This is a genomic window from Streptomyces sp. NPDC102437 (genome assembly GCF_044765565.1).
GTDB lineage: Bacteria > Actinomycetota > Actinomycetes > Streptomycetales > Streptomycetaceae > Streptomyces.
Map to the genome: position 1 here is coordinate 1 of NZ_JBIWKI010000012.1, position 57,542 is coordinate 57,542.

52 protein-coding genes and 2 pseudogenes (1 of these 54 running past the window's edge) are annotated in these 57,542 nt (G+C 68.5%); 36 read left to right on the forward strand and 18 right to left on the reverse strand.

All coding sequences use genetic code 11. The features are described 5' to 3' along the window. Positions 1-383: 383 nt before the first annotated feature. Positions 384-1,151, forward strand: coding sequence for a transposase (locus ACIRJP_RS17050; protein ID WP_404174079.1), 768 nt, complete (start codon positions 384-386; stop codon positions 1,149-1,151). An 84-nt stretch (positions 1,152-1,235) separates the two neighbouring features. On the opposite strand, the gene ACIRJP_RS17055 is transcribed toward ACIRJP_RS17050, so the two are convergent. After that, positions 1,236-1,481, reverse strand: coding sequence for a DUF397 domain-containing protein (locus ACIRJP_RS17055; RefSeq protein WP_404174082.1), 246 nt, complete (start codon positions 1,479-1,481; stop codon positions 1,236-1,238). Continuing rightward, a complete protein-coding gene (locus ACIRJP_RS17060; protein WP_404174085.1) occupies positions 1,478-2,335 on the reverse strand; it encodes a helix-turn-helix domain-containing protein in 858 nt (285 codons plus the stop codon). Before ACIRJP_RS17060 ends, ACIRJP_RS17055 begins: the two co-directional genes overlap by 4 nt. A 134-nt stretch (positions 2,336-2,469) precedes the next feature. Here ACIRJP_RS17060 and ACIRJP_RS17065 point away from each other — a divergent pair, with 134 nt between their 5' ends. Continuing rightward, entirely contained in the window at positions 2,470-2,889 is a 420-nt protein-coding gene (locus tag ACIRJP_RS17065; RefSeq protein ID WP_404174088.1) for an ATP-binding protein, read from the forward strand. Between the two features lie 340 nt (positions 2,890-3,229). On the opposite strand, the gene ACIRJP_RS17070 is transcribed toward ACIRJP_RS17065, so the two are convergent. The 3 genes from ACIRJP_RS17070 to ACIRJP_RS17080 form a co-directional block, all read right to left on the reverse strand. Next, the gene (locus ACIRJP_RS17070) at positions 3,230-3,397 is read right to left on the reverse strand and encodes a hypothetical protein (protein ID WP_404174091.1); all 168 of its coding nucleotides are present in this window, start codon (positions 3,395-3,397) and stop codon (positions 3,230-3,232) included. A gap of 191 nt (positions 3,398-3,588) precedes the next feature. Then, a complete protein-coding gene (locus ACIRJP_RS17075; protein WP_383768393.1) occupies positions 3,589-4,224 on the reverse strand; it encodes a response regulator transcription factor in 636 nt (211 codons plus the stop codon). Next, positions 4,212-5,444, reverse strand: a complete 1,233-nt coding sequence (locus tag ACIRJP_RS17080) for a sensor histidine kinase (protein ID WP_404174094.1) — start codon at positions 5,442-5,444, stop codon at positions 4,212-4,214. The genes ACIRJP_RS17075 and ACIRJP_RS17080 overlap by 13 nt, the downstream gene beginning before the upstream one ends. A 179-nt stretch (positions 5,445-5,623) precedes the next feature. Between ACIRJP_RS17080 and ACIRJP_RS17085 the strand changes: the two genes are divergently transcribed. The 5 genes from ACIRJP_RS17085 (at position 5,624) to aac(6') (ending at position 12,240) form a co-directional block, all read left to right on the forward strand. Continuing rightward, positions 5,624-6,349, forward strand: a complete 726-nt coding sequence (locus ACIRJP_RS17085; protein WP_404174097.1) for an ABC transporter ATP-binding protein — start codon at positions 5,624-5,626, stop codon at positions 6,347-6,349. Further along, positions 6,346-8,763: an FtsX-like permease family protein gene (locus tag ACIRJP_RS17090; RefSeq protein WP_404174100.1), complete on the forward strand. Its 2,418-nt coding sequence runs from the start codon at positions 6,346-6,348 to the stop codon at positions 8,761-8,763. The genes ACIRJP_RS17085 and ACIRJP_RS17090 overlap by 4 nt, the downstream gene beginning before the upstream one ends. Before the next feature lie 177 nt (positions 8,764-8,940). Next, positions 8,941-10,110: a serine hydrolase domain-containing protein gene (locus ACIRJP_RS17095; RefSeq protein WP_404174103.1), complete on the forward strand. Its 1,170-nt coding sequence runs from the start codon at positions 8,941-8,943 to the stop codon at positions 10,108-10,110. 347 nt (positions 10,111-10,457) lie between these two features. Beyond that, positions 10,458-11,633, forward strand: coding sequence for a serine hydrolase domain-containing protein (locus ACIRJP_RS17100; protein ID WP_404174106.1), 1,176 nt, complete (start codon positions 10,458-10,460; stop codon positions 11,631-11,633). A gap of 133 nt (positions 11,634-11,766) precedes the next feature. Beyond that, on the forward strand, positions 11,767-12,240 hold the full coding sequence (aac(6'), locus tag ACIRJP_RS17105; protein ID WP_404174109.1) for an aminoglycoside 6'-N-acetyltransferase: 474 nt from the start codon (positions 11,767-11,769) through the stop codon (positions 12,238-12,240). Between the two features lie 50 nt (positions 12,241-12,290). Here the strand turns inward: aac(6') and ACIRJP_RS17110 are convergent, their stop codons facing one another. Further along, positions 12,291-13,094, reverse strand: coding sequence for a MerR family transcriptional regulator (locus tag ACIRJP_RS17110; RefSeq protein ID WP_404174112.1), 804 nt, complete (start codon positions 13,092-13,094; stop codon positions 12,291-12,293). After that, the gene (locus tag ACIRJP_RS17115; RefSeq protein ID WP_404174115.1) at positions 13,087-13,623 is read right to left on the reverse strand and encodes a VOC family protein; all 537 of its coding nucleotides are present in this window, start codon (positions 13,621-13,623) and stop codon (positions 13,087-13,089) included. The genes ACIRJP_RS17110 and ACIRJP_RS17115 overlap by 8 nt, the downstream gene beginning before the upstream one ends. Positions 13,624-13,852: 229 nt before the next feature. Between ACIRJP_RS17115 and ACIRJP_RS17120 the strand changes: the two are divergent. The 3 genes and pseudogenes from ACIRJP_RS17120 to ACIRJP_RS17130 all read left to right on the forward strand — a co-directional run. Next, positions 13,853-13,978 (forward strand): annotated as a pseudogene (locus ACIRJP_RS17120) (type II toxin-antitoxin system RelE/ParE family toxin); the annotation flags it as partial. Positions 13,979-13,980: 2 nt separating this feature from the next. Further along, on the forward strand, positions 13,981-14,349 hold the full coding sequence (locus ACIRJP_RS17125) for a helix-turn-helix domain-containing protein (RefSeq protein ID WP_404174118.1): 369 nt from the start codon (positions 13,981-13,983) through the stop codon (positions 14,347-14,349). 107 nt (positions 14,350-14,456) lie between these two features. Further along, positions 14,457-17,039 (forward strand): bifunctional FO biosynthesis protein CofGH, encoded by a 2,583-nt coding sequence (locus tag ACIRJP_RS17130; RefSeq protein ID WP_404174121.1) that lies wholly within the window; start codon positions 14,457-14,459, stop codon positions 17,037-17,039. Between the two features lie 255 nt (positions 17,040-17,294). On the opposite strand, the gene ACIRJP_RS17135 is transcribed toward ACIRJP_RS17130, so the two are convergent. Further along, complete coding sequence (locus ACIRJP_RS17135; RefSeq protein WP_404174125.1) at positions 17,295-18,005, reverse strand: hypothetical protein; 711 nt, start codon at positions 18,003-18,005, stop codon at positions 17,295-17,297. A gap of 56 nt (positions 18,006-18,061) precedes the next feature. Further along, a complete protein-coding gene (gene eccE / locus ACIRJP_RS17140; RefSeq protein ID WP_404174613.1) occupies positions 18,062-19,240 on the reverse strand; it encodes a type VII secretion protein EccE in 1,179 nt (392 codons plus the stop codon). A 318-nt stretch (positions 19,241-19,558) separates the two neighbouring features. Here eccE and eccB point away from each other — a divergent pair, with 318 nt between their 5' ends. From eccB to ACIRJP_RS17225, 17 genes are all read left to right on the forward strand, one after another. After that, positions 19,559-21,109 (forward strand): type VII secretion protein EccB, encoded by a 1,551-nt coding sequence (eccB, locus tag ACIRJP_RS17145; RefSeq protein WP_404174128.1) that lies wholly within the window; start codon positions 19,559-19,561, stop codon positions 21,107-21,109. Positions 21,110-21,288: 179 nt separating this feature from the next. Beyond that, positions 21,289-22,419 (forward strand): type VII secretion-associated serine protease mycosin, encoded by a 1,131-nt coding sequence (mycP, locus tag ACIRJP_RS17150; RefSeq protein ID WP_404174616.1) that lies wholly within the window; start codon positions 21,289-21,291, stop codon positions 22,417-22,419. A gap of 151 nt (positions 22,420-22,570) precedes the next feature. Beyond that, positions 22,571-22,921: a WXG100 family type VII secretion target gene (locus ACIRJP_RS17155; protein ID WP_356082933.1), complete on the forward strand. Its 351-nt coding sequence runs from the start codon at positions 22,571-22,573 to the stop codon at positions 22,919-22,921. A gap of 38 nt (positions 22,922-22,959) precedes the next feature. After that, positions 22,960-23,241 (forward strand): WXG100 family type VII secretion target, encoded by a 282-nt coding sequence (locus tag ACIRJP_RS17160; protein ID WP_404174131.1) that lies wholly within the window; start codon positions 22,960-22,962, stop codon positions 23,239-23,241. Positions 23,242-23,352: 111 nt separating this feature from the next. Then, positions 23,353-23,859: a hypothetical protein gene (locus tag ACIRJP_RS17165; protein WP_404174134.1), complete on the forward strand. Its 507-nt coding sequence runs from the start codon at positions 23,353-23,355 to the stop codon at positions 23,857-23,859. A gap of 31 nt (positions 23,860-23,890) precedes the next feature. Continuing rightward, positions 23,891-25,393, forward strand: a complete 1,503-nt coding sequence (locus ACIRJP_RS17170) for a WXG100 family type VII secretion target (protein WP_404174137.1) — start codon at positions 23,891-23,893, stop codon at positions 25,391-25,393. 95 nt (positions 25,394-25,488) lie between these two features. Next, positions 25,489-26,694, forward strand: coding sequence for a type VII secretion-associated serine protease mycosin (gene mycP / locus ACIRJP_RS17175; RefSeq protein WP_404174140.1), 1,206 nt, complete (start codon positions 25,489-25,491; stop codon positions 26,692-26,694). Between the two features lie 67 nt (positions 26,695-26,761). Further along, the gene (locus ACIRJP_RS17180; protein ID WP_404174143.1) at positions 26,762-27,526 is read left to right on the forward strand and encodes a hypothetical protein; all 765 of its coding nucleotides are present in this window, start codon (positions 26,762-26,764) and stop codon (positions 27,524-27,526) included. A gap of 21 nt (positions 27,527-27,547) precedes the next feature. Beyond that, a complete protein-coding gene (locus ACIRJP_RS17185) occupies positions 27,548-27,853 on the forward strand; it encodes a hypothetical protein (protein ID WP_404174146.1) in 306 nt (101 codons plus the stop codon). A 12-nt stretch (positions 27,854-27,865) separates the two neighbouring features. After that, the gene (locus ACIRJP_RS17190) at positions 27,866-28,600 is read left to right on the forward strand and encodes a hypothetical protein (protein ID WP_404174149.1); all 735 of its coding nucleotides are present in this window, start codon (positions 27,866-27,868) and stop codon (positions 28,598-28,600) included. An 85-nt stretch (positions 28,601-28,685) separates the two neighbouring features. Further along, positions 28,686-29,048 (forward strand): hypothetical protein, encoded by a 363-nt coding sequence (locus ACIRJP_RS17195; protein WP_404174152.1) that lies wholly within the window; start codon positions 28,686-28,688, stop codon positions 29,046-29,048. A 700-nt stretch (positions 29,049-29,748) separates the two neighbouring features. After that, positions 29,749-30,546: a hypothetical protein gene (locus ACIRJP_RS17200; protein ID WP_404174155.1), complete on the forward strand. Its 798-nt coding sequence runs from the start codon at positions 29,749-29,751 to the stop codon at positions 30,544-30,546. Between the two features lie 25 nt (positions 30,547-30,571). Next, entirely contained in the window at positions 30,572-30,874 is a 303-nt protein-coding gene (locus ACIRJP_RS17205; RefSeq protein ID WP_404174158.1) for a hypothetical protein, read from the forward strand. 29 nt (positions 30,875-30,903) lie between these two features. Then, a complete protein-coding gene (locus ACIRJP_RS17210) occupies positions 30,904-31,644 on the forward strand; it encodes a hypothetical protein (protein ID WP_404174161.1) in 741 nt (246 codons plus the stop codon). Positions 31,645-32,092: 448 nt separating this feature from the next. Beyond that, entirely contained in the window at positions 32,093-32,380 is a 288-nt protein-coding gene (locus ACIRJP_RS17215) for a hypothetical protein (RefSeq protein WP_404174619.1), read from the forward strand. A 356-nt stretch (positions 32,381-32,736) separates the two neighbouring features. Next, a complete protein-coding gene (locus ACIRJP_RS17220) occupies positions 32,737-33,015 on the forward strand; it encodes a hypothetical protein (protein ID WP_404174164.1) in 279 nt (92 codons plus the stop codon). A gap of 334 nt (positions 33,016-33,349) precedes the next feature. After that, positions 33,350-33,859 carry a PH domain-containing protein gene (locus ACIRJP_RS17225; protein ID WP_404174167.1) on the forward strand — a complete coding sequence of 170 codons (510 nt, stop codon included), beginning with the start codon at positions 33,350-33,352 and terminating at the stop codon, positions 33,857-33,859. 360 nt (positions 33,860-34,219) lie between these two features. Here ACIRJP_RS17225 and ACIRJP_RS17230 read toward each other — a convergent pair. Together ACIRJP_RS17230 and eccCa are read right to left on the reverse strand one after the other, a co-directional pair. Then, positions 34,220-34,694, reverse strand: a pseudogene (locus tag ACIRJP_RS17230) (TetR family transcriptional regulator C-terminal domain-containing protein); the annotation flags it as partial. 108 nt (positions 34,695-34,802) lie between these two features. Next, complete coding sequence (gene eccCa / locus ACIRJP_RS17235; RefSeq protein ID WP_404174170.1) at positions 34,803-38,768, reverse strand: type VII secretion protein EccCa; 3,966 nt, start codon at positions 38,766-38,768, stop codon at positions 34,803-34,805. 169 nt (positions 38,769-38,937) lie between these two features. Between eccCa and eccD the strand changes: the two genes are divergently transcribed. The 4 genes from eccD to ACIRJP_RS17255 all read left to right on the forward strand — a co-directional run bounded on the left by eccD (position 38,938) and on the right by ACIRJP_RS17255 (position 42,631). Continuing rightward, the gene (gene eccD / locus ACIRJP_RS17240; protein ID WP_404174173.1) at positions 38,938-40,407 is read left to right on the forward strand and encodes a type VII secretion integral membrane protein EccD; all 1,470 of its coding nucleotides are present in this window, start codon (positions 38,938-38,940) and stop codon (positions 40,405-40,407) included. 323 nt (positions 40,408-40,730) lie between these two features. Beyond that, positions 40,731-40,898, forward strand: coding sequence for a hypothetical protein (locus tag ACIRJP_RS17245; RefSeq protein ID WP_404174176.1), 168 nt, complete (start codon positions 40,731-40,733; stop codon positions 40,896-40,898). 53 nt (positions 40,899-40,951) lie between these two features. Further along, entirely contained in the window at positions 40,952-41,374 is a 423-nt protein-coding gene (locus ACIRJP_RS17250; RefSeq protein ID WP_404174179.1) for a DUF4232 domain-containing protein, read from the forward strand. A gap of 141 nt (positions 41,375-41,515) precedes the next feature. Further along, positions 41,516-42,631, forward strand: a complete 1,116-nt coding sequence (locus ACIRJP_RS17255; RefSeq protein WP_404174180.1) for an ADP-ribosylglycohydrolase family protein — start codon at positions 41,516-41,518, stop codon at positions 42,629-42,631. 123 nt (positions 42,632-42,754) lie between these two features. Here the strand turns inward: ACIRJP_RS17255 and ACIRJP_RS17260 are convergent, their stop codons facing one another. Together ACIRJP_RS17260 and ACIRJP_RS17265 are read right to left on the reverse strand one after the other, a co-directional pair. Beyond that, the gene (locus tag ACIRJP_RS17260; RefSeq protein WP_404174183.1) at positions 42,755-44,326 is read right to left on the reverse strand and encodes a sodium:solute symporter family protein; all 1,572 of its coding nucleotides are present in this window, start codon (positions 44,324-44,326) and stop codon (positions 42,755-42,757) included. 340 nt (positions 44,327-44,666) lie between these two features. After that, complete coding sequence (locus ACIRJP_RS17265) at positions 44,667-45,449, reverse strand: SDR family oxidoreductase (protein WP_404174186.1); 783 nt, start codon at positions 45,447-45,449, stop codon at positions 44,667-44,669. Between the two features lie 80 nt (positions 45,450-45,529). Here ACIRJP_RS17265 and ACIRJP_RS17270 point away from each other — a divergent pair, with 80 nt between their 5' ends. Further along, the gene (locus tag ACIRJP_RS17270; RefSeq protein ID WP_404174189.1) at positions 45,530-46,369 is read left to right on the forward strand and encodes a hypothetical protein; all 840 of its coding nucleotides are present in this window, start codon (positions 45,530-45,532) and stop codon (positions 46,367-46,369) included. 121 nt (positions 46,370-46,490) lie between these two features. Here ACIRJP_RS17270 and ACIRJP_RS17275 read toward each other — a convergent pair whose 3' ends face one another. The 3 genes from ACIRJP_RS17275 to ACIRJP_RS17285 all read right to left on the reverse strand — a co-directional run bounded on the left by ACIRJP_RS17275 (position 46,491) and on the right by ACIRJP_RS17285 (position 48,870). Beyond that, entirely contained in the window at positions 46,491-46,697 is a 207-nt protein-coding gene (locus tag ACIRJP_RS17275; RefSeq protein ID WP_388585185.1) for a DUF397 domain-containing protein, read from the reverse strand. Between the two features lie 267 nt (positions 46,698-46,964). Next, entirely contained in the window at positions 46,965-47,834 is an 870-nt protein-coding gene (locus tag ACIRJP_RS17280; RefSeq protein WP_404174194.1) for a helix-turn-helix domain-containing protein, read from the reverse strand. Between the two features lie 313 nt (positions 47,835-48,147). Then, entirely contained in the window at positions 48,148-48,870 is a 723-nt protein-coding gene (locus tag ACIRJP_RS17285) for a GPP34 family phosphoprotein (RefSeq protein ID WP_351252991.1), read from the reverse strand. Between the two features lie 195 nt (positions 48,871-49,065). Here ACIRJP_RS17285 and ACIRJP_RS17290 point away from each other — a divergent pair, with 195 nt between their 5' ends. From ACIRJP_RS17290 to ACIRJP_RS17300, 3 genes are all read left to right on the forward strand, one after another. After that, a complete protein-coding gene (locus ACIRJP_RS17290) occupies positions 49,066-51,468 on the forward strand; it encodes a D-alanyl-D-alanine carboxypeptidase (protein WP_404174197.1) in 2,403 nt (800 codons plus the stop codon). Between the two features lie 206 nt (positions 51,469-51,674). After that, complete coding sequence (locus tag ACIRJP_RS17295) at positions 51,675-53,567, forward strand: MFS transporter (RefSeq protein WP_404174200.1); 1,893 nt, start codon at positions 51,675-51,677, stop codon at positions 53,565-53,567. A gap of 183 nt (positions 53,568-53,750) precedes the next feature. Continuing rightward, entirely contained in the window at positions 53,751-54,203 is a 453-nt protein-coding gene (locus ACIRJP_RS17300; RefSeq protein ID WP_404174622.1) for a hypothetical protein, read from the forward strand. 153 nt (positions 54,204-54,356) lie between these two features. Here ACIRJP_RS17300 and ACIRJP_RS17305 read toward each other — a convergent pair whose 3' ends face one another. Continuing rightward, the gene (locus ACIRJP_RS17305; RefSeq protein WP_404174203.1) at positions 54,357-54,959 is read right to left on the reverse strand and encodes a GNAT family N-acetyltransferase; all 603 of its coding nucleotides are present in this window, start codon (positions 54,957-54,959) and stop codon (positions 54,357-54,359) included. Between the two features lie 245 nt (positions 54,960-55,204). Further along, positions 55,205-56,737 (reverse strand): chaplin, encoded by a 1,533-nt coding sequence (locus ACIRJP_RS17310; protein WP_404174206.1) that lies wholly within the window; start codon positions 56,735-56,737, stop codon positions 55,205-55,207. Between the two features lie 623 nt (positions 56,738-57,360). On the opposite strand from ACIRJP_RS17310, the gene ACIRJP_RS17315 reads away from it, so the two are divergent. Further along, a protein-coding gene (locus ACIRJP_RS17315; RefSeq protein ID WP_404174209.1) for a GNAT family N-acetyltransferase crosses the window boundary here: on the forward strand, positions 57,361-57,542 show its start. Its footprint extends 373 nt past the window's final position; the window shows 182 of its 555 coding nt (coding positions 1-182); its start codon is at positions 57,361-57,363; its stop codon lies beyond the right edge, outside the window.

The following is a 57,542-nucleotide window of genomic DNA, read 5'->3' on the forward strand; positions in this document are numbered from 1 at the left end:
CGCCCGTCGAGTACGAGGCCAATCACTACATGGAATCCACGAAACCCCAGGTCACAACCACAATCTGAGATCTCTACCGAACCCGGGGCGGTTCAGACAGCGTCTGGAACGACAACAGGCTGCTTCGCCTGTTGGCAGAGCATCCCGGCGCAGACCCCGTCGTTCTTCGAGCAGTCCTCGATGCCCTTGCAGCGAAGCTTGAGGAAGGCGAGCGGCCCTACGCTGCCGTACTCGCTCTCGCCGACCGGCTGGAACTTGAGGTGGACGAGGTGAGGAGGCTCGGAACCCTTCGTGGTGCCTCTGCTCGTCTACGCCACCTGCTTAACCTGCGGCTAAGCGTTCGTATGTGAGCCGCCCCTGGTCGCGGCTGAGATGATCTTGGTGTGGCTGGTGTGATCGCGGCGTCGGAGCCGTCTTGGATAGCCCCGTTCACCGGGCTGAGCCCGCGCTCCTTCGGCAAGCTGGTGACCGCTCTGCGCCGAGAAGGGGCGGATCCGGTCCGCAAGGACCGACCGTGGTCCCTTCCACTGGAGGACCGAGTGCTGCTCGTGGCGGCCTACTGGCGCACGAACCTGACCATGCGACAACTGGCTCCGCTCTTCGGTATCCCCAAGTCCGCGGCCGACCGCATCATCGATCACCTCGGCCCGTCGCTCGCGCTCCAGCCCCGCGAGCGGTTCGCGAAAGACACAGTGCTGATCGTGGGCGGCACCCTGGTGCCCACCCGCGATCACACCGTTGCCGAGCAGTCCAAGAACTACCGGTACTCCACCAACCACCAGGTCGTCATCGACGCCGACACCCGCCTCGTCGTGGTGGTCGGCCGGCCCCTGCCCGGCAACCGCAACGACTGCAAGGCATGGGCGGAGTCCGGCGCGAAGGCCGCCGTCGGCACAACCATGACCATCGCCGACGGCGGCTATCCGGGCACCGGGCTCGTGATGCCCCACCGGCGCCGCAAGGGCGAGGAGTTGCCTGGCTGGAAGCAGGCCCACAACAAGTCCCACAAGAAGGTCCGCGCCCGCGTCGAGCACGTCTTCGCCCGCATGAAGACCTGGAAGATCCTCCGCGACTGCCGCCTCAAAGGCGACGGCGTCCACCACGCCATGCTCGGCATCGCACGGCTCCACAACCTCAATCTCGCCGGATAACCGAGGCCGGACCTGGCGTCGACCACGTCCAGAACCAAGCACCGATCATTTGCGGGACAACCCTTAGGCGCGAGCCGGCCGACCTCAGCCCCGCTGCGCGTAGGTGACGAACGCGGACCAGGCGCCGGGGGCGACGTCGAGGTGGGGGCCCTGGGTGTTCTTGGAGTCGCGGACGTGGATGGTGGTGGGGCAGGTCGCGCCCTCGACGCACTCGCCGCCGCCACCGCTGCTGTAGCTGCTCTTGTGCCAGTCGTAGGCGACCTCGACGCAGGTTCCGCCCTCGCCGCCGCTGTAGCTGCTCTTGAACCAGCGGAGCTGCTCCGTGTTCATTGCTCTCCCAGCATCTTCTCAATCAGCGTCAGGGACTCCCTCGGGGTGAGAGCCTGCGCTCGCATGATTCCATAGCGCTCGCTGAACAGGCGGACCTCGTCCGGGTCGGTGATGAGCCGGGCATGCCCCTGGATCTCCGTGTACGCAACCTCACTGCGGCCCTTGGGGGTCAAGAGGGTGAACGGGCCGTCCATGGAAGGGTGTTCGTCTCGATCGGTGGGCATCACCTGAAGCTCCACTGTTCGCATCCGGCTGATCTTGCTCATCCGGAGGAGTTGGCCAGCGTGGACAGCTCGTCCACCGAGCGGGCGTTGGATGACTGCTTCCTCGATCACGAAGCTAAACGTCGGCTGGGGCCAGTGCTCGAAGATCTGCTGTCGGGCGAGTCGGTCCGAGACGCGCTTCTCCACGGTTTGCTCGTCCAGCAAAGGTCGACGCTTCGCGAACACCGCCCGTGCATACTCCTCTGTCTGGAGCAGGCCAGGAATTGCCTGGTTTGCGTGCTCGTGGAGTGCCACAGAATCGGCCTCGACCCGCGCGAAGCCCCGGAACCAGTCCGGGTGACGGGTCCGCGCCCGCGCCAGCGCCTCCCGCACCTCGTCGACGGCGGCGCACAGCACCCCACCCGCATCGAGGAGCGGGTCCACGCGGATCAGGAACTCCGGCTGAGGCGTACGCACGCCCCGCTCCATCGCCGAGATCAGGTCTTCCCCGCAGTGGGCCGCGAGGCCCAAGTCCTTCTGGCTCAGGCCCGAGCGTTCGCGCAGCACCTTGATCTGTTTGCCCAGCGCTTTGAAGAGGTGCGCCGTTCCATCCGATTCGGCCGGCCGCTCGGGCCGCACTTCCTTCTCCATCTGCCCCGCACCGCTCTCTGCTCGCCCGGTCACGGCCGACGCCCCGTACAGCCGACCGGGCGTGCCCGTACAGCTATTCGGCGTCGTGGTGTCACTGCTGGTCAGCGTACGAGCAACCGGACACGCTGAGTCACATGAACGCCGAAATCACCCTTGTGGGCGCCGAGTTCGTCCAACGCTTCAGCGCCACCCGACGGGGCGCCCGGCTCGCCCGTCGGCTTGCTGTGCACCAACTCGACGTGTGGGGTGTCCCGTACGGGAGCGAGCTCTCCGGGGACGTCGCGGTGATCGTGTCCGAGCTGGCGGCCAACGCGGTGCTGCACGGGCTCGTACCAGGACGGGACTTCGAGCTGAGGCTCGTTGCTCTCGCGGACACGCTCCGTATCGAGGTGTCGGACGCGAAAGGGGAACGCGGGCCGGAGGCCAGGCCCTCCGGTCCCAGCGCGGAATCGGGGTTCGGCCTGCACCTGGTCGGGGCACTGGCGACCGCGTGGGGCGTGAAGGACCGGGTCGTCGGCAAGACGGTCTGGGCCGAGCTCGCCACGACCCGGTGAAGTCAGCCGAGGCGGCCGACGTGGATCACGATGACGGTGACCTGGGCCTCTTCGACTACGTCAACGCTGCTCCAGGCCAAGTCGTGCGCGGACCTGGTCATGCGGGACCGTCTCCACGGCGCCGGTGGCCTGGCGCGCCTGGTACTGGGCAAGAGCCAGTGCATCCTCCAGCTCGGCCAGCTCCTGGGGGTTGATCAGTGAACGGCAGGGATGACTCCCCGGTCGGGAGTGGTCGGACTACACCTCCCGAGGTGGTGTCCGTTTTCCGCGTCACGCGTGAGGAGGGGGTGTCCGGCTCACTGCCGGACACCCCCTCCTCAGGCGCTCTCGCCGCTACGGGTCACTTCTTGCCGCTGGTCAGCCACAGTCCCAGCGCCGATCCGACGAAGACGACGCCGGTGCCGACCCCGGCCAGGACCCTCGTGGTACCGGTGTAGTGGGCGAAGGTGCTGACGTAGACCGCCGCCACCGTGGAGACGGAGAGCAGCAGCCAGAGCACGGGCTTCATCAGGGGTTCCTCCTGTTGTGCGCCCCCCGGCGGCCCGAGGGGCGGCAGGGGTGGGATCTCTTACGCCGTTCACCTTCTCCCCGCGCCCCCGGTCGGCACATCGGACCGTCCCCCCGAACCTGAGGTGTAGCCCGCTACACCCACGCGGTGACGGACACGTCGCCGTACGGGACGGCCGTACGGGACGCGGGTCAGGCGTTCAGGTAGGCAAGCACCGCGAGGACCCGGCGGTGACCGCTGTCGCTCGGCGGCAGGTTCAGCTTGGCGAGGATGCTGCCGATGTGCTTGCTGACGGAACGTTCGGTGATGAACAGGGTCGTGGCGATCGTGGGATTGTCCAGGCCCTGCGCCATCAGCCCGAGGACCTCCCGTTCGCGGGGGGACAGCGCGTCGAGCGGGTCCCGGCGGCTCATCAGCTGGGAGACGACCTCGGGGTCCAGCGCCGTTCCACCCGCAGCGACGCGCTCCAGCGCGTCCTGGAATTCCTCGATGTGCCCCACACGGTCCTTGAGCAGGTAGCCGATCCCCGAGGCGCCCTGTCCGAGCAGTTCAGCGGCGTAGCTCTCCTCGACGTACTGGGAGAGCACCAGGAGCGGCAGGCCGGGAACGAGTTTCCGGGCCTCGATGGCGGCACGCAGCCCCTCGTCGCGGAATCCGGGCGGCAGCCGGACGTCCAGGACGGCGACGTCCGGCCGGTGTTCCAGCAGGGCGGGGACAATCTCGGGCCCGCTTCCCACGACGGCCACGATCTCGTGCCCGACGTCCTCCAGGAGCAGAATCAGGCCCTCGCGGAGCAGGACGTTGTCCTCCGCGATCACGATCCGCACGGCAGCACCACCTCAATCGTCGTTCCGGAACCGACAGGGCTGTCGATCCTCGTCGTACCGTCCAGGGCGGCGACCCGTCGACGTATCCCGGCAAGTCCGCTGCCCGAGGCGGAGCCGGGTGCGGCCCCGCCGCACCCGTCGTCCCGCACGACGACGCGCAGCGTGGGGCCGTCGTACCGGAGCGACACCTGAGCACGGCTCGCGTCGCTGTGCCGGGCGATGTTGGTCAGCGCCTCGGCGACGACGAAGTAGGCGGCCGCCTCGACGGCGGCCGGGGGACGGCGGTCGGTCTCGGGCAGATCCAGCGTGGTGGGGATCGGCCGGCCTGCGGCCAGGGAGCGGATGGCTCCGTTCAGTCCCCGGTCGGAGAGGATCGGCGGGTGGATACCGCGGATGACGGTGCGCAGTTGGACAAGTGCTTCGTCAATGGTGGTCCTGGCCTCAAGCACCATTTTCCTGGAACTCTGGGGGTCCTTGTCGAACCGACGGTCGGCCAGGGCCAGTCGCATGGCCACCGCCACGAGCTGCGCCTGGGTGCCGTCGTGGAGGTCGCGTTCGATCCGTCGGAGTTCCGCCTCGTGGGCCTGGAGGGCTCCCGCGCGCGAGGTGGTCAGTTCCTCGATCCGCCGGCCGGCGCCGGTCCACGTACCGAGCATGGTCTCCGCGACCCGTGTCTCCAGCTTCACCATGGCGGGGGCCAGCCACAAGAAGAGGGCGGCGAAGATCCAGGCACACACCGCGGACAGGACGATCGCCTGCATCCAGGTGGTGATGGGGGCCGTGAGGAGGGTGAGGGTTCCGCCGGGCAGGGTCCACCACCACAGCGGGATGGAGAGCGTCAGCAGCAGACTGAGCAGCACTCCCAGGACGAGGACGGGAAGGACGAGCCCTACGACGCCGTGGACCAGCATCCATGCCACGTCCTTGCGGGTGCCCGGGGACCGCAGCAGTTGGAGCGTCCGCTGGTAGGCGTTGCCTTCGGGCGTCGGGTAGGGCCGGCGTACGGGGCGGCCGAGAACGCGTTCGGCGCGTCGGCGTTCGACATCGGCCAAGGCGCGCAGCGGCTGCACCGCCCACGGAAGGATCGGCGCGAAGATCAGCGAGAAGCAGACGAGCGGCAACAGAACGTAACCGGCCAGCGAAGGTAGAGCGGTGGTGAGCCCACCCAGCAGATACCTCGCGGATCGTAGGCTGTGGAGTGCCCTTGCCTTCAGGTCCATGGGTCAAGACGGTACTTCACGGGTGTTCCCTTGTCATAAGTGCGCGCTACACCTGGCAGGTGGAGCCCGCTACACCCCCGGTTCGGGAGAGAGACCGCTGCCGTCTGCTTGGCTTGCGCGATTACTTTCGGTACTCGTTCTGACCGATCGAGGGAACCGAAGGACCCATCATGCAACCGATGACGACGACCCAGGCCACGCCGTTCGCCGTGTCCCTGGAGAAGGTCTCCCAGTCCTACGGCGAGGTGACCGCGCTGGACGGGGTCAGCTGGGGGTTCCGCAAGGGCAGTCTCACCGCGATCATGGGTCCGTCCGGATCGGGCAAGAGCACCTTCCTGCACTGCGCCTCCGGTCTCGACCGGCCCAGCAGCGGAACGGTACGGCTCGGTGATCTGGACATGGGCGGGCTCCGCGAGACGGAGCTGACCCGGCTGCGCCGCGAACGGATCGGGTTCGTCTTCCAGGGCTACAACCTCATGCCATCGATGGACGTCGAGCGCAACATCACCCTCCCGTTGTCCCTCGGCGGCCGCCAGGCGGACAGGCGCTGGCTGGACGAAGTCGTCCACCGGGTGGGGGTGGCCGACCACCTGGACCGGCTTCCAGCACGTCTGTCCGGCGGCCAGCAGCAGCGCGTGGCGGTCGCCCGAGCGCTTGTCACCCGCCCGGAGATCATCTTCGCCGACGAGCCGACGGCCGCGCTCGATCCGAGGTCGGCCGAGCACGTCCTGAAACTGCTGCGTGACGCGGTCGACGAGATGGGACAGACGGTCGTGCTGGTCACCCACGACCCGGTGGCCGCGTCCTGGGCCGACAGCGTCGTCTTCCTGAGCGGGGGCAGAATCGTCGACGAGCTCACGACTCCGTCCGCCGCAACCGTCCTGGCCCGTTGGGGCACGCTGTGAGGCGCGGGATCGCCGCCGGAGTGGCGGCAGCACTGTTGTGCGCGGCTGCGTTGACGGGCGCGTTCGGGGTCCTGCTGGAGTCCGCGCTACGGGCGCACGGATCGGCCGACCGCTATGAGCACGCCGTGGCCGTCGTCGCCGCGAGCCAGCGCGTCGAGACCGTCCGGGACGGCCAGACCGATGCCAGGCCACTGGTGGAACGGGCCCGGGTACCGGTATCGGTGGCGGACCGGGTACGCACAGTACCGGGAGTCACCAAGGTGGTCGCGGACGTCTCTTTGCCGGTCGTCACCGCCGACGGGGCCGTGCGGACCGGCCGCGGCTGGGACGCGACCGCGCTCACCGCTGTCGAATTGCGCGACGGCCGGGCTCCGCGGGCGGAACACGAAGTCGCGGTGGACTCCGGCAGCGGCAGGGCCGTCGGCGACACCATCCGTCTCCAGGCCGGCGGCAGGGCGCCGGAGCCCTACCGAGTCAGCGGTCTGGTGGCCGGCCGGTCCGCCGCAGGCCACGATGTCTGGTTCAGCCAGCGCACGGCACAGGCTCTCAGCGGCCGCCCCGAGCGCGCGGACGCACTGGTCGTTCTCGGCACGAAGGGGACGTCCGCCCAGTCGCTGCAGGCAGCCGCCCCCGGTCTCGTCGTCGCGACCGGCGCGGGCCGCGGCGACGTCGAGAACCCGGAGGTGGCGGCGGCACGACCCGACCTGATCGGCGTGTGTGCGTCGATCGGCGGTGTCGCCCTCCTGGTGGTGCTGCTGATCGTGACCGGTCTCCTGGACACGTCCGTACGAGACCGGACCCGCGAGCTCGCTGTCCTGCGCGCCATCGGTGCCACCCCCCGGCAGGTCCGCCGGGTGATCGTCCGCGAGACACTCAAGGTCGCGGTACCGGCGTCGCTCGTGGGCGGTCTGCTGTCGCTCGGGCTCGGCACCCTGCTGCACCGCTTCATGGTCGAGCAGGGCGTCCTGCCCCCGGGGCTGGGGCTCGCTCTGGGACCGTTTCCTGTTGTCGGTGCCCTGGCGCTCACGGTCCTCATCGCAGTCGGTTCCGCCTGGCTCGCGGCACGACGCATCTCCGGGATCCAGCCGGCCAAGGCCGTGAGCGAGACCTCCACCGAACCGACCCGGCTACCGCGCTGGCGCATGGTCACCGGCCTGGTGTTCCTGGTCGTCGGTCTCAGTGCGGCCGCCACCGCGTTCGCGTTCGGCGGGCAGGTGGCGACCGCGGCCATGGGCGGACTCGTACTCTCCCTCATCTGGGCCGCAGCTCTGCTGGGCCCCTGGATAGCCCGAACGGGCATCGCTGTCCTCGGCCCGATCATGCGTCTGCTGTTCCCGGTCCCAGGGCGGCTTGCCACCGACACGGCCACCGCTGCGGCCGTGCGACTCGCCTCGGTCATCACACCGATCGCGCTCGCGCTCTCCTTCGGCGCCAGCCAGCTGTTCGTGCAGACCACCGCGGTCAACGCCACCCGGACGCAGGCAGCTGCGGGTTTGCGCGCGGACCACGTCCTCGTCTCGAACGGGCCAGGCGTGCCCCGGGCCATGTACCAGGCAGTGAAAAAGACGGCCGGGCCGGGCACCGTAACCGCAGTGAAACGCACCACCGTGGTGATGTCGCTCGCGGACCAGCTCCAGTCCCTGCCCGCCCAAGGGGTGAAGGGCGCACTGTCGAACCTGGACCCAGGCGTGAAGGCGGGCTCGCTGAAGAGCCTGCGCGGCAAGAACACGGTCGCGCTCAGTTCGAACGTCGGCAGCGCGGCCGACGTCGGTTCGACCGTGTCTCTCCGGCTCGGCGACGGCACCCTGATCCACCCCAAGGTGGCAGCCGTCTACGACCGGGGCCAAGGCTTCGGGGATGTCCTGCTGCCTCACGATGTGGTCGCCGCCCACGTCACCGACGCGGGCCACGACGACTACCTCCTGGTCAAGGGAGAAGCCGACCTGCGACCGGTGCTCGACCGCTTCCCCGGGACCCATGCCACGTCCGCCGGGCAGTACGGTGCGGCTCTCACCGAGAAAGCCCGCCAGCAGGGCCTGCCCGGACTGCTCGCAGTCGCGGCGATCTCCCTGTTCACCCTGATCGGCGTAGTGACCACACTGGCCGTCGCCACCGCGTCCCGCCGTCGTGAACTGGCTCTGCTCCGGCTCATCGGCGCAACCCGCGGCCAGGTTCTGGCAATGCTGCGGCTGGAGACCTGCCTCGTACTCGGTACGGGGGCCGCCGTCGGCTCCCTGGTCGCAGCGGTGACGCTGCTGACCTTCGGCGGCGCGGTGACCGGTCTGTCCGCGCTGTCGGTGTCCCCCTCGGTCTGCGCGGCCGTACTCGGCACTGTGTTCCTGTCAGGCACGGCAGCTGTCATGCTGCCCGCCCGCCGGCTGCTGCGCCGCCGAGGGTCTCCTCGAATCACGTAGCGGAACCAGGTCCCGCCTCTCCCATGCTCCCCGTCCTCGGGCGGGGGCACAAAGAAGGGCCGTTCCTCCATGCGCCGCCACCATCACAGGACCAGGCCGCCACCGGCAGGCCGGGCGCACCACGACCACCTCTCCCTGACCCACTGAAGTTGTTCCCCTACCGACAGGAGTTGTTCCATGCGCGCACATGTATCGCCGAGGTTCCGTCCCACTCTTTCGCGAGGTGGCCGGCGTAAGGCCTTGCTCGCCGTGACCGTGCTCACCGGGGCCGTCATGACCACCGGCGCGCTGTTCCCGTCCGCGGCCTCCGCCGCCAAGCCGGACCCCGTTCAAAAAAGCCTGAACGCCCTGGTGACCGACGACAAGATGCCCGCCGTGCTGGCAAGCGTCGAGGACCGCGAGGGCCGGACGCGTAACTACACCGCGGGTGTCGGCGACCTCAGGACCGGGGCGAAGGTACCCAAGGACGGGCAGGTGCGGGCGGGCAGCAACACCAAGGCGTTCACGGCCGTGGTCGTGCTGCAGCTGGTCGCCGAGAAGAAGATCGCCCTGGACGCCCCCGTCGACACCTACCTGCCCGGCCTGCTGCGCGGTGAGGGGATCGACGGACGCCACATCACCGTCCGCCAACTCCTCCAGCACACCAGCGGCCTGCCCGAATACGTGGACACGCGCGCGATCCTCAAGGATCGGCAGAGGTACTACGAGCCGCGCGAGCTCCTCGACAGCGCACTCGCACAGAAGGCCCACTTCTCCCCGGGCGCGAAGTGGGAGTACAACAACACGAACTACCTGGTCGCGGGCCTGATCATCCAGAAGGTCACCGGCCGCCCGCTGGGCGAGGAGATCAACCGGCGCATCGCCGACCGCATCGGACTGCGCCACACCTACTTCCCCACACCCGGAGACATGACCATCCAAGAGCCCCACCCCAAGGGCTACCACCGGGACACAGCCGACTCGCCCTGGCGCGAGGTCACCGAACTCGACCCGTCCTGGGGTTGGGCCGCGGGTGCGGTGATCTCCACCAACAGCGACCTCAACCGCTTCTACAGCGCCCTCCTCGACGGCAAACTCCTGCCCCCGGCCCAGCTCGCCCAGATGCGCACCACCGTTCCCGCAGAAGCGGCCGGCCCGGGTGTCCGTTATGGACTGGGCCTGACCAGCAGGCCGTTGCCGTGCGGCGGCCTGTACTGGGGCCATGGCGGCACCATTCCGGGATACGACACCTTGGGAGGTGTCACAGAGGACGGCCGTGCAGTCAACATCGCACTGACCGCCATCCCGACCGACGCCGCCGCCGCACAGCACTCGCAGACCGCCGTCGAAACGACCCTGTGCCGCTGAAAGCCTCACTGCCCCAACCGGAAAGCCGCCGCTCCCGCACCGCGGGCCGCAGGCGCCCGATGAGGGCGGGTCAGGCCGGTGGGCGGGCCCTGCCGCCATCGGCGCTTGACGGTATCGGCGCTTGACGGTATCGGTCGCCGCTCCCGCTCGCGGGAACGGCGACCGGTACCCCGGCGGGCCCGTGCTCACGAGCGTTGCCAGGTCACCGGAGCGACGGCCCGTCCGACATTGCCCCACATCCTGCAAGAGCCCGTATCCGGTCCCGGAGTCGGAATCCGCCACCGTCACTGGGGCGCGCACCGACTCGCTCTTCGATCGCTCTTCACTGTCACGACAGGAGTTGTTCCATGCACGCACGTGTATCGCCGAGGTTTCGTCCCGCGCTCTCGCGAGGTGGCAGGCGTAAGGCCTTGCTGGCCGTGACCGTGCTCACCGGGGCTGTCATGACCACCGGTGCGCTGTTGCCGTCCGCGGCCTCCGCCGCCAGGCCGGACCCCGTTCAGAAAAGCCTGAACGCCCTGGTGACCGACGACAAGATACCCGCCGCGCTGGCAAGCGTCGAGGACCGCGAGGGCCGGATGCGTCACTACACCGCGGGTGTCGGCGACCTCAGGACCGGGGCGAAGGTACCCAAGGACGGGCAGGTGCGGGCGGGCAGCAACACCAAGGCGTTCACGGCCGTGGTCGTGCTGCAGCTGGTCGCCGAGAAGAAGATCGCCCTGGACGCCCCCGTCGACACCTACCTGCCCGGCCTGCTGCGCGGTGAGGGGATCGACGGACGCCACATCACCGTCCGCCAGCTCCTCCAGCACACCAGCGGCCTGCCCGAATACATGGAGTCCCCCGTCTTCGCGGACTTCCCCGCCGTCCGGTACCGGTACTTCGAGCCACGCGACCTTATTGACGGCGCCCTCGCGCAGAAGGCCCACTTCTCCCCAGGCGCGAAGTGGGAGTACAGCAACACGAACTACCTGGTCGCGGGCCTGATCATCCAGAAGGTCACCGGCCGCCCCATGGGCGAGGAGATCGACCGGCGCATCATCGACCGCATCGGACTGCGCCACACCTACTTCCCCGCCCCCGGAGAGACGACCATCCACGAGCCCCACCCCAAGGGCTACGAACGGGAAGCGGCCGACGGACCTCTGACCGACTACACCAACATGGACATGTCCATGGCGTGGGCGGCGGGTGCTCTGGTATCCACCAACAGCGACCTCAACCGCTTCTACAGCGCTCTCCTCGACGGCGAACTCCTGCCCCCGGCCCAGCTCGCCCAGATGCGCACCACCGTCCCCGCAGAGGCACGTGGCCCCGGCGTCCGCTACGGACTGGGCCTGACCAGCACGCCGCTGTCATGTGGCGGCGTCTACTGGGGTCACGGCGGAACCGCCCCGGGATACCGGACACGAGGAGGCGTCACAGAGGACGGACGCGCCGCCGGCATCGCGGTGACCACCGCCCCGACGGGTGCAGCCTCACAGCGGGTGGAGGCCGCCGTCGACACGGCGCTGTGCCGCTGACCCAGGCGGAGACGGGCGGGAAGACGGCCAGCGGGGTCGCCGGCGTCTTCCGGCGGGCCCGGCCGCGTTCCGTGGCCGGGAGCTGGACGGAATTGCCTCGGCGTTCTCCGTACCTCTCGGGAAGAATGAGCGCATGGAGCTGCGTGGGGACAAGGTCGTGCTGCGGCCGGTGGCCGATGGTGATGGTGCGATCCTCGAAGGGGTCGTGAGGGAACCGGAAGTCGCGGAGTGGTGGTCGCCCCCGGACGGCTACGAGCGCATGCTGGCTGTCGTTTTCGAGGGCGAGGTCATCGGCGCCGTCCAGTTCAATGAGGAGAACGATCCCGAGTTCCGCCACGCCGGCATCGACATCTTCCTGACGGCGAGGCACCACGGGAAGGGCCTCGGTACCGACACGGTGCGCACGCTGGCCCGTTGGCTGGTGCGGGAACGCGGCCATCACCGGCTGACCATCGATCCAGCCGCGGCCAACTCGGCGGCGATCCGCTGCTACGGCAAGGTCGGGTTCAAACCCGTGGGAATCATGCGGGCGTACTGGCGGAACCACCGGACGGGCGCCTGGCAGGACGGTCTGCTGATGGATCTGCTCGCTGACGAGCTGACCTGAACTCACGGCGTTCCGCAGCCCGTTGACCGACGCCTCCGGCCCCGCGCGCTCTACTCCCAGGTCGCGGTGTCGGGGTCGATGCCGTGGGCGCGCGCGTCGGCGTCGACGATGTGACGGAACCACGTGGCAAGGCCGGTGCGGATGCCGTCGTAGTGGGCGGCGAACGCCGGATCTGCCTCATACATGCGGCCGAGACAGACCTGCATCTGCCTGGTGAGGGGAAAGTACGAGGCGAAGACTTCGCGGTGCCGCTCGACGAGGTGATTCGCCTCCGGGCTGCCAGGTGTGACGCCGGCGTCCATCGCATCGGCGAGGGCGCGGTCGAGGGCGGCGACGGCATCGGCGATGGCCTGCCATTCCTCCGGGCCACGGGATGCGGAGCGTTCGGCGTACTGCCGCCATTGCGTCGTGTCCCCCCAGCGCTGACGGGCCAGGGCGGGCCCGTCCGGGTCCCACCGGGGGCCGAAGATCTCGGCCTGCTGCTCCGCGGTCAGCAGCAGGCCGCGCTCGTGGGCGTCGATCATCCGGTCCAGTCCGGCGCCGAGCTGCTGGAGGCGTTCGATCCGTTCCGTGACCTGGGTGCGCTGCGCGCGCAGTGCGCCGGGTACGTCTGCGGTCGAGTCGTCCAGGACGGCCCGAATCCTGTCCAGGCCGAGACCGATCTCGCGGTAGACGACGATGCGGTGCAGGCGTTCCAGGTCACCAGCGGTGTAGAGCCGGTATCCGGCAGCCGTGCGCAGCGACGGCCGCGCGAGACCGATCTCGTCCCAGTGGTGCAGCGCGCGGACCGTCACGCCCAGGCGCGTCGCGACCTGACCGACGGGCAGACCGTCGGCGTCAGTGGAATCAGGCATGCTCCTGATTGTCGCCGCGACCGGTGTCAGGCGGGGTGATCCCGATGGCCTCAAGGTTCCGCGCCTCCTGACCGGCCGGATCGAAGGGTTTCGCCGCGGTGAGAACGATCCGTGCGTTCTCGGGGGTGATCACCTCCACGTCGCGGGTGTTCCAGGGAGTGTCCCGTGGACCGTCCACCGATTCCGGGCGCAGCGCACGACAGGCCTCGACAAGGGAAGCGACCTGGCTGAGCACGCACGAGAAACTGACGCTCATCGCCGGCGCCTGCTCCGGAACGCTCTCCGCCCGCAGAAGGAGTACGTCCTGGAACGCCCACCGGCGCAGATGTACGAGGGTGCCGGGGATGCTGAACAGCTCGAAGAAACCGAGCCCACGAGTCCAGAAGTCCACCGAAACCGCCAGATCGGTCGTGGGGATCGTCGCGAACGCGGGCATTCCATAAATGCCACGGAACAGCTCCGGCGGAACCGCATCCGGGCCGGGGGTGGGCACGGGACTCATCTCGAACGCGTTGTAGTAGTCGCTCATGCACCCCACCCTCCGGCCTCACGCAACGTGAGGGTCAAGCCGTGTGTGGTGTCGGCCGACGCCGGCCCGCCGCGCGCTGATCCGCGCGGGCCACCCAGCCCGGCTGGGCCGCCCCACGGCAGTCACGACCGGCCAGGGTGGTCGGCGAGGCAGCGTGGGCTGAATCGGACGCGGTGCCGTGAGCATCGGCCGACGTGGCGAGGAATCGGATCGAATCCCGTCTATATAAACGGTGTTCCGGAAGACCAAACAACGTGAGACTGCCGAGGTCGAGCGCGCTCAGCTGGCCCAAAAGGTGTGCGAGGCGGATCATGGTGCGGCCGCGCACACATACGACCGGAGCGAGGAGGCATAGTCATGGATCACTCCCAGTGGAAGACACGGCAGACCAGAAAGCTTCTGGGGGAGGTAGTCGAGGAGTCGTCCGCCTATGTCGAGGCCGGGTACGCCTTCGCGCTGGGGCAGGCTGTCTATGACCGACGGACCGAACTCGGGCTGTCGCAGGCCGAGCTTGCCCGTCGCGCAGGGATGACGCAGCCGCAGATCTCCAATATCGAGGGCGGCGACTCCATTCCGACCCTGGCTCTTCTGACGCGCCTGGCCAAGGCTCTGGACGCCTCGCTCACCATTGATCTGGACGGCGACACCTCGGCGTTCTCCTTCACCGCGCACGAAGGCGGCGGTCCGGGTGGGATCGGAGCGGGCGGGCGCTCCTCGGCCGCCTGACGCAGCTCAGCCCCGGTACTCAGACGGCTCAAGCCCGCCGGAGCCGCTTGAGCTCCGGGGGCAGATGCCCTGGTCCGGGGCGCGGGGCTCGCTCGTATGCTCGGTTCATGACCGATCCTCAGCGCGGACGTCCGACGACCAATTCCATGCGGCGTGCCCTCAAGCGGGCCCGTGACGGTGTCGCTCTCGATGTGGCCGAGGCCGCCGTTCTGCTCCAGGCCAGGGGGGAGGACCTGACCGACCTCGCCGCCTCGGCGGCCCGGGTACGGGACGCCGGGCTGGAAGCCGCGGGGCGGCCCAGGGTGATCACGTACTCGCGCAAGGTCTTCATCCCGCTGACCCGGCTCTGCCGCGACAAGTGCCACTACTGCACCTTCGTCACCGTGCCCGGCAAGCTGCGGCGCGCCGGCCACGGGATGTTCCTCTCGCCCGACGAGGTGCTGGAGATCGCCCGCGAGGGCGCGGCCATGGGGTGCAAGGAAGCGCTGTTCACGCTCGGGGACCGGCCCGAGGACCGGTGGCCCGAGGCGCGGGAGTGGCTGGAGGCCGAGGGGTACGACGACACCCTCGCGTACGTCCGCGCCATGGCGATCCGGGTGCTCGAAGAGACCGGGCTGCTCCCGCACCTCAACCCGGGCGTACTGAGCTGGACCGACCTTCAGCGGCTCAAGCCCGTCGCGCCGTCCATGGGGATGATGCTGGAGACGACGGCCACCCGCCTGTGGTCCGAGCCCGGCGGCCCGCACCACGGGTCCCCGGACAAGGAGCCGGCCGTGCGGCTGAGGGTGCTGGAGGACGCGGGGCGGTCCAACGTCCCGTTCACCACCGGCATCCTCATCGGCATCGGGGAGTCGTACGAGGAGCGCGCGGACTCCCTCTTCGAGCTGCGCAAGACCGCCCGCGCCTACCACGGCATCCAGGAAGTCATCGTCCAGAACTTCCGCGCCAAGCCGGACACCGCGATGCGCGGCATGCCGGACGCCGAGCTGGAGGAGCTGGCCGCCGCCATCGCCGTGGCCCGGCACATCCTCGGCCCGTCCGCCCGCATCCAGGCCCCGCCCAACCTCGTCGACGCGGAGTACGCGCTGCTCATCGGCGCCGGGATCGACGACTGGGGCGGCGTCTCACCGCTCACCCCCGACCATGTGAACCCCGAGCGCCCCTGGCCGCACATCGACGAACTCGCCGCCAGGACCGCCGAGTCGGGCTTCGCGCTGCGGGAGCGGCTCACCATCTACCCGGAGTTCATCCGGCGCGGCGAGCCGTGGCTCGACCCCCGCCTCCTCCCGCACGTCCGCGCCCTCGCCGACCCGGAGACGGGGCTCGCCCGCGAGGACGCCACCCCCGCCGGACTGCCCTGGCAGGAGCCCGACGAGGAGTTCGGCGCCACCGGCCGCACCGACCTGCACCGCACCATCGACACCGAGGGCCGCACCGGCGACCGCCGCGAGGACTTCGACGAGGTGTACGGGGACTGGGAGGCGCTGCGCGAGGCCGCCGCGCCCGGCATGGTGCCGTCCCGGATCGACGGCGATGTGCGCGAGGCGCTGAGCCAGGCGGCCGACGACCCGACGAAGCTCACCGACGAGCAGGCGCTCGCCCTGCTCCACGCGGACGGCCCGGCGCTCGACGAGCTCTGCCGGATCGCGGACGCCCTGCGGCGCGACGTGGTCGGCGACGACGTCACGTACATCGTCACCAGGAACATCAACTTCACCAACGTCTGCTACACCGGCTGCCGCTTCTGCGCCTTCGCCCAGCGGCGCACCGACGCCGACGCGTACACCCTCTCCCTGGACCAGGTCGCGGACCGGGCGGCGCAGGCGTGGGACGTCGGGGCGGTCGAGGTCTGCATGCAGGGCGGCATCCACCCGGACCTGCCCGGCACCGCGTACTTCGACATCGCGCGGGCGGTACGGGAACGAGTGCCCGGCATGCATGTGCACGCCTTCTCTCCGATGGAGGTCGTCAACGGCGCCACCCGCACCGGGATGTCCATCCGCGACTGGCTGATCGCCGCGAAGGAGGCCGGGCTCGGCTCGATCCCCGGTACGGCGGCCGAGATCCTGGACGACGAGGTCCGCTGGGTCCTCACCAAGGGCAAGCTGCCGACCGCGACCTGGCTCGAAGTCATCAGGACCGCCCACGAGGTGGGCCTGCGCTCGTCCTCCACGATGATGTACGGGCACGTGGACCAGCCGCGCCACTGGCTCGGCCACCTGCGGACGCTGGCCCGTCTCCAGCAGGAGACCGGCGGCTTCACGGAGTTCGTCACGCTGCCGTTCATCCACACCAACGCGCCGGTCTACCTCGCTGGCATCGCCCGCCCCGGCCCGACCGACCGCGACAACCGGGCCGTCACCGCGATGGCCCGGCTGCTCCTCCACCCGCACATCACCAACATCCAGACCAGCTGGGTCAAGCTCGGCACGGAGGGCGCGGCCGAGATGCTCCGCTCGGGCGCCAACGACCTGGGCGGCACCCTGATGGAGGAGACCATCTCCCGGATGGCCGGGTCGAGCTACGGCTCGTACCGCTCCATCCAGGACCTGATCGCCATCGCGGAACTCGCGGGCCGGCCCGCGAAGCCGCGTACGACGCTGTACGGGGAGGTTCCCGAGGAGCGGGTGTCGGCGGCGGCGGCGTCCGACGGGCACCTTCCGGAGCTGCTGCCGGTACTGCCGGACTGAGACGGTCCAGGAGGCGGGGGCGGCAGCCGAACCGCTCGTGATCGGCCGGCACGGCGTCGAGCACGAGCGGTTCGGGGGCGGCCCGCTTCCGGTCCACACCGGCGTGGCCGTCCAGCGCCGGATTTCCTCGCCGTCATGGGCGGGCGACGCCCCGGCACCAGCTGTGCTCCCCGACGAGCGGACCCGCGGACCCGCGGACCCGCGGACCTGCGGACCCGTGGTCCCGCGGACCCGCTGCACAGGTCGAGGATCAAGTCAGTCCAGGCGGCGCGGGGTTCCGAGGAGCCCTGCCTCGACGTCAGTCGGTTGCAGTTTGACCAGCTTCCGGTGCTGAGTCGTACACCACAGCACCATGTCGTCGCCGAGTACGGGCAGCGCCTCCGCCTGTACCTGGGGCAGCCGCAGAATCCGGGCGAGGACCGCGGCCTCCTCCGGGGAGACCCGCTGGATCCCGACCAGTCCCGCGTTGCCGAGCAGCCTCGGCGCCGTCGGGCCCAGGAACGGCAGCAGCGTCAGCACGGACTGCCACGGTCCGGTCGCCAGCCGGCTGCGCGGCGGGCGCATGCCGCAGTCCCTCACGACCAGGACGGGGCTGGTGACCGACGCGCCCTGCGGTCCCACCTGCTTGACGTCGTGCACCGTCATGCATTGCTGCCCGCCGCCCGCGGCCTGCGCGAGTCCCGTCCACGCCTCCGGCCTGGCCGTCTCGACGGCGACGCGCGCACCGGTGCCGGCTGTGCGCAGCGCCAGTACCTGCGTCGTCCACAGACTGCCGATGACCACGACATCGAGCTGAGCGGGGCGGAAGAGGCCGAGTACCGCGGGCTTCCCCTTCGCGTCGACGCCCGCTACGACTCCGTCGTCACCGAGCGGCAGCGACAGCGCGGCGAGCTGTTCCACGGGCAGTACGTGCCGGTCGCGGCGTGGGCCGAGCAGTCCGAACCCGGCCCTTCCCCGTCCGGCCACCGGTGGGGCGGAAGCAGCCGGAGCGGCAGTGGCGGAGGGCGTCCTGGGGTGGGTGGTCAACGGGTACCTCCGAGGGGCAAGGTGGCGAGCACGCCGGGCAGTTGTTCGCGGTCCAGCCGTACGAGGCCGACCTTCACTCCTCGCGCGGCGCGCTCCAACTTCCGTCGCACCGACACCAGTTCATCACTCCCGCGGGCGGTGAGGCGAACGTGTCCGCTGACGGCCGGTGTGCCACCGGACCCGCGCGACACCGTCAGGCTGAATGTGCTGGCCAGCGCCGGCATCGACGTCAGGAGTGCCACCAGTTGTGCCGCTGGCGCAGCACCCGCGCCCAGGTGCGGCCAGCGGCCGACCCAGTAGGTCGTGTGCCAACGGTCGTCGCAGCGCCAGGCGCGGGTGGATTCCGTGGTGCGCCGCTGCGGCGCATCCGTCCGCACCGCCAGCGCGCTGGCCTGCGGATTCACCCCGGCCGAGGTCGCGAGGGCGGACGTCACCTGCGCCTCGGTCAGTACCGAAGCGTCGAACCCCGCCCCTACCAGGCGGCTTGCCAGCTGATCCGTGGCCCGCAACAGCGCGCGCTGCGCTCCGTCGATGCCGCCGCCGCGTGCCCGCACCGCCTCCGGACACAGCTCCGGGTCGAGTTTCAGCGCGATCCACGTCAGCCGGATCGCGGGGGTACCGGCCTGGGCCTGGAGCGGAGCGTACGACCGTGCCGCCGCGGCCTGTTCAGGCAGATGCGGTCCGGGCGCGGGCTGTGTGTGCTGCACGACCTGCACCGACTCCAGCCGGATGTCGTCCACCTCCAGGGCGTCGTGCAGCAACCCGAGTTCCAGCGGCCGCGCGTCCCGGGCCATCCGCAGCGGTTCGTCCCGTGGCTGCACGAGCAGCAGGGCTGTCAGGAACGTTCCGTCACCCACCATCCCGATCGTGCGCTCGCGCTGCCGGTCGGTGTAGGCGTACGTCCGCAGCGCCGCCTCGCATTCGACGACCGGCGCCAGCGCGGGGTCCACCCCTTCCGCGGACCACGGCTGCCGCGCGGCCCTCAGCCGTCGGCGCAGAGCCAGGATGGTGGTGAACCACTCCATCACCGGCCGCCCCCGCCGCCGCAGAACCGCCAGCAGCACCAGCGCCGCCGCGACCAGGCCCATCGGCACCAACAGGATCCTGTTCGTCACCCACGCGACAAGCATCAGCGCGCCGGCGACCTCCATCAACACCACCTGGTGCAGCCGCACTCCACCGATCCGCCCCGGCTTCGGGTGCACACTCATCACTGCGGTCGTCGCGCTGCTCATCCCCCGGTATGTCCCTCCGTGTCACGGCACTAAGGCGTGTGCGAGTCGGACCGACGCTATCGGCACACCGGCCCGCGACCGCCCACTGTCCCACGCCCGGCGATGAGGGGTTCGAAGGGGGGTTCACGGCCCGCCCGGTCGGGCCGGGGTGTCGGCCGACTCCTTGAAGCATGTACCCGCACGGCGGTGGACGAGCGGCGGCGGGCATAGTGGGGGCGGTTCGCGAGGCATCTACAACCACGGGGAGAAATAGGGCAGATGGCATCACGGCGGGACGAACTCAATGCCTACACCTTCGCGAAGAAGCGGCTGGTCGCCGCCTTTCTGCAACCGTCCGCAGCCAATTCGGACGAGGGGGCGCCGCGCCCGCTGCGGGCCGTGCTGCCGGGAGTGGTGGTGGGCGCCCTGCTGGTGGCAGGCTTCGGAGCCTGGGGGATCTTCAAGCCCAAGGTACCCAACGGCTGGGACGACCCCGGTGCCCACGTCATCGTCGGCAGTGAATCGACAACCCGATACGTCGTCCTGGAGACCGAAGGCGTCAAGCGCCTGCACCCGGTGCTGAACTTCTCCTCCGCGAAACTGCTCCTGGACCCGGACAAGTCCTCGGTGATCCAGGTGGCGGAGTCCGAGCTGGACAGCGGAAAGCTGCAGCGCGGTCCGATGCTCGGCATCCCGTACGCACCCGACCGGCTGCCCAGCGCGGACGAGGCGGGCCGGAACAAGCTCTGGGCGGTCTGCGAGCAGCCGGGCGCCGGTGCCGGTGACACCGTGCAGAAGGCGGTCTTCCTGCTCGCCGACCGAGAAGCGGACAAGGTGGGCGGCAAGCAGCAGCTCCACGGCGGCCAGGCCCTCTACGTCGAGGCGGACGGCGGGGGCGGCACGCGCTACCTGGTGGATGCGGACGGCACGCAGCACGCCATCGGGACCACCGGAGGCGACAAGCCCTCGGCCCGCGACGAGGTGCTGCGCCGCTCACTGTTCAGCGAGGGCGCACAGCCCCAGAAGGTCACCAAGGACTGGCTCGCCACCCTGCATGCCGGCAAGCCCATCGACTTCCCGAGGTTGCCCGGCAAGGTCGGTGACCCGGCCGGCGTCAGCGGCCTGGACCCCCGCCTGGACAAGGTGGGCACGGTACTCAAAGCCGTGGCCGGTACCGGCATGCAGCATTACGTCGTCCTGCCGCGGGCGGTCGCGCCTGTGTCCGACCTCGTCGCCAGGCTGCTCCTGACGAGCCCGGAGGCGGCGGTGCTGGGCCAGAAGGCACAGGCCACCGAAGTCGGACCGCAGTCCTTCACCTCTTCCCCGGACGAGTTCTACGCGAAGTACGGCTGGCCGAAGAACGTCCCGACACAGGCCAACGACACGTCGGCCCGGACCGGAACCGTCTGCAACGTGCTGCACGGCGTCACCTCGGCGGGCGTGCCGAAACTGACCACCTGGGCCGGTCCCGGGTATCCGGTCCGCTTCCAGGACGGGGCCACCAGCGCCTACGTCACGCCGGGCAGCGGTGTGCTGTACCGGCAGTTCAACGGAACTTCCACCACCACCGGTTCGCTCTTTCTGGTGACGGATACCGGGCTGCGCTACGCCGTGCAGACGAACAACGACAGCAGCGCGGACCCCTCGAAGATCGGGACCACCGAGAAGCCCATGACGCCGGAGGAGCAGGCCGCCGAGATCAACCAGGCCCAGACCAGGCTCGGCTACAAGGACGTCAAGCCGCTGCCGGTGCCGGACAACTGGTCCGGCCTTCTGCCCAAGGGACCCCGGCTCGACACCAACAGTGCCAAACAGCCCCAGAGTTCCTGAGAACGGAGAGGAGGAAGCGCGTGATGATCACACGCAACGGATTCCGTTCTTCGGCCGTCGTGCTGCTCCTGATGTGCGCGGCGGGCGTCGGCCTGCCTGGGTTCGCGCAGTCTCCCGCGGCAGCCCTGGACTCCGACCCGCAGACGGGTTCCGAGGGCAGCGGTGAGTGCACCTTTCCGATGAAGAAGCAGATCCAGGGCCGTCCCTGGGCGCTCCAGCGACTGGTCTTCGACCAGCTCTGGCAGGACACCAAGGGAAAGGGGGTCCGGGTCGCGGTGATCGACACCGGTGTCGACGACACCAATCCGCAGCTGAAGTCCGCTGTCGACCGGGCGTCCGGGACCGATCTGCTTCCGCCGTCGAAGGACGGGTCTCAGGACCCGGCCGCGGATGGCTCGGCATCCAAGGGCAAGGGAGGTGGTGGTGATGGCACATCCGATCTCGTCGGCCACGGCACCAAGGTCGCCGGCATCATCGCGGCCCGCCCACGTCCGGGCACGGGGTTCGTCGGTCTCGCTCCGGAAGCGACGATCATCCCCATCCGGCAGAACGACGACAAGGGCGCCGGCACCGCCGCGACGATGGCCGCGGCCATCCGCCACGCCATCGCGAAGGGCGCCCGCGTCATCAACATCTCCCAGGACACCGCCAAGCCCCTGCGAGCCGACTCCGACCTGGCGCTTGCCGTGCGCGAGGCCCTGAGCAACGACATCGTCGTGGTCGCGTCCGCGGGTAACGACGGTCTCGCGGGCCAGGTCAAGGCGACGTACCCGGCGGCCTATCCGGGCGTCCTGGCGGTGGCCGCGTCGGACCGCAACGACGAGCGGGCGCCGTTCTCCCAGATCGGAGCCTTCGTGGGGGTTGCGGCGCCGGGCGTCGACATGGTGTCCACCGTCCCGAAGGGCGGTCAGTGTGTCGACAACGGCACCAGCTTCTCGGCCCCCTACGTCGCCGGAGTAGCCGCCCTCCTACGGGCCAAGCACCCGCGCTGGACGCAGTCCCAGGTGGTCGCCCAGATCGAGCAGACCGCCGAACGCGCGGTCAAGGGGCGGGACGACTTCATCGGGTGGGGAGTGGTCGATCCGGTGCGCGCCCTCAACGACGACGAACACCCGCCGAGCGCACCCACCCCGGACCGCGCGGTGTCGGACGGTCCCGTCGGACCGGAGCCGATCGCCCTCCAGTTGGGGGAGACCCGGCAGGAGCGGATCACCCGGTTCTCGGTCTACGCGATGGCCACCACGGGCCTACTCGTCGCAGTGATCGCGGGCACCGCTATCGTGCTGAGGGACCGTCGCCGCCGGGATTAGGTGAATGCCCAACAACTCGGTGCAGAACTATGGCGGTTGGAATCAGTAGCGGCCGCAGCTAAAGTGATAATTGACAACTTTGGTCCGATGCAAACGTGGCACCCGACATTCGGGCAATCCGCGACATCCGATTCATGGGGGAAGGTGCGTTATGGGAGACAAGCTCAAGCTTTCAGCCGATCAGATCGACAAGCTCATCGGCGAACTCGGCCATATGCATGACACGCTCGAAGGCAGGATCACCAGCCTCAACGCGGTCATCGACGCCGTCGAAGGCCACTGGAAGGGCATTGCGGCCAACGCGTACAACGGCCTCCAGACACAGGTCAACCTCGACGTGCGCAATTTGAAGGAGCTCCTCGCCTTCACCAAGGAAGCCGTTCAGATGAGCCGTGACGGCTTCGACGCGGAGGAAGTGGAGCGGCTCAACAGCTTCAAGGGTGTCGACGGCGGCAACCTGGGCAGCAACGGCGTTCTGGACCGTTTCCAGGTCTCTTCGTAACCCGTCCTCATCCCGCCTCGCATCAGGAGACCGTTTCAATGGAGATCACGTACTCCGGGGTCGTCGAAGCCTCTAACCAGGTCAAGTCGACCGCCGACACCATCAAGACCCAGCTCGGCGAGCTGAACGCCAAGGTCAAGGCCGTCGTCGCCACCTGGGACGGTGAGACGCAGCAGGCGTTCTACGACCGGCACAGTGGCTGGGACCTCAAGGTGAACCACATGCACGAGACCTTGACGACCATTTCGAGGAAGCTCATGGAAGCCACCGAGGGCTACCGCGCGAATGACCTGGCCCAGGCCAGGCGCTTCCACGGCTGACCCAGGCTCAGATGAATCACGACGGAACCGGCACGCTGTGGGTGTGGGATGCGCTGACCGCGTCCCACACCCGTGCGGGCGGTTCCGCGGCACTTTAGGGGAGGTGCTTCCATGGGTTCTCAACTTCCGGACGATGGACCGAAGCCGCCGATGTACGGCCCGTTCCTTCCGGGCAAGGGGCCGAGCGCGCCGGATCTGGCGGCGCCCACCGAGTCCCTGCAGAAATTCAAGACCCGTGTGGACAATCTGCTGATCAAGCTCGACGGGTCACCGGCCGCGCACACCCGCATCACTGAACAGAAGGTCACACCCGCCGCGTACGGCACCGGCTTCCCGGAGGCCATAGGGCTGTCGAGTGCCTACGACATGGTGCACGCGCGCCTGGAGCTGCTGTCCAAGACGCTCGGTGATCAGCTGGAGGCGATGGGCATCGCGGTCGACATGGCCGACCGCGGCTACGAGAACGTCGACCAGGAACACTCCGAGCGCCTGCACGCCATCCAGCAGCGCACCGAGATCTACTACAAGAAGCCGGAAGCCGACAAGGATCCGGGAGCGCCCGCAGAGCGCAAGGACGAGACCGGTGGGGGTTCGTCCAGCGGATCAGACGGCTTGTAACACCTGAAGTGAACGGGGGACAGGGGTAACCATGGGTGACTCAAAGAAGCTGCCACCACTCAACGCCTGCTACAACACCAGCGACTTCGAGCATGCGTCCTACTACGACATGCTCAACATGGTCAGTGGCGTCAACGCCACGGCGATCATTAGCCGTGGCACCGCTCTCGTCGACGCGCAGACCGAGATCGAGAAGATCGGCACCGAGCTCAAGGAGCACGTCGGTCGTACCACGGGCTGGAAGGGCGCGGGCGGTGAGGCCTTCCGCGAGTGGGGCAACGACTTCGCCAAGGAGACCCTGAAGCTGGCCGACTACGCCGGCACCGCGGGCACCTCGCTGCAGACGGCCGGCCAGGCCCTCAGCGAGGTGGCCAAGGTGATTCAGGGCCACCCTGACGCCGTGCAGATGTGCTTCGCGGACGCGGAGAAGGAAAAGGCCCGGATCAAGGCCGTCGAGACGGCGCGGAACGAAGCCATTCCGCAGATGAACAAGCTCGCCTCGTACTACCTGATGGCACAGCAGTCGATCTCCTCGCAGGAGGAGCCGAACTTCAGGCCGCTGCCGGAGGAAGTCGTTCCGGCCAGGCCGGTCGACAACTCGCAGACGCGCTACGGCGCTCCGCGAAGCGATTCCGGTAGTACGAACTCAGTGACAGGTGCGCAGAACGGCAGCACATCGACGGTCGATCACCACTACACCACCGTGCGTCCCGACGGCGTCACCCCATCCTCTGTGGACGGCACACCCGTGATCCACACGCCGCAGCACGTCACCGCGGTGCCCGGGGTCCCGGACACCACGGGGACGAACATCGACACGGTGACGATGCCGCAGGCCCCGACGCCTACCACGGTTCCGCCCACCGTTGGGATTCCGCCGCAGGGCCCGAGTGGTGGCGGGCACCAGACGCCTCTTCCGCCCGTGGTGATGCCCTCGCCTCCAGGTCCGTTCGGTCCCGGAGGCGGCCCCGGGCGTATTCCCCCCAACGGTCCGGGCGGCAAGGGCGACATCGGACACGTCCGGCCTCCGACGATCAACCCCGACAGGGGCGGCGTTGAAAGCGTCCGGCCTCCCATGGGCACTCCCGGCCGGGGTGGCGTCGAAGGCGTCCGGCCTCCGATGACGACCCGGACCGATACCGGTATCCACGGCGGTACGCCGGCCCAGGGCCGGACCGCGGGCGGCCCGGTCCGGGGCTCGTTGCGTGGCACGGTGATCGGCGGCGAGAGACAGTCGACCGGTCACGGAATGATGGGCGGCGGTTCGCAACGGCTCGTCACCGAGCCCGGTGGCACCGTGCGGACACCACGCGGAACGCAGCCGGGGGCTGGACGGGAGTTCACCCCGGGTGGATCCGGACTCGTCCGCGAATCGCCGCGAACGGGCGGTGCAATGGGTCCGATGGGCGGTGCGATGGGCGGCGTGTCCCAGGGCACACGGCGACGTGACGGCGCGCACCCGGGATACCTCGCCGATGACGAAGAGACGTGGGCCACGGGGGACGACGGTGTTGTTCCTCCCGTGATCGACTAGAGCCGGTTCCGGAGCAGCGACGCCGGATGGCGGACAGAGAACGAGTGGGTGGCATGAGGTCAACGGTCAGGCGTCAACGCAGGCGTGCGTCGGCGGTGGTGGCAGCACTGGGTTCCCTGCTCGTCATCGGCGGCGCCATCGCCCCGGCCGCGGCCGCGGACACCATGCGCGACCGCGAGTGGTACCTGGACCGGATGCAGGCCCCTGAGATGTGGAAGGTCAGCACTGGTAAAGGGATCACTGTTGCTGTTCTGGATACCGGTGTGATCCCCTCTGTCCCTGAACTGACGGGGAAAGTGCTCCCGGGGAAGAACTTTGTCGAGCCTCAGCTGGGTGCGCACAAGGACAAGGACGGGCATGGCACCGCCATGGCGATGCTCATCGCGGGTAACGGGGTGAACGGTCAGGGGGTGAAGGGGCTTGCGCCGGACGCGCACATTCTTCCCTTGACCGTCTTCGGTTCCTCCAAGGAATCGGGCACCAATAGCGTTCCGGCTCTGGTCGCGGCCATCCGGTATGCCGCCGACAGCGAAGCCAGGATCATCAACATGTCTTTGGCCTACGAGTACTTCTTGGTTGATGAGGGCGAGAGGGCCCAGATCCAAAAGGCAGTGGATTACGCCGTGCAGCGCGGGAAGCTGCTGTTGGCGGGAACCGGCAACAGGGGCGACAAAGGGAACGATGTCGGCTACCCGGCGGCTACCCCCGGGGTGGCGGGCATTGGGGCCGTCGACAAGACATCCTCGGTAACTAAGTTCTCTGTGTCAGGCCCCCAGGTGGCGCTCGCCGCCCCAGGTGACGAAATCCCGATCCGCTGCGTCGACGGCGTGCCCGGATACTGCAAAAGCAACGGCACTAGTCAGGCCACGGCCATCGCCTCCGCCTCAGCCGCCCTCATCTGGTCCAAGCACCCCTCCTGGACCGGTAACCAGGTCCTCCGCGTCCTGATGAACACCGCCGGTAAACCAACCGAGGGCGCGATCCCCAGCCGCTACATCGGCTACGGCACGGTCCGCCCCCGCGTGGCCGTCCTCGGCGACCCCGGAGACCCGGGCCCCGCCGACGTGAACCCTCTGGTGGCCGCCCGGTCCCCGGAGAAGTCCCCGTCGCCGTCCGCCCCAAGCGGATCCGGCAGCCCCTCGAATGCCTCGAAGCCGTCGGCCTCACCCGCTGCCTCGGCTCAGGCCGATGACGACAAGGGCGTCGGCGCGATCGCCTGGATCGCTGTCGGAGTCGGCGTGGTCGTCGTTGTCGGCGCGGTGCTCCTGCTGCGCCGGAGAGCTGCCGGTCTCCGGCGTTGAGCTCGCTTCATCACTCACCCACCTCCAATCGAACTCACCTGTGTGCACAGGCCATGAGGGAAGCATCGTGAACGAAGAATTCATACAGGGCCTGCAGCATTTCCAGCAGCAGGCACTGAACCTGCAGAACATGATGACAAGCCTGCAGAACCAGATGCCCCAGGGCGCCGAAGGAACGGATGCACAGGGTGCCGTGACCATCCGATTGGCATCGGACGGGCTCCCGGAGTTCATCAAAGCCGCCTCGGACTGGCAGCGCAGGCAGTCACCCGAGGCCATCGGGGCCGTCGTTGTCGAGGCGTACGGGGCGGCGATGAGCGCACAGATGGAGGGCCTGTCGCGTTCCTTCGACGAGACGGACTGGCAGGCCAAGGCCGACCGAATGGACGATTCCCTCGCCGCACCAGGCCCTTCGGGTCCGGCGGAGACGTCCTCAGCGGCAGCGGGTATCCCCGAACCGGATCTGCGTTACGTCGTCCCGCGGAGCCTCGACGAGGTGACCGAGGACATGCTCTCGGCGTTCGACGCGGTGGAGCAGCTCGCGATGGAGGTCCCCGAGCCGGTGCACGCCACCGGTAAGTCGACGGCCCACCGCGTCGTGCTCACCGTGGCGAAGGGTGGCCTCGTCTCCTGCGAGGTGGATCCTCAGTGGGCGATGAAGCAGTCGTCCATCGGGCTCAACCAGGCATTCGAGGAGGCTCTGGCCGATGCCCGCGACAAGCTCAGCGCTCTTGAGGCCACCGCCGGGGACGGGGTGGCCAACCTGCAGCTCGGCAGCCTGCTGAACGAGGCACTGGCCATTCTGAGTGACCCTCGGCGCCTTGCCGAATAACTTCTGAAGGGATTGAAGAAATTGGCTGACCCCAATCTCAAAGTCATTACCGACGGACTGCGTACCGACGCGGCCATGTGGGACGAACAGAGCAACGCGATGAAGGCGGTCCACACCGCGGTCGAGGGAACGCGCATGAACCACCTTCAGGCTGGAGTGTTCCAACTCCTGGTGTCGGCCTACGGAGCCGTTGTCGATCAGGTTTCTGAGCGCAGTGCCGAGGGTGCGGTACAGATGGCGGCAGTCGCCACGGCCTTGTACAAGAATGCGAAAGCATACGACGACCACGAGGTCGACACGAAGAAGCACGTAGATCACGCCTACTAGACGGGGAATCGAATGGCTTTCAACGCGGCACAATACGAAGCAACCTCTCAGAAACTGACCTCCGGAATCCAGACGCTCTCGACGAAGCTGAACCAGGTCGGTCCGAAGGCGGAATCCACCGCGAACCACTGGTACGTACCCGATGTGATCGCGAAGGCCCTGATCTGGGCCGCGAACAAGGTCATCGAGGCCGCCTCCTGGGTCCTCAACAAGATCAAGGAGCTCCTGCAAGGGATAGCGGCGCCCGTCTACCTGGCGATGCACACCTGGGACTGGCAGTCGGAAATCCGCGGGAAATCCTCGGGCGTCGCCGGCAGCACCACGGCCGACCAGCTCCAGTCCCTCAAGAACTGGACCGGCGAGGCCGCCACTTCCTACACGACGGCAGTCAAGGCCCAGCCGATCGCGGCCGCCAAGATCGGAACGACCGCTGACAAGGTCGCCACGGGTCTGGCGCTGTGCGCCACTGCCGGACTGGCGTTCTACGTCTCGCTGGCTGTCATCCTGGCTCAGTACATCGTGACCATGATCGGCGCGATCGCAGCGCTGGGTTCCGTTGTCTTCTCCTGGGCGGGTGCGGCCCTCATCGTCGGAGACACCACGGTGAGCATCGGCTACATCATCACGGCCGTCACCGCGCTCCTCGCTCTGCTGGGCGCACAGGCCCAGCAGATGTCCGCCATCGAGGGCGAAGCGCGTGACATGACCGCCTACCCCAATGGCCACTGGCCCGTCGCAGCACCGTGAAGTCCGGCGTTCGTCCGACGCCGGACCATCGGTCGGCACGGTACCGGGCGCGTGGATTCATCGGATCAACAGGCAGGTGCACTTCATGTATGGATTGCGGGTAGTCCTCTGGTTCATCGGCCTGGTGGCCCTGGTGTGTTCCTTCTTCCTGATGAGATCGGATCTCCCCAAGGCGGTCCTGGTTCTGTGCATGGTCGTGGCCGTCGCCTGCCCGGTGGCGGCCGAGTCCCATGCGGCCTGGCGGAGGCAGGGCGCGAGCCAGGTGGAGCAACGCGACTGGTACGCCCAGAACTTCGGCTCGATCGACGCCCTGCGGCAGGCCGTTGACGAGCAGGGTCTGCGTCGCATCCGCGACGAGAAGGGGTCTGTCAACGCGGTACGGGAGGTCAAGCGCCAGCTTCCCCGGCTTCCGTTGGACGTGGCAGCAACCCTGGTCAAGGCATTGTGAGCCCGCGTGCCATAAGCGACGCGACGTACCGCGGGAATTGAATGCGCTGAGGGTGGGCAGCCCGCCGCTGGACTGCCCCCTCCTCCGTCCCGCTCAGTCCGCGTCCGTCGCCGCCCAGTCAGTCCCTCCGGACCAGGGAGGGTGTGCTGCTCGGGGGACGTGCTCGCCCTGCACTGCTTGATGACGCCGGGAAGGCAAGATTTTCGAAATCGCAGGCGATGGTTTCGTATGTACTGGATTCGAGTACCGCTTTGGTGTGCCGCCCTGGCCTGCTTTTACGTGGCGTTCTTTCACCGGCCTGACAGCACCCCGTTGGTGGTGCTCTTCTGCTGCTGGGCATTCTCCTCCCGCGCTGCTTCGAGAGATACGCGCAACGCGGCGCCAGAGGATTGGAACGCCTCGCCATCCGCTGGAAACACTGCACCGAACTTCACGACACCTTTGTCTCAATCGCCTGCAGCCTCATCTGCTACCGACGTCTCAAAAAGGGCCCACGCATACGAGCGCACACTCGCAGCCTGACCACCACAACGATCGTGTCCGTCAAAGCGGAGCAAGCTCACCCTGGAAGGAGCCGCACCCAACTCGGTTTCTTCACAATGGTGATGCAATGCGGTGGCTGTACTAGAAATCGGCAAACTTATCAAGCCACCGTGTTAGTGTGCGAATGCGCGATCAACTCACAGCACCATAGGGACAGATGGGCACAACCGTGCAAATCTGGGAACAATTAGAAGGGACAAGCGTGAGTGGTGACATATTCCAAGAACTGCAGCAATTCCAAGAGTATGCGAACAAGATGCAGCAACTGATGTCTGAGATGCGCGACCAGATGCCTCAGCACGCCGAGGGCGAGGACGCGCAGGGAGCCGTCAGAGTCCGGGTGATAGCCGGCGGTATCCCGGAATCGATCAAGGCCGCATCTGACTGGCAGCGTAGGCAGCCTCCCGAGAATCTTGGTGCAGCTGTTGTCGAGGCGTACGGGTCCGCCCTGAGCGAGTGGATGGAGCGCTGGTCGGGTGGCCTCGCACAGGCGGACTGGGAAGCCCGAGCTCACCAGTTCGACGGCACCCTTGGCCAACCTGCATCGGCAGGGACGGCCTCAGCGCCTCCGGAGACATTCGAGCGGGACGTGAGGTACGTCGTTCCGCGGCCACTCGAGGAAGTGGCCGAAGATGTGCTGACAGCCTTCGACGTGGTCGAGCGGCAGAACCCGGAGTCATCCGTGCAGCCCGAGATGAAGGGGGACTCTGCCGCGCGCCGGGTCGTAATTACCCTCGGTTCGCAGGGTCTCGCCTCGTGCGAGGTGGACCCGGAATGGGCAGCCCGGCAGTCAGTTGTGCGACTGAATCAAGCGCTTGATGATGCATTGGCCGACGCACGCGCCAAGTCCAGCAGTGCTGAAAGCAGCGGCCCGGACGCCGTTGCAGACCTGAACCTGGGCGGCCTGCTGGATGAGGCTCTGGCCATCATGAAAAACCCGCGGCACTTCATCTAGGGAAATCCTGAAGGGGTTGAGAGCTTTGGGAAAAGACCTCAAAGTCATTACCGATGCGATACGTACTGATGTGCGCACGTGGGACGAGCAGGCCAAGTCAATAGGCGAGGTAGCCGCTTCCATTCAGGGGATGCAGCCAAATCCGACCGAACTTGGAATCTTTGCTCCGCTTTTCGTCACCTATACCGGTGTCATCGCTCATCTCTCAAGTCGATGCGGCGAAGGGAACGTTGAAATGTCGAAAATCGCCGACGAGTTGGTCAGGAACGCGAAGGCTTACGACGATCAAGAAGTAGATACCACGAAATCCGTTGAAGGCGCTTACTAGACGGAGATTCGAAAAGAACGGGGCTCCTCATGGCATTCAATCCCGAGCAATTCCAGGCGATTATCGATAAGTTGAACTCTGGCCTTACAACTATATCGAAATATGTGACTGAAATAGGCCCAAAGGTAGAGTCGGCGGTGAACCACTGGTATGTTCCGGACGCCGTCGCGCGGGGATGTATCTGGATAGCGAACAAGCTCATCGAAGGCGTCAATTGGATTATTAAAAAGATTGTAGACATCCTGCAAGGGGCGTTTGCTCCTGTCATCATGTTCTACAACGCCATACAGTGGCAGGGGGAAGAGATTCGAGGGAAGGCGTCCGGCGTCTCGTCCTCTACGCAGAAGTTCAACCTCACGGCTCCCAAGTACTGGGAAGGCGCAGGGGCAACCGCATACACCAATGCCATCTTCCCTCAGTCCGGCGCTGCCGCTCAAGTCGCCTCCAGCGCGAGCACAGTAGCGGGCTGCCTCACAGCCTGTGGAGTGGCGGGATTCGCGTTCTACACCGCAGTAGCAGTCTATATGGCTCAGCTGATCCCTGTCCTGGCTGCCTCGGCTGTTGCGGCTCCTACTGTGGCGGGTTTTCCTCCTGCCGCAGCTGCTGTCACGGCGGAAGCAGCTCTCGGACCCGCCGTCATCGGGGGCGCTGCGCTCGCCGTGCTGTCCGTGATCGGCACTGAGCTCACGGTGCTGGGTGAACTCTCGGGCGAGAAAACCGACAAGAGCGCCTTCCCGCACGGGGGGCACTGGCCGGTCGGAACGGTCTGACGTCCTCGCTCAGCCGTCGACTTCATCATTTCCGAGATGGCGATTGGCGCTGCGCTTCTCTTGAGCTGTAGAGGATGTAGATATGAATAAAACTCGCGTGGCTCTCTGGGTTGTTGCACTGGCATCATTCGGATGGCTCGCGCTACCGCTGCTCACTGGTGACATGGACGACCTTGCCCCTAAGAGCATGATCGGCATCCTTTGTGCGCTGGCGTTTTTTTGCCCAGTGATCGCAGAGGTGCTTGAGAGACGGCGGAAGATGCGCGGTTGAGGTAAGTGGCCGTCCGCGACTGTTTGATGCGGGTGCGGCGCTGCCGAATTGATTCTGCTGGCTCGGCAGTGCTCGATGACGCCGGGAAGGCAGGAACTTTTGAATGACGGGTGATGGTTTCGCATGTGCTGGATTCGAGTACCGCTTTGGTGTGCCGCGCCGGCCAGTTTTTACGTGATGTTCTTCACCCCCCATCTTCTTGTGAAGTCCCCGTTGGTGATGCTCCTTTGTGTCGTGGGCATTCTCCTCCCGGGCTGGGGTGAGAGTTACTTGCAGTGGCGGCGCCGGAGAGACTGGTACGCACAGTTTGCGTCCATCGACGAACTGCGGTTGCTGGTGACGGACGAGGCGGAGCTCCGGCGGATTCGTGACGAAAAAGGGTTGCTGGTGGCTGCCCGCCGATTCAGGCGTCAGTTTCCTCGGTGTCCCTTGAATGAAGCCATGAAGATGATCCAGTCGCTGTGACCGCTCCACTCGCTCACCGCGGTCGTCAAGGTCGGAACAAGCACGGAACAAGCACGGATAAGGCCGTCATGGGCCCGGCGCTGCGTGGCGCTGTCGGGGCGCGTTCTACGTCACGCCGGGCGTCATCCCGGCTGAGTACGTCGTGACCCTGAGCGGCGCGATCGCGGCGCCGGGTGCCGTTGCCTTCTCCTGGGCACCGTCCGACGCCCGACTTTCGCCCAGTGCATGACCAGGCGCGCGGAATTCTCGGATCAACAGGCAGGGCGGACTTCATGTACGGATTGCGGGTCGCTCTCTGGGCCATCGGCCTGGTGGCCTTGGGGTGTTCTTTCTTCTTGATGAGATCGGATCTCCCCGTGGCGGTCCTGATGGTCTCCGTAGTCCTGTCCCTGGCCTGCCCATTGGTGGCCGAGGGCCAGGAGGCACACCGGAAACAGAAAGCGCGCCAAGCGGAGCAACGCGACTGGTACGCCCAGAACTTCGGCTCGATCGACGCCCTGCGGCAGGCCGTTGACGAGCAGGGTTTGCGTCGCATCCGTGATGAGAAGGGGCCTGCCAACGCGGTACGGGAGGTCAAGCGCCAGCTTCCCCGGCTTCCGTTGGACGTGGCAGTAACCCTGGTCAAGGCATTGTGAGCCCGCGTGCCACAGACGGGTCCGGATCCGGGAGGGTGCGCTGCGAGGCGGCGTGCCCTCCCTGAGTTCGTGTTGGTGCCGGGGAAGGCGGCATCCACGAAATCCAATCGCTGTGAGCGCTGTACCCGCTCACCACGGCCGTCTAGGTTCGGCGCTGTGCGGTGCTCTGGGTGCCGATCGGCTTGGCCGCGGAGAGTCGTGAGACGTGCACTCGCCGCCTGATGCTCAATGAAGGAAACATTATGTCCACACCCCCAGTTCCGACGAAGGGCTATTTCTTCCCGCTGAGCGGGCGCGTCGAGGCGGGGTCTACCTCGCTGCGGTTCTCGCGGGCATGCTCGGCCTGGTGATCCTCGAAGGACTTACGGTATTTGTGTTCAATGTGCTGATCGCGGGTTATGGCATGGAGTCCATGGGCGTGCTGGGCGTCGGCGGATATGTGGGACTGCCGGCGTTCGGGGCAGTGGTGACCCTGCTGTCGCTGTTCGCGATTGTGCGGCTGCATCCCGGTCTGCGCATCGATGCAGCGGGCGTCAGCAAGGTGTGGCCCGCCCGCACACAGGCCGTGCGGTGGGCTGATATCGACAATGTTCGGTTCAACAGCAGGCGGAGCTACCTGCTGCTGGTGCTGAAACCGGGCGTGCGCCCGGGGAAGCCGAACGACCCCGGCGGGGCGCCAGTGGTTCTGTTGCACTCGCTCGGGCACTCCGTCTGGAACCGCCGGAGGCCGACTCATCCCGACTTGATCATTGACGCGGTCGAGCGCTTCGCCCCGGGCAAGTACACCGTCGAGCCCCTGTACCCGCGCAAGGGTGGCGCGAAAGGTACGGGCGCCCCGGCGTAGTCGGGATATGCGCGGTCCGGAGTCTCCATTTTTGGACTTGCGGGTCCATTTTTGTCGTCGCACGGTGGCTGTGCGCCCTGACCGTCATGGGGCGCTCCGTCCGGTCGGGCGCTGCCAGCGGTCCGGCCGTTCGGTTTCGCAGCGGCGAACCAAACAATGGAGAGAACCACGTCTATGCGGCTTGCGGGCAAGACCGCCCTTGTCACCGGAGCGACCAGCAACCTCGGGCGTGCGGTCGCGGAGGCCTTCGCCGCCGAGCGCGGCGCGGTGGTCGCCGTCATCGCCCGGCTGACACGCATGGCACTGGCGGCCCCGGGGAGCGCCCGCGGGGCGTCCGGTGAAGCCGCTCCGACCCGCGAATCAGCCGCCGCTCAGGTCACGCTGTGCCGCCGCCCGCGCGGCGACTCCCCGGTCCAGAGCGGCGCAAGTGCGTGGACCGGCCCGTCGACAGCAGGATCAACACGCCTCCTTGAATTCCGGCCAGCAGCGCCGCGGCCCTCACATCGGCATCGAGCTCGGCGCGAAGCGCACCGGTGGCCTGCAGTGCCCGGACGCCCGCCGCGAGGCTCTCCTGCCGGCGGCGCAGCGGCTCGACCACGATTGCCCGCGCCCCGGGGGTCGAGCGCCCGATCTGAAGGAACAGCGAGCCGAGCGGACACTGGTCACCCTGCGCTTCGTAGCGCCTGATCACCGCGTCCCGCCACTGTTCCCAGGACCCCCGCGAGTCGAGGCGGCCCAGATAGGGCTGCCGGTCCTCCAGGACCTGGTCGGCCCCGAACTGGGCGACAGCGACCAGCAGTTCGTCCTTGCCCGCCGGGCAGTGGTGGAACAGCTGTCATTGTCGTCGTGCGACACCGGCATCACCGGGGCCTCCGCGCCAGGAACGCGGAGGGGGCCGGCCCGGTCGCGGGCCGACCCCCTCCTCCGTTGTGCGGTGACCCGCTCAGTCCAGGTCCGTCGGCAGCCAGGCCGTCTGGATCAGGGAAGGCGCGCCGCGGCGGGAGACGAACAGGCCGCGGCCAGGCGGCAGCGGGCGGGCCTTCACGTCGCCGAGGAGCTCGCCCTCGCCGGGGTGACCGGACAGGACGACGCCCTGGGCGCCCAGCTCCTTGAAGCGCTGGACGAAGGGCTCGTACGAGGAGCGGCCCGCCCCCGCGCTGCTGCGGGCGATGATGAAGTTCACCCCGGCGTCGCGGGCGTACGGCAGATTGTCGACCAGCATCGCCATGGGGTTGTTGGAGGACGTGGCGACCAGGTCGTAGTCGTCGACGATGATGAACGCCCGGGGCCCCCGCCACCAGCTGCGCGTGCGCAGCTGCTGCGGGGTCACATCCGGTCCGGGGATGCGGCTGCTGATGAGGGTGTTCATGTCGGTGAGGTACTTCTCGAACGCGTTGTGAGTCGTCGCGTATCCGACCAGGTACGGCTCGGGCACGCACTCCAGCAGGCTGCGCCGGTAGTCACCGACGCAGATCAACGCCTCCTCCGGGGTGTACCGCTCGGTGATCTGCTTGATGAGCAGCCGCAGCAGGGCGGTCTTCCCGGACTCCGACTCACCGAAGACCGCGAACAGCGGGTCGGTGTCGAAGTCGACGACGACCGGTGCGAGGTTCATCTCGTCGATGCCGATCGCGACACCACCGGGCGACCGGTCGGGGCCGCTCGGCAGCTCGCGCGCGGACAGCTTCCTGGGCAGCATGCGGACCTGCGGGGCGTGCGGGCCGGGCCAGTTGTCGGACAAGGCCCGGACGAAGGCGCTGGTGGCCTCGGACAGGTTGTCGCCGGCGCCCGCGGTGTCGTCGATGCGCGGCAGCGCGCCCATGAAGTGGAGCTTCTCCGCCGTCAGGCCTCGGCCAGGTGCGCCGACCGGGACGTTCACCGCGATCTTGCGGTCCATTTCGGAGTCGGTCGGGTCACCGAGGCGCAGCTCCAGCCGGTTGAGCAGCTGGTCCTTGAGCGCCGCTCGCATCTCCATGTACCGGGCGACGGTGGCGATCAGGTGCACGCCCAGTCCGAGACCCCGTGCGGCGATGTCCGCGACGACCGGCTCCAGGAACTCGTAGTCCGTCTTGAAGGACTGCCAGCCGTCGATGACCAGGAAGACGTCGCCCCACGGCTCGCCCGGCAGCCGGCCGGCGGCGCGGAGCCGGCGGTACGTGGTGATCGAGTCGATGTTGTTGTCCCGGAAGAACTCCTCGCGCCGGTTGAGGATCCCGGAGACCTCGGCGACTGTGCGGCGGATCTTCTCCGGGTCGAGCCGGGAAGCCACCCCGCCGACGTGAGGCAGGCCCTCGACGGCGATCATGCCGCCGCCACCGAAGTCCATTCCGTAGAACTGCACCTCGTGCGGTGTGTGCGTGAGGGCGAAGGAGCCGATGAGGGCACGAAGCAGGGTGGACTTGCCGGAGCGGGGGCCGCCGACGATCAGCATGTGACCGGCGGCACCGGAGAAGTCCCGCACCAGAGGGTCGCGCCGCTGCTCGAAGGGCTTGTCCACCAGACCGAACGGAACGACCAGGGCGCCGTTCTGCCCGTACTGCGGGGCGTGGACTCCGCGCTCGGGCGTCACCGCCAGCGGCGGCAGCATCTGGTCGAGGGACGGCGCGTCGGTGAGCGGCGGCAGCCATACCTGGTGGGCGAGCGGCCCCTGTCCCTCCAGGCGGCGGGCGATGACATCGAGGACGGTGTCCGCCAGCGCGTCGGCGGTCTGCTGGCCGGGCGCCAGGGAGACGTCCGGATCGGGCTCGGGGTAGTGGACCGCCACCGGGGTCGCGGTGAACAGCACGGGGCGCCGGTCGATGGGGAGTTCCCCGGTACCGGTGGTCGGGGCGACGCCCGGCCGGTAGGTACCCGACACGTAGGCGGCCTTGAAGCGGGTCATCCCCTCCGTGCCGAACTTCAGGAACCCGGAACCGGGGACCGAGGGCAGGTGGTAGGCGTCGGGCACGCCCAGGGCGGTACGGGACTCGGCGGCGGAGAACGTACGCAGGCCGATCCGGTAGGACAGGTAGGTGTCCAGTCCGCGCAGGCGGCCCTCCTCCAGGCGCTGCGAGGCCAGCAGCAGGTGCACGCCCAGGGACCGCCCGATGCGGCCGATCTGGATGAACATGTCGATGAAGTCGGGCTTCGCGGTGAGGAGCTCGCTGAACTCGTCGATCACCAGGACCAGGGACGCCAGGGGCTCCAGCGGGGCGCCTGCGGCGCGCGCCTTCTCGTAGTCGGTGAGGTTCGCGTAGTTGCCCGACGCCCGCAGGAGCTCCTGGCGGCGCTGCAGCTCACCCGTGATGGAGTCCCGCATACGGTCGACCAGGGTGAGGTCGTCCGACAGGTTGGTGATGACCGCGGCGACGTGCGGGAGCTCGGACATCCCGGCGAACGTCGCGCCACCCTTGAAGTCGGCCAGGACGAAGTTGAGCGTCTCGGACGAGTGGGTGACGGCCAGACCCAGCACCAGCGTCCGCAGCAGCTCGGACTTGCCGGAACCGGTCGCTCCCACGCACAGCCCGTGCGGGCCCATGCCCTCCTGCGCGGCCTCCTTGAGGTCGAGCATGACGGGCGAGCCGTCCTCGCCGATGCCGATCGGTACGCGCAGCCGGTCGGCCGTCGAACGCGGCCGCCAGACAGTGGCGGTGTCGACCGCGGCCGGATCGCCGATTCCCAGCAGGTCCGTGAAGTCCAGGTTGGCGAGCAGAGGCTCGTCGTCCTCCGCGCCGATGCCCATCCGCAGCGGGGCGAGCTGACGGCCCAGGGCCTCCGCGGTCTCGACCGGCAGGAGGTCGGGCATGCCGTGATAGACGGCCGCCGCCGAATCCAGCCGCAGCCGGCCCGGCCGCACGGCGATGTGCAGTCCGCCGCGGGGCTCGTCCAGCTCTTCCGGAACGATCTCCACGACGGTCACGCCCTGCAGCCCCTCCGGAGAGGCGAGCAGTGACTCGGCCGACACGAAAGTGCCGTCCAGCACGATGATCACGTGCGGCTGGTCGAGGAGCGGGGGTCCCTCGCGGTTGAACCTCGACCGGCCGGTCAGGGTGTTCTCGAGCAGTGCCTCGACTTCCATCAGGTTGTCGCCGAACAGCCGCTTCGTGCCGGCCCCGTCGGAAGAGCCGGGAACCTGGGCGTGCGGCAGCCACTTCGTCCAGTCCCACTGGTCCGTCACATCCGGAGATGCCACCACCGCGACCACGAGGTCGTCAGGTGAGTGAAGCGCGACCAGGCCGGCCACCAGCGCGCGGGCGGAGGCGCGTACCGAACCCGGCTCGCCCGAAATCACGACGTGGTAGAAGGCGCGCAGGGACACCGCCATGGGAAGCCGGTCGAGCGAACCGTGCGTGGCCAGGAACTGGTGCATGGCACCGGCCGACAGCGGTTCCAGTTCATCCAGCGGCGCGGTGCTCGGAGCCACCAGCGGTGTCCACAACTGCTGCGGTCCCAGACCGATGCGGACCTGTCCGAAGTCCTTGTCGCCGATCCGCCGCTCCCAGAGCCGGTCGCCCTCGGCGACCAGCGACCACAACTGGTCCGGATCCGGATGCAGATAGAACTGCGCGTCCCGCTGGGCCCGCGCGGTGCGGCGCACCTTGCGCCGGGTCTGCGCGAGGTACTTCAGGTACTCCCGGCGGCCCTCCGAGGCTTCGCCCTGGGTTCCCTTGCGGTACCGCATCACCTGCGCTATAGCCATGGCCGCGGTCGACAGCAGCATCATGACGCCCATGATCTTCATGAACGGCTGTGAGCCGGGCATGAAGAAGAACACCACCGATGAGCCCATGCCGAGCATCGGCAGCAACTGCATGGCCATGCCCTCCTGCTGCCCACGCGGCAGTTCAGGAGGCGACTCGAGTCGCACCTCCACCGAGGGTGTCTCAGGTGGCATGGCTCGGGGCGGGCGCTTGACGACGATCTGGGTCACCGGCGAATCAATCCCTCAGTGCGGCCCGGAGAGTTGCGGGCCGGCACCCCCGTGGCAGCGACCTACCTCCGCGCGCCAATAATCCTACGTGTAGGCCATGGGAGGGACCCCGATAGGGTGGCGCCCTTGGCCTGGAGCGTGGTGTAGAGCGAACGAGGGGATCCATCAGGTGAGTTCGACCCTGACAACCGGTTTTTGCCGAGTAACGGTCGTGGCACCGGACAGCCGCATCGATGTCGCCCTCCCGGACGATGTCGCTGTCTCCGATCTCCTTCCGGAGATCCTTCGGCTGACCGGCCAGGCCACACCACCGGGGGCACCTCCCGGCTACCACCTGGCCCGCCGCGACGGCACCCTCCTGGACGCCACCCACCCGCTGGCCGTCCAGCGGGTCCTGGACGGTGACGTCCTGCGGCTTCGGCCCTTCGCCGAATCACTTCCCCCGGCCGTCTTCGATGATGTCGCCGACGCGGTCGCGTCCGCCGTCAGCCGCGACCGCGCACTGTGGAGCGACCAGCTGTTGGGCGTCGCCGGTCGCTTCGGCGGCGCGCTTCTTCTCGTACTCATGGGCTTTGTGCTCTGGTTCGCCGACCCGGTCCGGCATGACATGCACGGACTGCCGGGCATCGTTGCCGCCGCCGTCGGTGCGCTGCTCGTCACGCTCGCCGGAGTCAGGGCGCGGAGCTACGGCGACCGGGCCTCCGCAATCGCGCTCGGCCTCGCCGCCCTGCCGCACCTGATGATCGCCGGGTCCGGCCTTCTCGCGCTCGACCCGGGCGCCGGTATCGGACGTCTCCAGTTCATGCTGGGCTGTGCCACGGTGCTCTGCGTCTCGGCCGGGCTCGTCGCCGCGATGCCGACCGGCGACGCACCCTTCGTCGCCCTGGTCTTCGCCTCGGCGGTCGGTACCCTCGCGACGTTCTGCGCGATCCTCACCGACGCCCGTCCCAGCGAGACCGCCGCTGTCTGCGTGGTCGTCGCGATCGGCGCCGTCGCCTTCCTGCCCGGGCTCTCCGCGCGGGTGGCCCACCTGCCGATCGGCTACGCCGCCCCCCGCCCCACGACGGAGGCCGACCTCGACACCGAGCCGGGCATCGGCGAGCCCGACCCCGTCGACGCCGAACGCATCGCGACGCAGGCCCGGCGCGGGCACGAGCTGCTGCTGGGCCTGGTCGGCGGCTGCTGCGTGGTGGTGGTCGCGGGCGCCGCTGTCCTGGGCTTCTCCACTGACGTCTGGGGCCAGACCCTCGCGCTGGTCGCAGGGCTGGCCATGCTGTTGCGAGCACGGCTCTTCCGTTACACCGCCCAAGTCGCCGCCGTTCTGGGCGCGGGCCTCGCCGCCCTGGGCCTGCTGGTGCTGGGGTTGTCGCTCAATCCGCCCACCGGCGCTGTCATCAAGCTCCTCACGGAACAGGACCGAGGGCCGCTCGACATCCGTACCCTGTGGCTCGCCACGGCCGTCACGGCCGGTGCCGCCCTGCTGATCGGCGTCGCTCTGATCATTCCGAAGAGGGGACTGTCACCTTTCTGGGGCCGCCTCTCCGACCTGGCCGAGGTGGTTCTCCTTCTCGCGCTCGTCCCCCTCTGCCTGGCCGTCCTCGACGTGTACTCCTCGGCACGCAGCATGACCAGCGGCTAGATTCCGCGTCCGGAACACGTACGGCGCGATGCGCTGAACCCGGTGCCGCTTTCATCCTTCGCGACCGGGCCGCCCCCAACACACATATCGAAGCGGTGAGGGCCGGTGCGCGGTCGGCGACGGTGTCCCGATGACCCGTCGGGCCGGTCCAGAACGACCCTCATGACGTCCGTTCCCCGCGCCCCGGTGCCGTCGTCCTGGCCGACCGCCTGCCGGAACGCCTCCCGGCTGTCGCCCGAGACCATCCCTCATGCGATCACCAGATCACAGGCAGGGTCGCCGGTCCCCGACGTACCGAAGTCGGTCACGGAGCCGGGGGCACCATGAATCTGCGTACGCATGCCCGCAAGTGCCGCAAGGACTGCCTGCACCCGAGGGGATGGACCCCCTACGCCCTCGGGGGCGCGGTGGTCGCCGTACTGCTCGCGACCACCGCGTGCGAGCCGGGCGGGCTCGGTGAAGCCAGGGGAGACAAGGGCACCGAAACCTGAAGGCACCTCGGGCGAATCCGGGGGGAAGGGTGACAGTGGCGGCAAGTCGACCAGTGAAGGAGCCCGCCGACAGCAAGGAGGCCAGGCACCTCCTGCTCACCGTCCAGAACTCCGGCGACAAGAAGTGCGACCTCTACCGGTACCCCCTCGTACGGCTCGGTGCCGATGCCCGCACCACGGTCCCGGTGATCAAGGACAGCGACCCGGCCGCGGGGCGGCCGGTCACCATCGCTCCGAGGGAGGAGGCGTACGCCGCTCTGCTCGTCAGCGGCGGCGCCAGGGACGAGTACGAGGCGAAGAGCATCACCCTAGGCCTCCAGGGCGGCAAGTCCGGCAGCGGTGCCGGGAAGCCGGTCGACGTCCCATGCCCGTGGACACGCTGTACGCGGACGACGGCCAGCTCGTCACCTACTGGACAACTGCTTCCGGCTACGCACTGGACTACATCATGTCGAAGTGACGGCACGCCGAAGTGACGGTCAAAAACGACCTGCGGGACGTCCGCCCCCATACCCACGCGTACTCGGTTCCGCTCTCTCTACCGGCCGTTCCCGTTCCATTACAGTGCTGCGCAGTCGCAGGTCGGCCGGTGTGCCGACCGACGGGGGAGGGCCACGGTGAGCACAGGGACCACGGCTGTGTGGGGCCGTGTCGAGCAGCAGGACTTCCGGAGCCGGGTGCGCGGCGCGCTGCTGGGCGGGGCCATCGGTGACGCGCTCGGGGCAGGGGTCGACGGGCTCACGCTCGAAGAGATCCGGGCGGCGCACGGTACCGACGCGGTCACCGACCTCGTACCCGCGTTCGGCGGACGCGGCACCGTCACCGCCGCTACCCAGCTCACCCTCTTCACCGTCGACGGTCTGATCCGCGCCCAGGTCCGCCGCGACACCGGGGCCTGGCACCCGCCCACCGATGTGCACCGGGCCCATCTGCGGTGGGCGGCCACCCAGCACGACTGGGGGCCCGACGAGCGCCGCGAGGACAACGGCTGGCTGGCCCTGCAGGAGTGGCTGTACGCCCGTCGCGGCCCGACCCGGGAATGCCTGACGGGGCTCGGCGACACAACCATGGGCACCCTCGACCAGCCCAAGAACCCCCAGGCACGGGACTCGGCCGCCCTCACCCGGTCCGTACCGTTCGGGCTGCTCGTCGGCTGGGAGCCCCAGCTCGTCCTGCAACTCGCCGTCGAGTGCGCCGCCCAGACCCACGGCCACCCCACCGCACTGCTCTCCGCGGGCGCCCTCGCCGTCATGGTGCACGGCCTGGTCCGGGGCGAGACCCTGGACGGCTCCGTCCAGCACGCGCTGGCCCTGCTCGCGGAGCGCCCGGGGCACGAACCGGTCACCGAGGCGCTGAAACAGGCCCTCGGCACCGTGCGCCAGGGCATTCCGGGGCCCGCCCTGATCGAGTCGCTGGGCGTCACGGACGCGGCGGAGGAGGTTCTCTCCGTTGCCGTGTACTGCGCGCTGGTCGGCGAGGACATACGCCACGGGCTGCGGCTGGCCGTCAACCACGGCGGGCCTTCCGCCGCCACCGGGGCCCTGTGCGGGGCGCTGCTCGGCGCGCTGCACGGGGAGACCGCGCTGCCGCCTGCCTGGCTCACCGAACTGGAGGGCAGGCCGACGGTGTTGGAGCTCGCGGACGACTTCGCCATGGAGATGACACAGGGCCCGGCCCTGCACAGCCCGTCGGCCGCCGCACCGGGCTGGCTGGCCCGCTACCCGCGCGGCTGACACGCGCTGCGGGTGCGGCCGGCCCCCGGAGCACGGGTGAGGGCAGGGGTCGGAGAGCAACGTGACACTGAACCGGCCATCTGTCACGTTCTTCTCCGACCCCACCCCTCGGAGCGGCGAGCGTCAGTCCTTCACGCCCTCCGTGACCACCGCGTCCCCCGGACCGGCCTGATCCGGCACCGTCGCCCCGGCCGCCACGCCGTCACCGTCCGAGTTGATCTGCTCGATGATCGCGTCGCGCTCGGGGGTGTCCTCCGGCTTGACGAAGCCGATGACGGTGTAGAGGACCAGCGAAATGGCCAGCGGCAGGGCCACCTGGTACTGGAGCGCGACATCCGTCTTCACCGAACCGTCGAAGTCGTAGTTGGTGAAGTAGAACGCCAGCAGCCCCGCCGCCCAGCTGGTCAGCGCCGCCGTCGGGCCGGACCTGCGGAAGCCGCGCAGCAGGCCGAGCATGAACGGAATCGCGATCGGACCCATCAGACCGGCGACCCACTTGATGACGACCGAGATGATGTCCTTGAACGTCGGCGAGTTGATCTGGGTGGCGAGCGCCATCGACAGGGCGAGGAAGCCGAGCGTGGACAGCCGGGCCGCCAGCAGGCCCGCCCGGGTTCCCCAGTCGCGTGCGGACTTGGCCAGGACCGGGGCGATGTCCCTGGTGAAGACCGCCGAGATGGCGTTGGCGTCCGAGGAGCACATGGCCATCGTGTGTGAGAAGAAGCCGACGACGACCAGCCCCAACAGACCGTGTGGCAGGAGCTGTTCGGTCATCAGGGCGTAGCTGTCTGAGGCGTCCGGCTTCTGCGCGTGCACCAGCAGCGGGGCGCACCACATCGGGAAGAACAGCACCGTGGGCCAGATCAGCCACAGCGCGGCGGAGAGCCGGGCCGAACGCTTCGCTGCCGCCGCGGACTCCGTGGCCATGTAGCGCTGCGCCTGGTTCCACATGCCACCGTTGTACTCGAAGGTCTTGATGAACAGATACGCCAGCAGGAAGGTCACGGTGTACGGGCCGGCCGTCGGGTCCGTATGGCCCTCGGGCAGCTTGTCCCAGACCGTCCACAGGGTGCTGACGCCGTCGAGCTCGCTCATGGCGGTGACGAGCATCGCGACGCCGGCGAGGAGCTGGATGACGAACTGGCCCAGCTCGGTGAGCGCGTCCGCCCACAGACCGCCGACCGTGCAGTAGACGGCGGTGATGCAGCCGGTTATGAAGATGCCCTGGGTGATGGAGATGCCGGTGAAGACGGAGAGCAGGGTGGCGATGGCGGCCCACTTCGCGCCGACGTCCACGATCTTCAGTAGCAGCCCGGACCAGGCGAGTGCCTGCTGCGTCTGGATGTTGTAGCGGTTCTTCAGGTATTCGAGCGGCGACGCGACATGCAGCCGCGAGCGCAGCCGGTTGAGCCGGGGAGCGAAGAGCTGGGCGCCGATGCCGATGCCGATGGCGATCGGCAGCGACCAGGTGACGAAGGACGTGACGCCGTACTGGTACGCGATGCCCGCGTAACCGGTGAACATCACCGCGCTGTAGCCGGACATGTGGTGAGAGATGCCGGACAACCACCACGGCATCTTGCCGCCCGCGGTGAAGAAGTCACTGACGTTGTCCACGCGCTTGTGGGACCAGAGCCCGATCGCGACCATCACGCCGAAGTAGCCGATGAGCACGACCCAGTCGAGACTGTTCATGTGCCCCCTCCTGGGGTCCGCCTTGTGAACGGGGTGCGCACTTCGCCAGTACGGCCGTTCAGCGGGGCCCCGTGCGGGAGCGGGGACATCGGGGATTGAACCGTCTGCCCGGTGTCCCGGTCAAGGTTGCGAAGGTCAGGGATGTGAACGCAGATCAGCGATTCGAACGTTTTTTCCTGCTCTTGACTTACACGGTCGTTGTCGCCGACGTGACGGCGGCCACACGATGAGCGGGCACTTCGTCAGACTGTGTAGAGGAAAACGAGGAACGCCGCACGGGATGCGGGTCCCGTGCGGCGCAGAAGGGGAGGGTCATCGCATCAGGCCTACCGGATCAGGCCTAACGCATCAGCTCGCCCGCGTTGACCAGGAGCGACTGTCCGGTGATCGCCCGCGCCCGGTCCGAGGCCAGGAACGTGACAGCCTCGGCGACATCTCCGTCGGTGGCCGGCTCCGGAAGCGCCATGCGTTCGGTGAGCCTGCCCAGCACCTCGGCCTCGGGCACCCCCTCGCTGTGCGCCGTGAACTGCACGTACGCCTGCACCGGCGGCCCCCACATCCAGCCCGGCAGCACCGTGTTCACCCTGATCCGGTGCGGGCCCAGCTCCTGCGCCATGGAGTACATGGCCGAGGTGAGCGCCCCCTTCGAGGCCGCGTACGCAGCCTGCTGGACCTGTGTCGGTGCGGCCACCGAGGACTGCGTACCGATGATCACCACCGAGCCGCCGCGCTCCTTGAGGGCGGGCAGGCAGGCGCGGGTCATCCGCAGCGTGCCGAGCAGATTGACATCGATCACCGACTGCCAGGTGGCGAAGTCGGCATCCTCGATCCCGCCGAAATAGCTGTCCCAGGCGGCGACATGGACCACCGCGTCGATCCGCCCGAACCGTTCCAGGGCCAGTGCGGCAAGCGCCTCGCACTGCGCCTCGTCGGTGATGTCGGTGGCCAGCTGGGCGGTGTGCCGGCCGTCCGGGTCGATCTCCGCGGCCGACTTGGCGAGATTCGCGGCGGTACGCGCCCCGAGCACCGCGTCGCCGCCGTCCCGTACGACCGCCGCCGCGACCCGGTGCCCGAGCCCGGTGCCCACCCCGGACACGATGACGGTCTTCCCCGCGAGCAACATCGGCGGCCTCCCGGCTCTGGCAGTTCTCCTGACGGGGCGTCAGAGTAGGACGCCGCTGCGGAGTACGGAAGGGGAACGGCATGAGCGACGAGACGCGGAGCGACACCTACGCCGAACTGGCCGCGCTGGGGCCGTACGGCGTCCATCCCGGTCACGCGCTGATCACCATGGTGGAACCGCACCCGGGCCATGAGTACGCGTACAACCGCTGGTACGAGGACGATCACTACTACGCGGGCGCGATGGCGATGCCCTGGATGTTCGCCGGGCGGCGCTGGGTGGCCACCCGGGAGCTCCAGGAACTGCGCTACCCGGAGGCGTCCGCGGTCGCGCAGCCCGTCACGGCCGGCTGCTACCTGTCGACGTACTGGGTGACGGACGGGCGCTACGACGACCATATGAAGTGGACCGTCGGCATCAACAAGAGGCTCAACCGGGACGGCAGGGTCCACCAGGCCCGGACCCATGTGTTCACCGCGTTCCAGGACCACGAGGCGACGGTCTACCGGGACGGTGCGGCGGGACCACGGGACTTCCACGCCCTGGACCACCCCTACCGGGGGCTCGTCCTCGAAGTGATCGACGCCGAAGCGGCCGAGGCGCGAGGCGAGTTGCTGGAGTGGCTGCGTTCGCGGCATCTGCCGAAGCGGCTGGCCGGCTCGCCCGCGGCGATGGTGACCGTCTTCCGGCCCACGCCGCTGCCCGGTGACCGGATGAGCTATGTGAAGCAGGTCGAGGGCGTCGACACCCGGCTGACCCTGCTGTGGTTCCTCCAGGAGGACCCGCGGGAATGCTGGGCCGGGCACTTCACCGGGCTCGACGCGGCAGTCGCGGAATCCGGCCTGGGGCGGGTGGAGCTGGTGGCACCGTTCGTCCCGACGGTGCCGGGGACCGACCTGTACGTGGACCGGTTGCGCTGAACGGCTTCACCGGTGTTTCCCGTCGGAAAGCATCGAGCCCCCTCGGCCGGGACGGCGGACCAGTCGAGAGGGCTGACAGCAGCACCGGCCCGGCGCCGCGATGCGAACAGGAAATCATCGGTCAGGCGTCGACCGCACCCTTGCCGACATCACGCACGAATGCGTTCCACGCGGCGGGGACGAACGTGATCGAAGGGCCTTCGGGGGCCTTCGAGTCGCGCACGGCAATTGCCCGCGTGAGAGGGGACTTGACTTCGACGCAGGCGCCGTTGCCCCCGGAATACGAGGACTTCGTCCACTTGTCCGTAGCACCCTGACGAATGGCCATGTTCACTCCGGTTCAAAGAGTCGCGTGAATGACACCAACAGTGTTCCGGTTGGCGTGATCGACGCTACTCGCCAAGGGCCTGGAGCGAAGGGCGCGTTCACTCGACCGAGTGGTATATACCAGGTAGATCTTCCGCCCGGGGCGGGCGGCGGTGTACCTTGCCGCCGCCCTTCCCGTGGCAGCACTTCAATTTCCTCATTCCGGACTTTGCGGGGCGTCCTGCGTCCAGCGCGCGACGTCCACCGTCCGGCGTCCGGTTCCCGGCGTTCAGCCGATGCTGTGGCCGGTGTAGTCCTTCACGATCCCGGTGATGAAGTGCCGGGTCTGCTCCACATTCAGCGCCTGCGCCCGCAGGTGTTCGTACATGACGCTGTACCGCTGCACGTCGTTGGCCTTCTCCAGATAGAGATCGCTGGTGACGCCTTCGATGTAGACGACGCTGGAATCGGCGGCGTCCGGGAATTCCAGAATGGCGTACTGCCCGTTGATTCCGGGGTGCGCGCCCATCTCGAACGGCAGTACCTGCACGGTGACATGCGGCAGATGGGACAGCTCGACCAGCTGCTCCAACTGCTCGATCATCACCTGCTTGCTGCCGACCAGCCGACGCAGCGCGGACTCGTCGATGACCGCCCACAGCCGCAGCGGATGCTCGCGGTCGGTGATCCGGTCCTGGCGGCGGGCCCGGACGCTGACGCGCTTGTCGATGTCGGACGGCGGAGCCTCCGGCAGCGCTCCGTTGATCAGCGCCTCGGCGTAGCTCCGAGTCTGCAACAGGCCCGGGATCACCTGGGGTTCGTACACCCGCAGGGATTCGGCATCCGTCTCCAGACCGATGTAGACGCTGTACGGGATGTCCCCGAACGCGTGCCACCAGCCCTGCTGGCGCGAATCCTTGGCCATCTGCATGAGCGAGTCGACGATCCGGAGATCCTCGACCTCGTACACCCCGCAGAGGTCGCGGACATCGCGCTGGCTGATGGAACGGCGGCCGTTCTCCAGGCGGCTGATCTTCGACTGCGAGACCAGCAGCCGCTCCGCCACCTCCTCGGCCGTCATGCCTTTGAGTTCGCGCAGGCGGCGCAATTCCTGGCCCAACCGGCGTCGCCTGACGGTGGGATTGACGTTGGACGGCACGGAAACGGCACCTCCGGCTATGTAGCTGTGCGTATCTACTGCTCAGCAGATTGCCACCCCCGGCCCCGGCCGCGCTGGGAAATGGCCACACGCAAGCGCGCGGGGCAGCCGACATTCCGGCTGCCCCGCGCTTGGTGCGGCTCCCGAACCGGGTCTTGGGGACGACGGTGCGGCGGTATTCGGTTGGTGCTCGCCGTGCTGACGTGCTTGCCGCACGACGGTGCTTGCCGCACGGCTGTGCTTGCCCTGCGGCAGTGCGGTCGCGCGGCGGTGCGGTCGCGCGGCGCAGGGTGCGGCCCGGGGCGGGGTGCGCCTAGTGGACCGCGGTGTGCGCCATGCTGCCGCGGCGTGACTGCGACTGCACTTGCGGTTGCAACGGAACTCCGGCCGCCTGATTGCGGCGGGGCTGTGCGACCGCCCCGTTCTGGACGTCCATCACGGCATGCGCCACGAGTCCGCCCATGGGGTCGTGCCTGATCAGGTCCCGGAGCCTGGAGCGCGATGAACGCCCCTCGTTCCCGGGATACAGGTGCTTGCCGAGTCCGACCGCGTGGGCCAGCGCGGCGAGCGCCGCGGTCCGCGGGTCCGGCGGTACACCGGTGCGGATCGCACTGTCCAGCCTGGCTCTGATGTCCCGGCTGATTGCCGTGTCCGTCGCCTGGTAGCGAGTCGTCGGCAGCACTCCGCACATCTGGCCCGCCACGGCATGCACCATGCCGCACCGCTCCAGGTGAGCGAGGTAGATCTGACGCAGCCCCAGCCGGGGCCCGCCAATCCAGTGGACCGCCCGAACCGGGCTGCCGCGTCGCCGCAGCAGTTCCAGTGCGGAGTCCAGAGTCGGATCTCCTGTCGGCCGTGGCATCACCACGGCGATACGATCCCCGTCAGGGGCTATCCGTCCTGCCAGAGCCAGCTCCACTAGCTGAGCCCCGGCAAGGCCGAGGTCGAGCGACTGCGGCTGCGCTGTGGTACCCGTGGTCGGGTCCAGAGCGAGCAGCAGAAGCTCCTCCGGAATTGTTCTGCGGCTCCTGCCCATCCATGCCTCCCCGCGTGGATGAATGACAGGGTGACCCCTCTCACATTGGTCTGTCGAGAGCGCCTGGGTGCTTTGTATGGGAACCAGTAGGTATGTCGTTCTCGTCTAGCAGCCGGGCCGGTGGTTCACACGGGACACTGGTAGATGGTTCGGACAGCGCGGGGGTGTCCCCCGTGCCGCATGGAGGAGGCATCGGTGGCGGGCGAGTCCCCCGACAAGTCGGAGCAGCAGAAGTCGTCGGGTACGGCTCGGAGCGAAAGCGATCCGCGGCTTGCCGTCTTCCGTGAATCGTCCGCCGAGGACGCGGCCGCCGGAAGCGGAGAGACGGATACGGCCACGGCGGTCTTTCGTACGGACGCGGTCGCCGGGGTCGGCGAGAAGGCCGGGGATGGCGACGGCGCCGGGGACGGCGAGAATGCCGAGGCCGGTGACGGTTCCCGGTCGGAGAGCGCGGACGCGAAGGTGGATGCGGACGGGGCCGCGGGCTCCGAGGGCGCTGCGGGCGCTGTGAGCGCCGAGGAGGCCGACGAGGCTGAACGGAGCCGGAGGCACGCAGACGGTCCGGAGGCGGAGCCTGAGGCGGCTGAGGCGCCCGAGGACGCGGACGCGGCCGAAGCCGAGGTGGCTGAGGCGCCGGAGGGCCCGGATGCGGCCGAGGACGCTGCCGAGGTCGGTGACGGGGACGACGCGGCGAAGGCCGCCGAGGGCTCCGGGGCGGGCGATGCGCGGCTGCGTGCGGCCGTTGCCGCCTGGGTGTCGAAGGACGGCGACGAGGACGCGGAGAGTGCGGAGGGCGCGGAGGACGGCGAAGCGAAGGCCGCGGCTTCGGAGGGCGGGGCCGCGGACGACGCGGATGCGGAGGGCGTAACTCCGGACGCGGCGACCGCGCCGAGCGCCGCCGAGCCCTCGGATGACTCCGAGGACGCGAAGGAGGCGCCCGACGCGGACGACAAGGCTTCCTCCGCCGAGGAGAAGAAGGCCGGCGCCGAGGGCCCCGAGGCCGAGGCCGACGAAGCCGAAGGTGAAAAGGGCGCCGACGACAAGGGCGGAATCGATCAGCCGACCGCCATCTTCAGGGCGCCCACCGCACCCCACGTCGACCAGCCGACGACCGCGCTGAAGATCCCCCCGATCGAGCCGAAGCCCGAGTCCGCCGCCGAGCGGACCAGCAAGTTCGTGCCCCTGCGCGGGGACGACGTACGGCCTGCGCCGGCCGCGACGCCCGCGCCCCGTAAGCCGGAGACGCCCGCCGCCTCCGCCGCACCGGCTCCCGCCTCGCTGGCCACCGCCGAGCGGACCACGCAGCAGCCGATGCCGCCGAAGCCGCCGCTCGACCTGCTGGCCGAGCTGACGAACACGCCTCCGCCGCCGGAGACACCGGTCCGCACCGCAGTCCGCAGGGTCAAGATCTGGACCCCGCTGGTGCTGCTCCTGCTGATCGCCTTTGCGATCGTGCAGATGGTGCGCCCGCTGCCGGAGCCCACGCTCCAGATGTCGGCGAAGGACACGTACACCTTCAAGGGCAGCAAGCCGACCCTGCCGTGGCCCGACGAGGGCCAGGGCTACATGGCCGCGACCGGTCTGGGCCCGGTGGATTCGTTCGGAGAGCAGAAGGCCGTGCCGATCGGCAGCGTGGCCAAGGCGATGACCGCGTACATCGTGCTCAAGGACCACCCGCTGAAGAAGGGCGAGAAGGGCCCGTCCATCGAGATCGACGCCAAGGCGGAGTCCGACGGCAAGCTGGACGCCGAGGGCGAGTCGACCCTGAACACCGTGACGGCCGGTGACAAGCTCACCGAGCAGGAGGCCCTCTCGGCCATCATGATCCCGTCCGCGAACAACATCGCGCGGCTGCTGGCGCGCTGGGACGCGGGGTCCGAGGAAGCGTTCGTCAAGAAGATGAACGAGACCGCCAAGTCGCTCGGCATGAAGAACACCACGTACACCGACCCGTCCGGACTCAACGCGACCACGGTGAGCTCGGCCGAGGACCAGGTGAAGCTGGGGCAGAAGCTGGTGGAGATCCCGGCCCTGATGGAGATCACCAAGCTGCCGTCGTGGACCGACCCGTCGGGCAAGAACTGGCGGAACTACAACACCCTCGTGCCCTACAACGGTGCGCTCGGCATCAAGACCGGTTCCACCAGCAAGGCCGGCGGGAACCTGCTCTTCGCCGCCCACAAGATGGTCGGCGACACCGACCAGCTGATCGTCGGCGCCGTACTGGGCCAGCACAAGCCGGCCATCATCGACACCGTGAACGCGGTGAGCAAGGAAGTGATGCTCGCGACGCAGGACCTGCTGGAGGGCGCCAAGGTCGTGAAGAAGGGCGACGTCGTCGGCACCGTCGCGGACGGCTTCGGCAACAGTGTCCCCGTGGTCGCGACCAAGGACGTGTCGGCGGTCGGCTGGCCCGGCCTCACGGTCAGGATCGAGCTGACCGACGACGGGAAGACGATCCCGACCTCGGCGGCGGCCGGCACCCACGTGGGCACGCTCACCGTGGGTGAGGGAACCAGCCAGGTGAAGGTGGCCGTCGCGCTGCAGAGCGACCTCGCCGAACCGGCCTTCGGCGACAAGCTGACCCGGATCGGCTGACCGGCCGACGGGGAACGGCCCGCAGGCCGCAACGGCCGACGACGGAAGGGGGCGCCGATCCCGGCGCCCCCTTTTGTACTGCGTACGTGTTAGCGTCCCGAGGCAACTCGATGACGCTGGGACGGCGTCCTCATGGGTGCACGGTGCACGGTGCACGGTGCACGGGGCACGAGGCAGGCGGATTCGGGGAGACGGGGAGAGCCGTAGTGACCACCGCGGAGCCGAGACCCGGCCATGGGGCGGCCGACAGCACAGGCACGAGGGGCAGCGACGTCGGGGGCGGGAGCACGCGGTGGACTGCCGCGCCCGCCCGGGAGAACACAAAAGCCGCGGGCGCCGCCCGGCCACCGGGGCCCGGCCCGTCACGCACCGACCCGTCGCGCAGGGCCCGCACCCAGCGGCTGCTGCGGCATCCGGTGACGATCACGACGGCCGTCGCCGCCGTCACCCACGTGCTCTGGTTCTTCTTCTTCGCGAACAGCGGCGGCGACATCGCGGCCCAGGACGCCTGGGCCGAGTTCGTCGGCCGGCACCCCGGGACCGCGTACAACCTGGCCTGGTACGGGGGCATGCACCCCGTCTCGTACAGCGTCGTCTCGCCGTATCTGATGTCGGTGCTCGGCGTCCGTACGACGATGATGGTCGTCGGGACCGTGTCGGCGGCGCTGACCGCGCTGATCCTGGTCCGGGTCCGGGCCGTCCGCAACCCACTGGCCTGCTCGCTCGCCGGGGCGTTCGCGTATCTGTGCAACGCGCTGTCGGGCCGGGTGACGTTCGGGCTCGGCATGATGTTCGCGGTGGGTGCGACGGCCGCGGTGTTCTGCTGGCCCTACCGCTGGCGGTACAAGAGGTGGGCGAAGGCGGCCGTCGCCGCGCCGCTCGCCGCGCTCGCGACGGCGAGCAGCCCCGTGGCCGGGCTGTTCCTGGGCGTGGTCGCCGCCGCGCTGTTCCTGAACAAGCGGCGCCCCGGAGCGTACGCGCTGGGCCTGGCGCCGGTCGCGGTGGTGGCGCTGTCCGCGTGGCTGTTCCCGTTCTCCGGTACGCAGCCGATGTCGATCGCCACGCTCTCGCTGCCGTTCCTCTTCTCGGTCCTCGTCTTCGTCCTCGTACCGCGCGACTGGAAGACGGTCCGCACCGCGGCCGCCGTGTACGGCGTCGGGACGCTGCTGACCTATGTGATCGACTCACAGATCGGCTCGAACATCACGCGGATGGCGATGCTGTTCGCCGGAGTGGTGCTCCTCGCCGCGCTGCCGTACACCACGCCGCGCTCCCGGCGCTGGTACGCGCTGGTCGTCGCGTTCGCCGGGCTGAACTTCTGGATCGGCTTCAAGGGCGTCGACGACATCGTCCGCACCGCCCCCACCGCCTCCTGGGCGCGCGAGCTGGCGCCGCTGGTCAACGAGCTCCAGGAGGTCGGCGCCGAGCGGGGCAGGGTCGAGGTCGTGCCCGCGAGCAGCCACCGGGAGGCGTCCGCGCTCGCGCCGTACGTCAACCTTGCCCGGGGCTGGAACCGGCAGGCGGACATGAAGCGCAACCCGCTCTTCTACGACGACACCCTGGACAGCGCCAACTACCGCCAATGGCTCGACCGCTGGGCGGTGCACTACGTGGTGCTGCCCAAGGGAAGGCCGGACGCCAGCGGCGCGGTGCAGGAGGCGCAGCTGGTCGACAAGGGGCTGCCGTATCTGAAGCCGGTGTGGTCCGACGCCAACTGGCGGCTCTTCGAGGTGGACAGCCCGGTGCCGCTGGCCGATCCGCCGGCCACGGTGGACGAGGCCGGCGCGGACGAGCTGACCATCCATGTGAAGACGCCGGGCCGGATCCTGATCCGCATCCCGTACTCGCACTGGCTCGCCGTGGTCGACAGCGAGGGCCGGAGCGTGGAGCGGCCGCAGGAGACCGAGGAGTCCAAGCAGCGCACGGACGAGAGCACGCCGCGGACCTTCGTCAACACCAACGGCTGTCTGTTCAAGGCCGAGGAGGACGCGGACGGCGACGAGTGGACGGAACTGCTCGCACCGCGGCCGGGTGTGTACCGACTGGCCGCCCCTTACCAGCTGCCGCCCGGCACGCCGTGCCCGGAAGAACTGCGCTGAAACAGTTCGGCGAGTGCCGAAGGGTCACCGATCTAACGTCGAGCAATGACGAACACGAAGCACGTACTCGCCACTCCCGGCGACCCCAGCACTCCCACCACCGCCCACGACACCGCCCACGACACCGCCCTTGACGAGACTCCGGCGACGGACGGCCGTGACCCCGCGCAGGTCCTGACGGCCATGGTCGGCCACGTCCTGGCCCTCGCCGAGACCTGGACCGACTGGGACGGCCGCCCCGTCCCCGCGGGCGACCGGCTCTACACCCCGCACAAGGCGATCCGCCGCGTCGCCGACCACATGGTCGACCACCTCGCCGAGATGGAGGCCCGGCTCGCCGGCGAGGAGACACAGCCCGACCACTGGCACGCCTCGGCGACCACCACCGCGGCCGACCTCGCCCCCTTCACCGGAGCCGACCTCGACGAGGCCCGCAGCCGGCTCACCCGCCTGGCCAGGATCTGGGCAACCCGCCTGGACTCTCTGACGCCCGACGATCTCGACCGGTCGCCCGGGGCGGGGTGGACCTTCCGCCAGCTCGCTTTCCACGTGGCCGAGTCGGTCTACTACGCGGACTCCGTGGGCGACCGGCGTGTGCGGTCAGGCGCTCCCGGCGGCCGCTCAGTCGGCCAGTGACACGGCATCGCCCATGGCGACGACCGGATGGCGCGCCGGATCGAGGAGGCGGAGCAGCCGCTCCACGTGCGGGTGCGAGAGGCCCCGGGGCGGCTGCCGGAGCGTGTCGCGCCGTACTGGGCCGGGAGATGGCCAAGTACTCTCTCGGTCCGGTCAGGCGTCCCAGGCGCGAGGGCGGTTCAGCTCTTCCCATTCGGGACGGAGCAGTGAGAACACGGCGCGGTCGTGGCGGCGGCCGCGATGAAGACAGGCGGCGCGGCTGATGCCTTCGTGCACGAAGCCGGATCTGGCGAGGACGGCGAGGGCGGGGGCGTTGTCGGTGTGAGCCTCTGCCGTGAGGCGGTGCATCGGGAGTTCGCCGAACGCCAGGTCCACCAGGGCATCGAGGGCCTTGGTGCCGTGGCCGTGCCCGCGATATTGAGCAGCCAGCATCAGCTCGACCTGTGCCGTGCCGTTGACGATGTTCTGGCCGCTCAGCGCGATATGGCCGACAGGGGTGCCGTCAGGGAGCAGGACTAGGAAGTCGTCGCGATCGTCATCGTCACTGTCGCGCTCGATGCGCTCGCGCATCGCGGTGAGGGAGCGCGGCCAGATGCCGATCTCGTGGGCGATCACCGGGTCGGATCGCCAACCGTGCAAGAGCTCGGCGTCGCCCATGTCGACTGCCGCGAGACCGACGGACCTGGCACGCCAGGAAAGTTCCCTTTCAGTCTCTGAGTCGTGCTCGCCGCCCGCGATCCCGGTGTCTTCGGTCATGGGCGGATGCTATGGGCGCCTTCGAGCCGGGACCACCGGATTTCCCTGCTCAGCGAACCGGCGCGGCTGTTCTTGCACCCTTGGTCATCCACGAGCCCGGATGAGGACAACAGAGAGGCGGAGCGAGGTCCGGCCCACGGTCGTCCACGAACCGGATCGCACCACCGACAACCGACCACTGAGCGTTGGTCAGCTGACCGGACATACTCATCCGGTCAGCTGACCACCCATCAAAGAGACACGACCTACTCGTTGACGCAGACATTGCCCGCTGCCGGGTTGAGCGCTCCGACGACGTTCACGGAGTTGCCGCAGGCATTGACCGGGATTTCCACCGGGGCCTGCACCAGATTGCCGGAGAGCAGACCGGGCGAGCCCGTCGCGGTGCCCACCGCTGCCGCCTTCCTGTTGACGGTCAGGGTCGCGGGGGCCGGGAGATCCAGGCCGACCGCGGTGATCGCTTCGGGGCGGTTGACGTAGGTGCCCGGCCTGGCGGCGGTGACGTCCACCGTGACGGTGCAGGACTTCTCGCCGGCGGCCAGGTCGCCGCCGTTCAGAGCGATGCGCGTGCCTCTTGCCGTCGCGGAGACCGTGCCGTCGCCGCAGGTCGTCGACGCGTTCGGGTGCGAAGCCACCCTCACCCCGGCGGGCAGACGGTCGACGAAGCTGAAGTCGTCCTTCGCCGCCAGTTCACTGGTGTTGGTCACCGTCATGGTCAGTGTGGAGGTGCCACGCCGATCGATCGTGGCAGGACTGAACGCCTTGTCCAGCTGCGGAGTCGCATCCAGGATCCGGATGTTGTCGAATGCGTGGTCATTGCCGAACCATTCGCCCTGCCCATTGAGCATCTTGATGCCCAGCCGGCTTTCGTTGAACAGAACGGCCCTGTTGCCGGCGAACGTCCCAGCCCTCAACCCGCTTCCTTCGGGATAGGACTTCGCGTTGGGGTCGGTGCAGGGATTGATGGGGGTGGTGAAGGTGGGGATGTCCGCACCGTTGCCGGTCAGATAGAACTTCAGCTGCGGATTCGCTTGGTCGCAATTCACGGCGGCTGCGTCCACCGCGAAGGTGATGTAGCGGTTCGGCTTCGCGATCGGGATCGGCTGCTCGGTCTGGAACTCCACCCGGTCGGCGCCAGGCGCCACCCAGTTGGTGTAGGCCGCGACCACGTGGTTGCTCGGCGGATTGGTTCCGCCCACCTGTCCCAGCGCATTGGCCATGTCCTTCAGAACTGCAGGACAGTCGGGCGGAATAGCGCCGGTCTGATTGAGGATGATGCCGTTGCACTGCCCGTGGTCGAGCCACGAGGAGTCGGCGGTGTACGTCTCGTCGAGCGGTGGAGCACCGACGTAGTCCTCCAGGAAGACCGGAGTCTCACCCGCGTTCTCGAAGCCTTCGGCGAACACCGCGACCGGGGCCTGCGGGACCCCCGGAGCGCCGGGTGCCTGGCGGGCGTTGCCGCCCAGCGGCATGGCCAGGGCCTGGGCCTGAGAGGCCAGCGGAGCACTCGCGATCGCAAGTGCTACCAGGGACATCGATGCGGTGCGCGTGCGCGTACGCCGGGAAATCTTAATTGCGGAAATTTCCACCATCTCTTTTCCGATTAACGCGGCGTACAAGCAGCAGCGGGCATGGGCAGGATTGGCGCAGCCCAGGCCATTGGCTATGCACTCCGATAGGCAGGTCGCCCCAATTTCAGCACGCGCCCTCAATAAAATACGGTGGGCGATCGAGACGGCTGCGGCTTTCACCGCGTTGGCCGAACTGGGAACGGGCACTGCGGGCTTGTACTGAATAGAGGCCACTGAAAAGGCCCTGGCCGGTGGCCTGCCCGCTCCCGGGCCGAGCCTGATCAGGGGCCGCGCCCCGGCCGGCAAGGCGGGCAGGCTCCGGGACTGCCCGCGAGGAGTGCCGTGCGGCCGACGCCAAAGGCCCCGGACCATGATCGTTCCGGGGCCTTTCGCCTGGTGCCCCCGGCAGGATTCGAACCTGCGACACCCGCTTTAGGAGTGGGATCGAATCCTTGCCGGGTAGTGCCCGAGTCTGCTGCGTGGTGCCGTTCTGCCTGGTCAGCGCCACGCGGCGTCGTACTTGATCCTGCTCGTGACGCCTTGTGTGGGACCGTCCGCTCACGCATCGCTCACGCATGAAGGGAGTGGGGGCTTGCTGCTTGGGCGCAGCTGAGCGGACGTCCTGGCCGTCATCGAGCCGCAGAAAGTACGCCGCACGCGCTCCGCAAGCCGCAGGTCGGGTCGTGATTGAGCAGCACTCTGAGCAGGCCGGGGTCCTGGCGGCGAGGAGGTAGCTGACCGAAGTGGTGTAGCCGGGGCGGTGTCGACTGAGATGCTGAAGCTGGCGGCGATCTGGGCCAGGGTGTCGTGCTTGTCCTACGGTTGGCCGCATGAGCACTGAAACGGCCATATCTGAGGCAACGACCGATGCCCAACGTGCCGAGGTACAGGCGCTGTTCGATGGGACGTTCCACGACATCGCTCCAAACGCCATCCCGAAGGTGGAGCACGACTACCTGTACGCGCCGTTGGTGCTGCGCTACCACGACCCCGAGACGGGCCGACTCGCGGG

What these genes read in the sequence shown, in the direction of transcription:
- ACIRJP_RS17055 (WP_404174082.1), bottom strand. Translation starts at nt 1,481, where the DNA reads ATGAACACGGAGCAGCTCCGCTGGTTCAAGAGCAGCTACAGCGGCGGC.
- ACIRJP_RS17060 (WP_404174085.1), bottom strand. Translation starts at nt 2,335, where the DNA reads ATGGAGAAGGAAGTGCGGCCCGAGCGGCCGGCCGAATCGGATGGAACG.
- ACIRJP_RS17065 (WP_404174088.1), top strand. Translation starts at nt 2,470, where the DNA reads ATGAACGCCGAAATCACCCTTGTGGGCGCCGAGTTCGTCCAACGCTTC.
- ACIRJP_RS17070 (WP_404174091.1), bottom strand. Translation starts at nt 3,397, where the DNA reads ATGAAGCCCGTGCTCTGGCTGCTGCTCTCCGTCTCCACGGTGGCGGCG.
- ACIRJP_RS17080 (WP_404174094.1), bottom strand. Translation starts at nt 5,444, where the DNA reads ATGGACCTGAAGGCAAGGGCACTCCACAGCCTACGATCCGCGAGGTAT.
- ACIRJP_RS17085 (WP_404174097.1), top strand. Translation starts at nt 5,624, where the DNA reads ATGACGACGACCCAGGCCACGCCGTTCGCCGTGTCCCTGGAGAAGGTC.
- ACIRJP_RS17095 (WP_404174103.1), top strand. Translation starts at nt 8,941, where the DNA reads ATGCGCGCACATGTATCGCCGAGGTTCCGTCCCACTCTTTCGCGAGGT.
- ACIRJP_RS17100 (WP_404174106.1), top strand. Translation starts at nt 10,458, where the DNA reads ATGCACGCACGTGTATCGCCGAGGTTTCGTCCCGCGCTCTCGCGAGGT.
- ACIRJP_RS17110 (WP_404174112.1), bottom strand. Translation starts at nt 13,094, where the DNA reads ATGCCTGATTCCACTGACGCCGACGGTCTGCCCGTCGGTCAGGTCGCG.
- ACIRJP_RS17115 (WP_404174115.1), bottom strand. Translation starts at nt 13,623, where the DNA reads ATGAGCGACTACTACAACGCGTTCGAGATGAGTCCCGTGCCCACCCCC.
- ACIRJP_RS17125 (WP_404174118.1), top strand. Translation starts at nt 13,981, where the DNA reads ATGGATCACTCCCAGTGGAAGACACGGCAGACCAGAAAGCTTCTGGGG.
- ACIRJP_RS17130 (WP_404174121.1), top strand. Translation starts at nt 14,457, where the DNA reads ATGACCGATCCTCAGCGCGGACGTCCGACGACCAATTCCATGCGGCGT.
- eccB (WP_404174128.1), top strand. Translation starts at nt 19,559, where the DNA reads ATGGCATCACGGCGGGACGAACTCAATGCCTACACCTTCGCGAAGAAG.
- mycP (WP_404174616.1), top strand. Translation starts at nt 21,289, where the DNA reads ATGAAGAAGCAGATCCAGGGCCGTCCCTGGGCGCTCCAGCGACTGGTC.
- ACIRJP_RS17155 (WP_356082933.1), top strand. Translation starts at nt 22,571, where the DNA reads ATGGGAGACAAGCTCAAGCTTTCAGCCGATCAGATCGACAAGCTCATC.
- ACIRJP_RS17160 (WP_404174131.1), top strand. Translation starts at nt 22,960, where the DNA reads ATGGAGATCACGTACTCCGGGGTCGTCGAAGCCTCTAACCAGGTCAAG.
- ACIRJP_RS17165 (WP_404174134.1), top strand. Translation starts at nt 23,353, where the DNA reads ATGGGTTCTCAACTTCCGGACGATGGACCGAAGCCGCCGATGTACGGC.
- ACIRJP_RS17170 (WP_404174137.1), top strand. Translation starts at nt 23,891, where the DNA reads ATGGGTGACTCAAAGAAGCTGCCACCACTCAACGCCTGCTACAACACC.
- ACIRJP_RS17190 (WP_404174149.1), top strand. Translation starts at nt 27,866, where the DNA reads ATGGCTTTCAACGCGGCACAATACGAAGCAACCTCTCAGAAACTGACC.
- ACIRJP_RS17195 (WP_404174152.1), top strand. Translation starts at nt 28,686, where the DNA reads ATGTATGGATTGCGGGTAGTCCTCTGGTTCATCGGCCTGGTGGCCCTG.
- ACIRJP_RS17200 (WP_404174155.1), top strand. Translation starts at nt 29,749, where the DNA reads ATGGGCACAACCGTGCAAATCTGGGAACAATTAGAAGGGACAAGCGTG.
- ACIRJP_RS17210 (WP_404174161.1), top strand. Translation starts at nt 30,904, where the DNA reads ATGGCATTCAATCCCGAGCAATTCCAGGCGATTATCGATAAGTTGAAC.
- ACIRJP_RS17215 (WP_404174619.1), top strand. Translation starts at nt 32,093, where the DNA reads ATGTTCTTCACCCCCCATCTTCTTGTGAAGTCCCCGTTGGTGATGCTC.
- ACIRJP_RS17225 (WP_404174167.1), top strand. Translation starts at nt 33,350, where the DNA reads ATGCTCGGCCTGGTGATCCTCGAAGGACTTACGGTATTTGTGTTCAAT.
- ACIRJP_RS17245 (WP_404174176.1), top strand. Translation starts at nt 40,731, where the DNA reads ATGAATCTGCGTACGCATGCCCGCAAGTGCCGCAAGGACTGCCTGCAC.
- ACIRJP_RS17260 (WP_404174183.1), bottom strand. Translation starts at nt 44,326, where the DNA reads ATGAACAGTCTCGACTGGGTCGTGCTCATCGGCTACTTCGGCGTGATG.
- ACIRJP_RS17265 (WP_404174186.1), bottom strand. Translation starts at nt 45,449, where the DNA reads ATGTTGCTCGCGGGGAAGACCGTCATCGTGTCCGGGGTGGGCACCGGG.
- ACIRJP_RS17270 (WP_404174189.1), top strand. Translation starts at nt 45,530, where the DNA reads ATGAGCGACGAGACGCGGAGCGACACCTACGCCGAACTGGCCGCGCTG.
- ACIRJP_RS17275 (WP_388585185.1), bottom strand. Translation starts at nt 46,697, where the DNA reads ATGGCCATTCGTCAGGGTGCTACGGACAAGTGGACGAAGTCCTCGTAT.
- ACIRJP_RS17285 (WP_351252991.1), bottom strand. Translation starts at nt 48,870, where the DNA reads ATGGGCAGGAGCCGCAGAACAATTCCGGAGGAGCTTCTGCTGCTCGCT.
- ACIRJP_RS17300 (WP_404174622.1), top strand. Translation starts at nt 53,751, where the DNA reads ATGGTCGGCCACGTCCTGGCCCTCGCCGAGACCTGGACCGACTGGGAC.
- ACIRJP_RS17305 (WP_404174203.1), bottom strand. Translation starts at nt 54,959, where the DNA reads ATGACCGAAGACACCGGGATCGCGGGCGGCGAGCACGACTCAGAGACT.